General features: G+C 43.9%; 56 protein-coding genes and 1 other annotated feature (1 of these 57 running past the window's edge). Of the genes, 12 read left to right on the top strand and 44 right to left on the bottom strand.

Annotated elements, in window-relative coordinates; all coding sequences use genetic code 11:
• Together fucP and rbsD are read right to left on the bottom strand one after the other, a co-directional pair.
• A protein-coding gene (gene fucP, locus LDK34_RS04730; protein ID WP_347880575.1) for an L-fucose:H+ symporter permease crosses the window boundary here: on the bottom strand, positions 1–1068 show its 5' portion. Its footprint begins 270 nt before the window's first position; the window shows 1068 of its 1338 coding nt (coding positions 1–1068); its start codon is at positions 1066–1068; its stop codon lies beyond the left edge, outside the window.
• 57 nt (positions 1069–1125) lie between these two features.
• The gene (gene rbsD, locus LDK34_RS04725; RefSeq protein ID WP_017262869.1) at positions 1126–1521 is read right to left on the bottom strand and encodes a D-ribose pyranase; all 396 of its coding nucleotides are present in this window, start codon (positions 1519–1521) and stop codon (positions 1126–1128) included.
• 296 nt (positions 1522–1817) lie between these two features.
• On the opposite strand from rbsD, the gene LDK34_RS04720 reads away from it, so the two are divergent.
• Positions 1818–2042, top strand: a complete 225-nt coding sequence (locus LDK34_RS04720) for an antitoxin of toxin-antitoxin stability system (RefSeq protein ID WP_178942332.1) — start codon at positions 1818–1820, stop codon at positions 2040–2042.
• Positions 2029–2382: a type II toxin-antitoxin system PemK/MazF family toxin gene (locus LDK34_RS04715; protein WP_225439157.1), complete on the top strand. Its 354-nt coding sequence runs from the start codon at positions 2029–2031 to the stop codon at positions 2380–2382. Before LDK34_RS04720 ends, LDK34_RS04715 begins: the two co-directional genes overlap by 14 nt.
• Positions 2383–2471: 89 nt before the next feature.
• Here LDK34_RS04715 and LDK34_RS04710 read toward each other — a convergent pair whose 3' ends face one another.
• Positions 2472–4316, bottom strand: a complete 1845-nt coding sequence (locus LDK34_RS04710; RefSeq protein WP_236941525.1) for an FAD-binding protein — start codon at positions 4314–4316, stop codon at positions 2472–2474.
• Between the two features lie 201 nt (positions 4317–4517).
• On the opposite strand from LDK34_RS04710, the gene LDK34_RS04705 reads away from it, so the two are divergent.
• Positions 4518–5432, top strand: a complete 915-nt coding sequence (locus LDK34_RS04705) for a LysR family transcriptional regulator (protein WP_236941524.1) — start codon at positions 4518–4520, stop codon at positions 5430–5432.
• 302 nt (positions 5433–5734) lie between these two features.
• Positions 5735–6025, top strand: coding sequence for a helix-turn-helix transcriptional regulator (locus LDK34_RS04700; protein ID WP_178942329.1), 291 nt, complete (start codon positions 5735–5737; stop codon positions 6023–6025).
• 78 nt (positions 6026–6103) lie between these two features.
• Here LDK34_RS04700 and rbsR read toward each other — a convergent pair whose 3' ends face one another.
• Entirely contained in the window at positions 6104–7111 is a 1008-nt protein-coding gene (gene rbsR, locus LDK34_RS04695) for a ribose utilization transcriptional repressor RbsR (RefSeq protein WP_178942328.1), read from the bottom strand.
• Between the two features lie 258 nt (positions 7112–7369).
• Here rbsR and LDK34_RS04690 point away from each other — a divergent pair, with 258 nt between their 5' ends.
• Positions 7370–7810, top strand: a complete 441-nt coding sequence (locus tag LDK34_RS04690) for an ArsC/Spx/MgsR family protein (RefSeq protein WP_178942327.1) — start codon at positions 7370–7372, stop codon at positions 7808–7810.
• A gap of 174 nt (positions 7811–7984) precedes the next feature.
• Here LDK34_RS04690 and LDK34_RS04685 read toward each other — a convergent pair whose 3' ends face one another.
• Together LDK34_RS04685 and LDK34_RS04680 are read right to left on the bottom strand one after the other, a co-directional pair.
• Positions 7985–8788: an alpha/beta fold hydrolase gene (locus LDK34_RS04685; protein WP_178942326.1), complete on the bottom strand. Its 804-nt coding sequence runs from the start codon at positions 8786–8788 to the stop codon at positions 7985–7987.
• 41 nt (positions 8789–8829) lie between these two features.
• Positions 8830–9570, bottom strand: coding sequence for a type I pantothenate kinase (locus tag LDK34_RS04680; protein ID WP_178942325.1), 741 nt, complete (start codon positions 9568–9570; stop codon positions 8830–8832).
• A 74-nt stretch (positions 9571–9644) separates the two neighbouring features.
• On the opposite strand from LDK34_RS04680, the gene LDK34_RS04675 reads away from it, so the two are divergent.
• A complete protein-coding gene (locus tag LDK34_RS04675; RefSeq protein WP_178914348.1) occupies positions 9645–10559 on the top strand; it encodes a LysR family transcriptional regulator in 915 nt (304 codons plus the stop codon).
• Positions 10560–10632: 73 nt separating this feature from the next.
• Here the strand turns inward: LDK34_RS04675 and LDK34_RS04670 are convergent, their stop codons facing one another.
• The 3 genes from LDK34_RS04670 to LDK34_RS04660 form a co-directional block, all read right to left on the bottom strand.
• On the bottom strand, positions 10633–12228 hold the full coding sequence (locus LDK34_RS04670) for an acyl CoA:acetate/3-ketoacid CoA transferase (RefSeq protein WP_178942323.1): 1596 nt from the start codon (positions 12226–12228) through the stop codon (positions 10633–10635).
• A gap of 112 nt (positions 12229–12340) precedes the next feature.
• Positions 12341–13549 carry an enoyl-ACP reductase FabV gene (gene fabV / locus LDK34_RS04665; protein ID WP_420871569.1) on the bottom strand — a complete coding sequence of 403 codons (1209 nt, stop codon included), beginning with the start codon at positions 13547–13549 and terminating at the stop codon, positions 12341–12343.
• A 585-nt stretch (positions 13550–14134) separates the two neighbouring features.
• Positions 14135–14887 carry an MIP/aquaporin family protein gene (locus tag LDK34_RS04660; RefSeq protein ID WP_178943454.1) on the bottom strand — a complete coding sequence of 251 codons (753 nt, stop codon included), beginning with the start codon at positions 14885–14887 and terminating at the stop codon, positions 14135–14137.
• A 417-nt stretch (positions 14888–15304) separates the two neighbouring features.
• On the opposite strand from LDK34_RS04660, the gene LDK34_RS04655 reads away from it, so the two are divergent.
• Positions 15305–16102, top strand: coding sequence for an enoyl-CoA hydratase-related protein (locus tag LDK34_RS04655; RefSeq protein WP_178942321.1), 798 nt, complete (start codon positions 15305–15307; stop codon positions 16100–16102).
• Between the two features lie 290 nt (positions 16103–16392).
• Here the strand turns inward: LDK34_RS04655 and LDK34_RS04650 are convergent, their stop codons facing one another.
• The 10 genes from LDK34_RS04650 to deoC all read right to left on the bottom strand — a co-directional run bounded on the left by LDK34_RS04650 (position 16393) and on the right by deoC (position 26652).
• Positions 16393–16836: a MaoC family dehydratase gene (locus LDK34_RS04650; protein ID WP_178942320.1), complete on the bottom strand. Its 444-nt coding sequence runs from the start codon at positions 16834–16836 to the stop codon at positions 16393–16395.
• 508 nt (positions 16837–17344) lie between these two features.
• A complete protein-coding gene (locus LDK34_RS04645; RefSeq protein ID WP_178914353.1) occupies positions 17345–17926 on the bottom strand; it encodes a hypothetical protein in 582 nt (193 codons plus the stop codon).
• 2 nt (positions 17927–17928) lie between these two features.
• Positions 17929–18582, bottom strand: a complete 654-nt coding sequence (locus tag LDK34_RS04640; protein ID WP_236941523.1) for a hypothetical protein — start codon at positions 18580–18582, stop codon at positions 17929–17931.
• A gap of 71 nt (positions 18583–18653) precedes the next feature.
• On the bottom strand, positions 18654–19499 hold the full coding sequence (locus LDK34_RS04635) for a competence protein ComK (RefSeq protein WP_178942318.1): 846 nt from the start codon (positions 19497–19499) through the stop codon (positions 18654–18656).
• A gap of 225 nt (positions 19500–19724) precedes the next feature.
• On the bottom strand, positions 19725–21065 hold the full coding sequence (locus tag LDK34_RS04630; protein ID WP_178942317.1) for a cytosine permease: 1341 nt from the start codon (positions 21063–21065) through the stop codon (positions 19725–19727).
• A gap of 375 nt (positions 21066–21440) precedes the next feature.
• Positions 21441–22739, bottom strand: a complete 1299-nt coding sequence (locus LDK34_RS04625; protein ID WP_178942316.1) for a pyrimidine-nucleoside phosphorylase — start codon at positions 22737–22739, stop codon at positions 21441–21443.
• Positions 22740–22758: 19 nt separating this feature from the next.
• Positions 22759–23721, bottom strand: coding sequence for a DNA-binding transcriptional repressor DeoR (gene deoR, locus LDK34_RS04620; RefSeq protein WP_178943453.1), 963 nt, complete (start codon positions 23719–23721; stop codon positions 22759–22761).
• A 182-nt stretch (positions 23722–23903) separates the two neighbouring features.
• Positions 23904–24614 (bottom strand): purine-nucleoside phosphorylase, encoded by a 711-nt coding sequence (deoD, locus tag LDK34_RS04615; RefSeq protein WP_178942315.1) that lies wholly within the window; start codon positions 24612–24614, stop codon positions 23904–23906.
• A 25-nt stretch (positions 24615–24639) separates the two neighbouring features.
• Complete coding sequence (locus tag LDK34_RS04610; protein WP_178942314.1) at positions 24640–25851, bottom strand: phosphopentomutase; 1212 nt, start codon at positions 25849–25851, stop codon at positions 24640–24642.
• Between the two features lie 114 nt (positions 25852–25965).
• Positions 25966–26652 carry a deoxyribose-phosphate aldolase gene (gene deoC, locus LDK34_RS04605; RefSeq protein ID WP_178942313.1) on the bottom strand — a complete coding sequence of 229 codons (687 nt, stop codon included), beginning with the start codon at positions 26650–26652 and terminating at the stop codon, positions 25966–25968.
• A gap of 392 nt (positions 26653–27044) precedes the next feature.
• Here deoC and LDK34_RS04600 point away from each other — a divergent pair, with 392 nt between their 5' ends.
• Positions 27045–27599, top strand: coding sequence for a sigma-70 family RNA polymerase sigma factor (locus LDK34_RS04600; RefSeq protein WP_178942312.1), 555 nt, complete (start codon positions 27045–27047; stop codon positions 27597–27599).
• A gap of 129 nt (positions 27600–27728) precedes the next feature.
• On the opposite strand, the gene LDK34_RS04595 is transcribed toward LDK34_RS04600, so the two are convergent.
• The gene (locus tag LDK34_RS04595; protein WP_178942311.1) at positions 27729–28460 is read right to left on the bottom strand and encodes a transaldolase; all 732 of its coding nucleotides are present in this window, start codon (positions 28458–28460) and stop codon (positions 27729–27731) included.
• A gap of 412 nt (positions 28461–28872) precedes the next feature.
• Here LDK34_RS04595 and LDK34_RS04590 point away from each other — a divergent pair, with 412 nt between their 5' ends.
• Both LDK34_RS04590 and LDK34_RS04585 read left to right on the top strand, forming a co-directional pair.
• Positions 28873–30015, top strand: coding sequence for an ArgE/DapE family deacylase (locus LDK34_RS04590; RefSeq protein WP_236941522.1), 1143 nt, complete (start codon positions 28873–28875; stop codon positions 30013–30015).
• A gap of 42 nt (positions 30016–30057) precedes the next feature.
• Positions 30058–30894, top strand: a complete 837-nt coding sequence (locus LDK34_RS04585; RefSeq protein ID WP_236941521.1) for a Cof-type HAD-IIB family hydrolase — start codon at positions 30058–30060, stop codon at positions 30892–30894.
• A gap of 337 nt (positions 30895–31231) precedes the next feature.
• Here the strand turns inward: LDK34_RS04585 and budA are convergent, their stop codons facing one another.
• The 3 genes from budA to codA all read right to left on the bottom strand — a co-directional run bounded on the left by budA (position 31232) and on the right by codA (position 35171).
• Positions 31232–31948 carry an acetolactate decarboxylase gene (budA, locus tag LDK34_RS04580; RefSeq protein ID WP_178942308.1) on the bottom strand — a complete coding sequence of 239 codons (717 nt, stop codon included), beginning with the start codon at positions 31946–31948 and terminating at the stop codon, positions 31232–31234.
• A 33-nt stretch (positions 31949–31981) separates the two neighbouring features.
• Positions 31982–33661, bottom strand: coding sequence for an acetolactate synthase AlsS (gene alsS / locus LDK34_RS04575; RefSeq protein ID WP_236941520.1), 1680 nt, complete (start codon positions 33659–33661; stop codon positions 31982–31984).
• A gap of 274 nt (positions 33662–33935) precedes the next feature.
• Complete coding sequence (codA, locus tag LDK34_RS04570; protein ID WP_178942307.1) at positions 33936–35171, bottom strand: cytosine deaminase; 1236 nt, start codon at positions 35169–35171, stop codon at positions 33936–33938.
• 226 nt (positions 35172–35397) lie between these two features.
• Between codA and gnd the strand changes: the two genes are divergently transcribed.
• Complete coding sequence (gene gnd / locus LDK34_RS04565; protein WP_178942306.1) at positions 35398–36297, top strand: phosphogluconate dehydrogenase (NAD(+)-dependent, decarboxylating); 900 nt, start codon at positions 35398–35400, stop codon at positions 36295–36297.
• 664 nt (positions 36298–36961) lie between these two features.
• Here gnd and LDK34_RS04560 read toward each other — a convergent pair.
• The 20 genes from LDK34_RS04560 to LDK34_RS04465 all read right to left on the bottom strand — a co-directional run bounded on the left by LDK34_RS04560 (position 36962) and on the right by LDK34_RS04465 (position 56867).
• Positions 36962–37447, bottom strand: a complete 486-nt coding sequence (locus LDK34_RS04560; RefSeq protein WP_162855586.1) for a universal stress protein — start codon at positions 37445–37447, stop codon at positions 36962–36964.
• Between the two features lie 63 nt (positions 37448–37510).
• Entirely contained in the window at positions 37511–38170 is a 660-nt protein-coding gene (locus tag LDK34_RS04555; protein ID WP_178942305.1) for a hypothetical protein, read from the bottom strand.
• 273 nt (positions 38171–38443) lie between these two features.
• Complete coding sequence (locus LDK34_RS04550; protein WP_236941519.1) at positions 38444–39151, bottom strand: hypothetical protein; 708 nt, start codon at positions 39149–39151, stop codon at positions 38444–38446.
• 33 nt (positions 39152–39184) lie between these two features.
• Positions 39185–39712 carry an HdeD family acid-resistance protein gene (locus LDK34_RS04545; RefSeq protein ID WP_178942303.1) on the bottom strand — a complete coding sequence of 176 codons (528 nt, stop codon included), beginning with the start codon at positions 39710–39712 and terminating at the stop codon, positions 39185–39187.
• A gap of 300 nt (positions 39713–40012) precedes the next feature.
• Positions 40013–40711: a methionine ABC transporter permease gene (locus LDK34_RS04540; protein WP_277516831.1), complete on the bottom strand. Its 699-nt coding sequence runs from the start codon at positions 40709–40711 to the stop codon at positions 40013–40015.
• Between the two features lie 2 nt (positions 40712–40713).
• Complete coding sequence (locus LDK34_RS04535; protein ID WP_178942302.1) at positions 40714–41832, bottom strand: methionine ABC transporter ATP-binding protein; 1119 nt, start codon at positions 41830–41832, stop codon at positions 40714–40716.
• Between the two features lie 112 nt (positions 41833–41944).
• Positions 41945–42763 carry a MetQ/NlpA family ABC transporter substrate-binding protein gene (locus LDK34_RS04530; RefSeq protein ID WP_420871568.1) on the bottom strand — a complete coding sequence of 273 codons (819 nt, stop codon included), beginning with the start codon at positions 42761–42763 and terminating at the stop codon, positions 41945–41947.
• Between the two features lie 141 nt (positions 42764–42904).
• Positions 42905–43176, bottom strand: a binding site (T-box leader).
• 135 nt (positions 43177–43311) lie between these two features.
• The gene (locus tag LDK34_RS04525) at positions 43312–44301 is read right to left on the bottom strand and encodes an aldo/keto reductase (RefSeq protein WP_017262837.1); all 990 of its coding nucleotides are present in this window, start codon (positions 44299–44301) and stop codon (positions 43312–43314) included.
• A gap of 267 nt (positions 44302–44568) precedes the next feature.
• Positions 44569–45555, bottom strand: a complete 987-nt coding sequence (locus tag LDK34_RS04520) for a ribose-phosphate diphosphokinase (RefSeq protein WP_236941518.1) — start codon at positions 45553–45555, stop codon at positions 44569–44571.
• 127 nt (positions 45556–45682) lie between these two features.
• On the bottom strand, positions 45683–46957 hold the full coding sequence (locus LDK34_RS04515; protein ID WP_236941517.1) for an MFS transporter: 1275 nt from the start codon (positions 46955–46957) through the stop codon (positions 45683–45685).
• A 29-nt stretch (positions 46958–46986) separates the two neighbouring features.
• Positions 46987–49611: an SF1B family DNA helicase RecD2 gene (gene recD2 / locus LDK34_RS04510; protein WP_236941516.1), complete on the bottom strand. Its 2625-nt coding sequence runs from the start codon at positions 49609–49611 to the stop codon at positions 46987–46989.
• Positions 49612–49639: 28 nt separating this feature from the next.
• Positions 49640–50338, bottom strand: coding sequence for a tetratricopeptide repeat protein (locus tag LDK34_RS04505; RefSeq protein ID WP_178942298.1), 699 nt, complete (start codon positions 50336–50338; stop codon positions 49640–49642).
• 23 nt (positions 50339–50361) lie between these two features.
• A complete protein-coding gene (locus LDK34_RS04500) occupies positions 50362–51024 on the bottom strand; it encodes a histidine phosphatase family protein (RefSeq protein WP_178942297.1) in 663 nt (220 codons plus the stop codon).
• Positions 51025–51170: 146 nt separating this feature from the next.
• Entirely contained in the window at positions 51171–52304 is a 1134-nt protein-coding gene (gene mnmA, locus LDK34_RS04495) for a tRNA 2-thiouridine(34) synthase MnmA (protein WP_236941515.1), read from the bottom strand.
• Positions 52305–52921: 617 nt separating this feature from the next.
• Positions 52922–53269, bottom strand: coding sequence for a DUF1831 domain-containing protein (locus LDK34_RS04490; protein WP_017262830.1), 348 nt, complete (start codon positions 53267–53269; stop codon positions 52922–52924).
• Positions 53269–54441, bottom strand: a complete 1173-nt coding sequence (locus LDK34_RS04485; RefSeq protein WP_178942295.1) for a cysteine desulfurase family protein — start codon at positions 54439–54441, stop codon at positions 53269–53271. Before LDK34_RS04485 ends, LDK34_RS04490 begins: the two co-directional genes overlap by 1 nt.
• Positions 54442–54873: 432 nt before the next feature.
• Positions 54874–55569, bottom strand: coding sequence for a 5'-methylthioadenosine/adenosylhomocysteine nucleosidase (locus tag LDK34_RS04480; RefSeq protein WP_178942294.1), 696 nt, complete (start codon positions 55567–55569; stop codon positions 54874–54876).
• Between the two features lie 95 nt (positions 55570–55664).
• Positions 55665–56012 carry a hypothetical protein gene (locus LDK34_RS04475; RefSeq protein ID WP_178942293.1) on the bottom strand — a complete coding sequence of 116 codons (348 nt, stop codon included), beginning with the start codon at positions 56010–56012 and terminating at the stop codon, positions 55665–55667.
• A 46-nt stretch (positions 56013–56058) separates the two neighbouring features.
• Positions 56059–56625 (bottom strand): NUDIX hydrolase, encoded by a 567-nt coding sequence (locus tag LDK34_RS04470; RefSeq protein WP_178942292.1) that lies wholly within the window; start codon positions 56623–56625, stop codon positions 56059–56061.
• Complete coding sequence (locus LDK34_RS04465; protein WP_236941514.1) at positions 56622–56867, bottom strand: cold-shock protein; 246 nt, start codon at positions 56865–56867, stop codon at positions 56622–56624. Before LDK34_RS04465 ends, LDK34_RS04470 begins: the two co-directional genes overlap by 4 nt.
• Before the next feature lie 398 nt (positions 56868–57265).
• Here LDK34_RS04465 and LDK34_RS04460 point away from each other — a divergent pair, with 398 nt between their 5' ends.
• Positions 57266–57505, top strand: a complete 240-nt coding sequence (locus LDK34_RS04460; RefSeq protein WP_017262822.1) for a helix-turn-helix domain-containing protein — start codon at positions 57266–57268, stop codon at positions 57503–57505.
• A gap of 70 nt (positions 57506–57575) precedes the next feature.
• On the opposite strand, the gene LDK34_RS04455 is transcribed toward LDK34_RS04460, so the two are convergent.
• A complete protein-coding gene (locus LDK34_RS04455; protein WP_347880582.1) occupies positions 57576–57668 on the bottom strand; it encodes an IS3 family transposase in 93 nt (30 codons plus the stop codon).
• Positions 57669–57671 lie beyond the last annotated feature (3 nt).

Raw genomic sequence — 57671 nt, 5'->3', positions numbered from 1 at the left:
GCTGGCTAAGATGGCGGTGTAAACTGCCGTCATGTTTGGAATCAAGAATGTTGCCAATAATGACAATGTTCCTAGGAATGAATAAATGGTCAAAACTTTCGTAATTGAGAAACGATTCATCAACCAGTTGGCCACTACTTTACCAAAGAACCACATTGCGTAACTGAAAATCATAAACGTTGAGGCAGCGGAATCACTAATTGAATGGTTTAGGTTTAAGGCCAAACGAATGGTGAATGACCAAACGGTTGTCTGCATACCAACGTAGAAGAATTGGGCCATAACCCCACGTTGGTAACGTTTGTTATGAGAAAGATACTTCAATGTTTCACGTAATGTTACCTTTTCAGCCTTTGCATCAGCGGTGGTTGCTTCTTCAGCGCCTTCTGCAGTGGCCTTAGCGGCTGGCATTTTTGTAAAGGCAATAATCACAAAGATAATCAGCAGCACGCCAAGAATGTACTTGTAAGGTTGCAATGTTAACTGCAACATTTTTTCGCCATAAGCCTGACGAGCAGCTGGTGCCATGTGAGACATCTTTTCAGATAAGTTCCCACCGTTACCAAAGATCAGGTATTTTCCTAGCACGATACCCAGCATATCACCAAGCGGTACTAAGGTTTGTGAAAAGTTTAACCGCGCATTGGCCGTCTTTTTCGGTCCCAGCATGGAAGAATATGTGTCACACGCTGTTTCCAGAAAACTCAACCCAATGGCAATCGCAAAAATAGCAACTAGGAACATGCTGTACGTTGCCATTCGTGATGCCGGGAAGAATAAGCTACATCCGACAATGTAAGCAAACAAGCCAATCATAATGGCAAACTTGTATGAACTCTTTTTAATAACCAGCGATGCCGGAATGGCAATCAAGAAATAGCCACCGTAAAACGCACTTTGAACAAAGGCTGTTGCCAAGTCGTTCAGTTGGAAAACGGTTTTAAATTGTGTGATCAAGATGTCATTTAAACTAGCTGCGGCACCCCACAATGGGAAAATCATCGATACTAATAAGAAGGTAAACATTGGTGTACGGGATAAATACCCGTCTGATAATTGCTTAACCAAGTTTGTTGCATGTTCGTCTCTTCCATTTCTATGCTCCTATAAAATGATGGCTGACAGTTAGAATGTCACGCCACTCTCCAAAATGATGTTTGAGTACGCCGTCATTTCGCCAGTGCGAACAAAGGCGTGTGTCTTACTGAGGTCTTTTTTTAATTCGCTGTGCGGTACAAACGTAATTGGCGTGTCAGGCAACAATTGCTTGATTGCCGTCAATTGCTCAGGGTTGACCGTCTTAATTTCTTCTGCCAAATAAATGTGTTGTACTTCTAATTCAGCCAAAACATTCTTTAGAACGTCGATAAAACTTGGCAATTGTTTGGTAACTGCTAGATCAATTTTCTCTGTTCCTGCGGGTACCGGCATGCCGGCATCCCCAATTGATAACCAATCCATGTGACCCATATTTGAAATCACACGCGATAGATCTGAGTTAATTACTGTTGTCTTCTTCATTGTGTTGCTCCCTTCGGTTTGAATAACGTTTACATTGGTAAAACGTTTTACTTAAATAATTTTAAGTGAGCCATGAAAGCTCACTGTTTTTAGTAAAACGTTTTATTGAAAATCAATGTGAAAAATATATCATAGTTTGGAAAGGCTTTCAAGTGTTTTCTTGAATTAATTTGGTTGGTTCGCGTTACCCACTCCAGGAATCACGTATGTTATCTAGTAATGACACAGAAAAGAGGAAAACTATGACAAAGCATAGTAAAAGATATATAGTATATATACAAGGGAGGCCTAATCAAATGAAATCTGTCAAAATACGCAAAGTTGGTTCATCAAATGTTTTAACGGTTCCACACGAAATTCATCCGAAATATGACACTTTCGATGTTTTCGAAGGACGTGATGGTGCAATTATTTACTTGCCTAAGAAGAGTAATCCATTCACAGACCCTAAGTACATTGCCGCTCACAGCGGTTCTGAATTAGATGAAGGATTTGAGGTCGATGCAGATGAATTTGAATAATTACGTTCCTGATCGTCAGGATATTATTTGGATTAACTTCAGCCCTAGTCAAGGAGAAGAAATCACTAAACGTCGTCCAGCTGTCGTTATCAGCTCTAAAGGGTATACTTCAATAACTGGACTTACCTTAGTTGTTCCGATTACACACGGTGTAGACAATAGACTAAAAGATTTTTTTATCCCCATTCAAACTAATGTTGGTATCGATGGTTTTATAAATCCGTTACAACTGCATACCTTCTCAGTTAAAAAGCGGCGCGCTGAATTTTCCGGAGAAATTGTTTCAAGTTTCAATTATGCATTTTTACAGCAAAGACTGAAACAGTTAATGTACGACTAAAAAAGAAGCATTCTATTCATCAAAATTTCGATGGAATAGAGTGCTTTTTAACTTTGCATCTAATTGTAAAAACTAACTGATCCCAACTTTTACTTAACCTTACTCAACGCATCCTTAACCGCCGTCTTAACAGCCCGGCTGGATGACGAAGCACCGGAAACGGCATCAACGTCAGCTGTGTTTTGCGCGACGATTTCACGGGGAATCTCCTCCACCGCTTTACGACCAACGTCTTCGCTTTCACTTTCCTGCAACACTTCGACATTTTTAATGTGTTGATCCGCATAAGTTACCCGAACCACGATTTGACCACCAATACCGTTGTTAGCACTACCTAGATATTGGTTATCGCCAACCGTGTAGTTGGTAGCATTATCCACCAAATCGTTGCCACCAAGGTCAGTCTCAGAATCTTCATGAATCGAAGCAGACGTGTCCGCATCCGTAGCTGTTTGGTCAGAATCACTAACCTTATCCTGCTTTGGTGCTGCGGCGTTTTCACCTGCAATCTTGCCAAAAATCAAACATTCAGCAAGATTACCACCACCGTTATACTGATTGGCATTGATGCCACCAAACTCACCAGCAGAATATAGATGGGGAATTGGTTCGCCGGCAGCGTTTAGCACTTCAGCCTTCGCATTTCGTTTGGCACCACCCTGGGTATTAAGCACTGCAGTGGCCAGTTCAACAGCATAATATGGTCCGTCATCTAATGCACGCATGCTATCGCCGTCACGACCCAATTGATCATCGCGACCTGCATCGGCAAAGCGATTAAAGGAAGCCACCGTTTGTGACAACACTTTAGGATCGGCCTGGATCTTCTCAGCAAGCGCTTCAATCGTATCCGCTTTAACAACCAGCTTAAAGAAGTCAGGATATGGTAACTTACCCTGTCCTTTGATCGTGTCGTACTGGGCTTGGTCAAAAATTAGATGAGGATGCGCGTAAACCGTTGGGTTATGCCATTGACCATGTTCGTAAGCATGACCATGACGTCCATTTTCATCCTCACGTACATAACGACTACCATCATCCGCAGCAATAAAAATACTGCCATGCGATAGTTCAGGCCAGGCGCCAAGAATAAATTTGCCCCGTTCTTCAGTCGGATTTTCAAACGTAAAGCCAGTGTCAAAACCGTATCCTTCATAACTGTGCATATGCCAGAAACTAGCGCCAACTTCTTGTGCCATCCGAATTCCATCACCCTTGTTGTACAAGGTCCCAATCACCTTCAACTTAGGTACACCAATGAAGTTTTGAATATCGTCATTATTATTTTCAAATCCACCCATCGTCATGACCACACCATTACGGGCCGCAATGTTAACCTCATGACCATTGCGCTTAACTGTAACACCCGTAATCATCTTTGATTCGGGATCTTGAATCAAACGCATTGCCGGACTCTCCAACCAAACGTCAATCTGGTCAGTCCGATCCGTCACATGCTGACGCAAGTTCTTCCATAATGTGGCGTCAAAGAAACCATCATGTACCGTCGTCAAATCGATCGCGTCGGCCCCATCGAATTCTGAATATTCTGGCGAAAGGCCATGTGCAAAGTCCTGCCAACCCGGATCACGATGCGTTTTGTTGTAACTAACCGGTTCATCGACATCGAGATAATCATGCATATACGCTGGAATTTGATTAATTCCGTCAACATACGTATCCAACATTTCATCTTCTATTTTAATACTGTTAAACATCTGCTTGAAATAACGCTTGGTCTTAGCACGATCATGCCCAGTTAGAACGACCTGACCAGCGTAACGTGTATTACCACCTTCGTGCCCTAATGGTGCTGCATCTACTAATAAGACTTTTGCCCCATTGTCGGCAGCAAACCGACTGGCAGTTGCGCCAGCTGCGCCAAAGCCAATGACAACGACATCATATGTTCGTGCCCAATTTATTTTTGCCATCATATTTCCTCCATATTTGATAACAAACTCAAATCAGTGAATTTGTTTACTTGTTGAATAATGAGCAATCCATTCTAAATGCATTCAACTGACTGCTTTATATCACACACCATCATTGTTACTGCTTTTGTCCCAATTGTGAAATATCTTTTTAAGTGAGATGATATGCCTAAAATGGCATAAAGATTGGAGGCTCTTTTAATGACGACAATGAATCAAAATCAACAATTACTGCGCATTCTCAGTTCTCTACAAACGACTGGTAGCATTTCTGATACCGCAAACGAAATGTATCTTACGCAGCCAAACGTTAGCAAACAACTCAAGCGGTTCGAAACAGAACTAGGTGTCCGTTTGGTCGATCGAAGTACCCATCCCCTGTCATTAACAGCAGCCGACAATTACTATCTCAATCAAATGAGTGTGCTGATAAGCCAAGTTGATCGTGTCATTACCACCACACAGGCGTTTAAAACGGCGAAACATGCGACACTCCGTTTAGGGGTTACCCAGTCACTCGGTTCAATATTGTTGCCAAACTTATTGCCAGCGTTTCACCGTCGCCATCCCGAAGTCACCCTTGAGTTACATGAATTGCCCCCAGCACAAGGTGAACAGGCTCTGACCAGTAACCAACTGGATATTTACTTTGGTGTTGCGCCGACGCCACAACCCGAAATCACACACATTCCACTATATTCAGAGGGATGCACACTGATAATGCCTAAAAATGCGTTGGCAAACGTTAACAGTCAAGATGTGAACACCAATTTAGAGACCATTTTATTCAACTTTCCCCGTCAGGAAATAATTGTCGAACGCGGTGATTCCGGTTTCCAACGAATTGTTTCTGGCTACCTGGCCGCTCATAACATTCATCCATGGCGCACGTTTGTCACAGCAAACTTGATTACCGCAGAACGCTTGGCTGCCAAAGGCATGGGGGCTGCCATTGTGCCAAACTCACTTGTCGAAACCGGTAAGTTAATCGCCGATGTCACAGCCATTCGTTTGCCCAGCGATGAATTGAGTCTAAGCGTCGTCGCACAAATTAATAAACAGGCGGCCGCAAATGCGGTGATTGCAGACTTTCTGCAAATGGATTTTAATTTCTGAATAAGATATTATACCAAGCTATATCCAGCATTAAAGTTTGTAGTCAACGCCTAATATGAATGCGATTGACCGTTGCACCGCCCATCAACGCCGTTCCTTCTATGAGGCAAAATTAGTGCTAATGACTATTAGCAAATCCGGTAAGACGCTTTGCCTTTAATTAATGAACGTTGTCCAAAAAAATTAATTCATAAGCGAAAAAGTTTGAAAAAAAGTGGCGTTAATGCTACTTTTTGAATAAGCATAAAGACAAATTGACAGTGCCAAACGCAGTCGTGAAATGCATCTAAGGAGAAACAATCATGAGCAATAACACTCCCCAAACCATGGACACCCTCATTCAACAAGAACTTAAAAATCCAAAGTTTCAAAAAGCCTACGATCAGACCGTCAGCACAGGCAACGCCGCCGTTGCTTTATATGAGTTTCGCCATGAACTCGGTTACACACAAGCTGTGCTGGCAAAAAAGGCCGGTCTGGCGAAATCGACGATTGTTCGCATTGAGACCGGCATTATGAATCCACGACTGGAAACCTTGCAACAAATCGCTGACAGTGTTGGCGCGCATGTTGAATTAAAATTTGTACGGTAAACATGATATCAAAAGGGATTGAAATGCTCACAGCTAGCAAAGCGCTGTCGACCATTTCAATCCCTTTTATTATCTCGTTTATATTTTACGCACAGAATCACGTTTGATTAACGAAACGTCAACCACCTTCAACTGTGGCGCATGTTCTGGTTCTCGCAAACGACTCATAATCATCTGACTAGCCCATGTGCCCATATCATAAACGGGCTGGTGAATCGTGGTTAAACGCGGCACCACATAGTCATCCAGATCGATGTCATCATAACCTACGACCGATAAATCCGCGGGTACGTGCTTTCCCAACGCATTAATGCCTCTCAACAGCCCTAATGCCATTTCATCGTTGACGCAGAACACGGCCGTTGCGCCAGAATCAATCACTTTTTGGGCGATGGCCCAACCACCGGCCTTTGACAACTGTGTTGAAAAGACAAGCTCGTCATCAAAGACAATGCCGTGACGAACCAATGCACTGCGGTAACCGGCTAGTCGCAAACGCACATTTTGTGATGGTCGGTCTGGTAAAACCACAGCGATTTTTTGATGACCTGCCTCGATGAGATGGGAAGTGGCCAACTCACCGCCACGTTCATCGTCGACAATGATTCGGTCCCCTTCGTTAATGGGATCGTTTTGGTCAAACAATAAGTACGGCACGTTATTGCGTTTGAGTAAACCATTGATTTCGTCATTACCGACAGCGGAACTAGCGATAATCATCGCATCCACACCGCGTTCAACCAGTGTCCGTAGGTAATAATGTTCTAATTTTTCATCGCGATCTGCGCTTAAAATCATCGGTACACATTCGTGCTCGTACATCGCATCCTGAATGCCACGCAAAAACATGGCAAAGAATGGATTTACTAAGTTGGGCACGATAATTCCAACAGTCTTCATTGAATGGCTGATTAGATTACGAGCGTTAAAGTTAGGAACGTATCCTAACTGATCCCTAATTTTCATCACTTTTTCTTGTGTTGCGGCAGGAAATCTTTCGCCCTTCCCGTTGAGAATTTGGGAAACCGTCGTAATCGACAGTCCAGCAGTCTTTGCGACGTCTTTAATCGTTACCCGCTTTGCCATTTTTACTTTTCAACCCCCATAAGTTCGGTTAAATTATAAGTTTTTTATGTTACGAATATCATAGCATATTCACTCTCTATAAAGTGCACAGATCCGCGTGAGACTGCATTTTGTTCGCCATTATATTGAAAATAAATCGACTTGTTTTCGCGTTTGTTCGGCGAATTTACAACTTAACATAAATATTGTTATTCAAAAAAATAACTATTTATACTCATCCTAGAAACATTAATTGCACTATAAATGGAGATGAATATCATGATTAAAATTTATACGATCCCGTCAAACTTACCCTCTCGTCAGGCAGTCCGTTGGTTAACTCAACATGATGTTGCTTTCACTGAGCAGCGTGTCCATGTAGACCAACCAGAATTGACGATTGATGAATTGAAGCAATTTTTAATGGCCTCCGAAAATGGCGTTGATGATTTGCTTTCCTTCCAGTCACTCGCATACGCTGCGTTTATCAAAAATCATGATCCAGAAGCAATGTCCTTACAAGCATTGTTAACTGCCATGATTGCGAATATCCGTCTTTTACATTTTCCAATTATTTATGACGAACACCTTCACATCTTGCAAACGGGGTTCTCGCAGGACGATATCCGCGTGTTTCTACCGCGAAGTGTCCGGGTTCAAGAGTTGAGTACCATGCTGTTACGTGAATCCCAAACAGAAACAAGCAGTAATGTTGAATAAAGAATACCCTCTGATGATAAACTAACGGTCGGACATCCGAGTGATTAGCAATTCAGAGGGTGTTTTTAGGTTTTGTATCAAAAACGATTCAAACCATGATAAAATAATGATAATCATTCAATAAAGCGTTTTCAATAAAACGTTATACATGCACATTGTACGTTCGTGAGGTGTTTATGATGCTGAGACTGGTACAGCTGTCTTTAAAAAGGCCAGCATGCGTTCATTAAATCGCTCTTGTTGTTCAGCCATCACAATGTGACCAGCTTCCGGCACGATAAACGATGCGCCATTTGGTGTCATTTCTGCTGCTGCCACCGCATGTTTGGGCGACCAAAATGGACTGTGTGCACCAGCAACAAACAACACGGGAATGCTTAACTGTCGCAAAACATCGCGCCAATCTTGAAACGCATGATCCCACAGCAATGGTTGGTTCAGTTGTTCGTTAAAGCGATGACCAACCTGGGCTTTCTTGACTGCCTGATAAGTCTCATCATTAATCCGTTTGTAAGTGGTGTGCACTTGTAACATTTTGGCAGTTGCTTCTGGAAAATTTTCCCAGTTAAGATCAAGCATGCCATACGGCCAACCATGATCGCTAATCATTTTGGGTGATTGATCGACACAAATCATGCGGCGCAATCGGTGATCACCATAAAGCGAACAATACGCCCAGGCCACGGCAGCACCCATTGAATTGCCCATCAGATCAACATGGTCAAGATGCAGATAATCCAGTAATTCTGCCAAATCTTTGCCCTGTCGACTCATCCGTAATCCCTTGGCGGTGGATTCTGATTGACCATGATTACGACGGTCCAAATTAATTACCCGAAAGTGCGCTTGAAACAGTGCCGCGACCTGTGACCGCCAGATCTCTTTATTGCCTGCAAAACCCGTCATAATGACAATTGGTTGACCAGTACCAACATCATCATATTCGAGTCTAACGCCATCGCTGGTTATAAATTGCATGCTCGTTCCTCCTCTGTTGACTTCAATAACTCGATTAACCACTAGTTGACCGCAAATAACGGCGATTCGGTGTTGAATTGAAGTGAGTGGCGAACCGTTAATTGGACGACTTCATGTTGCTCACCGAGGCTAACCACAATATCCGCCTGCCCTTGCAGCGGTTCAACATTATCTAAATAATTACGTAAATTAACGTTAATCCAAGTATCATGCGCTAATTTTTCAAACGCTGCCCCCTCAAGATGATAAATGGCTGGTAAATTTAGCCGAAGACAACGTGCCAAATACCATTGATAATTAATTGACTGCGGCACTTCTAAAAAAATACTCTGATCAAGCAAAGCACGAAAAATCGGTTGCAGAACCATCAAGCCTTCAAGAATAATAATATTGGGATGATCAATCAGTAGGTGCCGGTGAACATTAATATCGTCAATACTGTGATCATATACCGGAATGGCAATCTCCAGATCATTCATGGCGAGTGCCGTACAAAAGGCCTGCATTTGCTGGCCGTCATAGGTCTCCGGAAAACCTTTTCGATCAAACAGGTTAGCTTGCCGCAATCGTTGATTAGGCATCAAAAAATTATCGGTGGACACCAAATATGTTCCACAACTCGGCCATTGCGACTGAAAAAATTCCTGTAGCCGTTTGGCAAACGTGGTCTTACCGGACGCAACATTGCCTGTTACACCAATAACAACTGGCCGTTGCTCAGTTAACCGTTTGTCGATTGTCATTTTAAGTTGATGTAGCAGTTGCTCTCCTTGACCTGTCATCTCATTTTCCTCCAAATTAAGCTTGAACGACATTCCTCGTTTGTTGTGTTAAATCGTCAAGAAAGGATTTTTTTATGGATATTCATCAAATTCAGTACCTGATTACCATTGTTGACAACGGTTTTAACCTCACCAAAAGTGCGCACATTTTAAACGTGTCTCAACCGGCACTCAGTAAATTTATCGGTGAACTGGAAGATACTGAGCAGATCCAGGTTTTTATCCGCAATAAGGGCCGCATCACGGGGTTGACGCCAGTTGGTGAGGATTTAATCAAACATGGTCGCCAGGTCGCCCGTGAATATGATGACATGATGGTTAGCTTGCGTGATCATGCAACGGTCAAACGTGGTACAGTTCGCATCGGTATCGCACCGGTTATTATTTCGACGGTGTTCAATCGGGCCATTCCTAAATTCATTCAAGACAATCCGGATATTGACCTTAAAATCGTGGAAAAAGGTGCCTACGAACTACAGAAGATGTTGCTCTTGCAGGAAATCGATCTTGCCGTACTCGTTTCCCCAGCGACCTTTCCTTCTATAAAGGAGCACATCATTTACCGTAATAACGTCGCTGTCTGGTTTAATCGAAACCATCGATTTCATAAAATGGATGGTGCCATTCCACTGAAAGAGATTGGCAAGGAACGCATCGTCACCCTGGACGACAGCTTTATGGTGACCTTCCAGACTAAAAACCGCTTCGCACAACAAAATATTCAACCAAACATTTTCTTCCAAACGACTTCGTGGGACCTTGTTTTAAACATGTGTCAGGAAATGAATGTGGTGGGCATTATCGCCGCACCCATCGGTAATAACTACGCTGGCACTAATATTGAACACCGTGATTTTGATCCGGTTTTCCCGTGGAATATCAGTTTGTGTACCCTAGGCGATATCTATCACAATACGTTGGTCCAATATACACAAAAGTGGATCTGTGATTACTTCAAGTCGATCAATTCAACCGATCAAACACTCTAACACAGCAACGACCCGCCTTCCTCATTTTAGGAAGCGGGTCGTTTTGTATCACGTGCCGGTTAGCAACGGATTACTAAGCCATCACGCCCACCTTTTCACCAGGTTGGTTATTAATGCCACCCATTAACGGTTCTGAAAAAATCCGCGCATCCATCAACCGCAAGTTGTCGCTAATTTTTGGCGTAAAGCCCATGTGATCAAGAACATCTTTTTGAAGGTCCACGCCAGGCGCAATTTCAATCAATTCGATGCCACCATCAACCAGTTGGAAGACCGCCCGTTCCGTAACGTAATAAACATTTTGTTTATTCTCATGAGCCACCGGACCAGAGAACGTAATCTGTTCAACATCCGCTACCAGTTTGTCGCGTTTACCTTCCTGGATAATATTTAATTTGCCATTCTTAACTTCTTCTTTTAGGCCACTGGCCGTAAAGGTGCCTGTATAAACAACTGTTGGCGTGTTTTGCGTAATGTTGACAAAGCCACCAGTGCCAGCAATCTTGGGGCCAAACTTAGACACATTAATATTTCCTTTATGGTCTAATTCTGCTAAGCCAAGGAACGTAATGTCAATGCCACCGCCATCGTAGAAATCAAACATGTAAGGTTGATCGATTGTCGACTCCGGTCCAATGGCACATCCAAAATCACCGCCGCCCATCGGCACACCACCGAACGTACCCGGTTCAACCGTCGTTGTGATGTTTTCAGCAGCACCTTCTTCCTTCAAGATGAGAGAAACTGTCTCCGGATACTTACCGATGCCGTAATTAACGATTTCGTCACTATCATTTTTAAACATCGCTGCCCGACGCGCAATGACCTTCTTCGCATCCAATGGCACGTTAATCGCACCAGCAGGTTTAATGACGCTTTGATCAACATAATCTGGATTATATTGTGTCGTGTTACTTTGCATGGTCATCTTTTCATCAGCGGTTTCAACCACGTAATCAACCAGAAGACCTGGAATCCGAATATCCTTCGGTTTCATGGAACCCGCCTTCAGCACCCGTTTGACTTGAACAAACACTTTCCCACCATTATTATGGGCGGCCATGGCAATCGAAGTTGATTCCAATGTCAGAGGTTCGTCATCAAACGTAATGTTGCCATCCTCGTCGGCAAACGTTCCCCGCAAAATTGCGACGTTTGGCTTTGGCACTTCATACGCTAAGTAATCTTGACCATGCACCTGAATCTTTGAAACGAGATCATGAGCCTTGGCAGCATCGTTTAATTTGCCACCTTCGACATCGGGATCGACAAATGTGCCCAGCCCGACGCGACTGATTTGAATTGGCTTATGAGCGGCCGAATCACGGAAAATCTGTGAAAGCACACCTTGCGGAAAGTTATAGGCTTCAAAATCATTTTCTGCCACTAGTGGCTCCAGCTTCGGGGCAAGTCCCCAATGACCGCCAACGATCCGTCGTAGCAACCCTTTTGCTGCTAAATTATTCGTTCCTTTAGCATCGCCATCACCGATCCCTGAAGCATGCCAGATTTCCAATTGACGTGGGTGCCCTTCATCGTCAAACCGTTTGCGAATCGCACGCAGCATCTCTTCAGCAACATCGGCTCCCAAGAACCCTTCCAAGGCGATTGTCGCGTCATCGGGGATGAGCTTTGCGGCCTCGTCGCTGTTAATAAATTGAACTGTCATCTTAAACATCTCCATTTAATTATTCATTCATCGCAACTACTTGCTTGGGAGCGCAGACACTAAAGCCAGTTAAGTCAGTTGCTTTGTTCTGGGCGAATCTGACTAATCGATACTATGGACGTAATTTTGTTAACGCATCAAAGTCAACTTCGTCTTCATCAGCACCGGTAACCTCAAATCCGTTTAGTTGCATAAATTCGCGACGGAATTCTGCGTAGCCAGTTAAATCTGTGTTGAAGTTTTCAGGGGTAATCTTGGCCATTAATGTGGCAACCTTTTCCTGAATATCTGGCCGTAATTCCCATGCATCTGGACGCAAACGACCATTTTCATCCACTTCACGTTTGGTGCCATAAACCATGTCACGGAACAAACGATCCTTATGCATAATTGGTGTTTCATGCGTACCAGTCTGCTCTTCAACCTTGTATAGAGCCAAGCAATACAGTGGGAAGATCGGAATAACAACAGACGCTTTAGTCGTTACAGCCCGTGAAACGGAAATCAGCGCTTCCCCGTTGATGTCGTCTAGATTCTTTTGAATCTTGTGTGATGAGGCTTCCGCTGCGTCCTTTGCAGCACCCAATGTTCCTTCATGGTAGAAGGCATACGTACTCTTTGGTCCAATATAAGAGTACAAGATGGTCTTAAAGCCCTCAGCTAACACGCCGGCCTTCTTCAACTGATCAACCCAAATTTCCCAGTCTTCACCACCCATAACATGCTTAGTGGCTTCAATTTCGTCCTCCGTTGCCGGATCAACCGTCTGTTCAAACAGCTCATCCTTTTCCAAATTGATGTTTTCACCGGTAACCGATTGACCAACCGTTTTGATAACTGAACGCCATGTTTCATCTGGGTTATCTGGGTTTGTCCGTTTTGGTGCAGCTACTGAATAAACTAACAGGTCCAACGGGCCACCGAATTCCTGTTTAATGTAATCAATGACTTGATCCTTCATAGCTTGCGTAAAGCAGTCACCGTTAAAGTTCTTCGCTTTCAAGCCAGCCTTCTCGGCTTCTTCCCTAAAGTAAATATTGTTATACCACCCAGCGGTACCAAGCATTGTCTCATCCTTAGGTGGTCGTTCAAACGCCACGCTGATGGTGTCAGCACCTTGCCCAAACGCTGCGGTAATCCGGCTTGCTAGTCCATAACTGGATGAACCGCCAATGATCAAGGCTTTTTTGGCACCAGTGTAACTGCCCTTACCTTGAACATAAGAAATTTGATTGAGAATCTCTTGACGACATCCGTATGGGTTGACTGAACGTGCAACATTGCCCTTTAATTTCTCGCTGATTTTAACCATTTTGCCCATTTCTGACATTTTTAATTCCACCTTTGTTTTGTTGATTCAATGCATTGGTAAACAAATTGTCACGCTGGTTTACGACTCAGAAAGTTTGAAAGTGCTCGCTGATTGCATTAAATAGCATCTGCATAACAATCATTTACTTGAACCTCTAACATTCAATGACAATGAGAAGAGTTGCTCACTTATTGAACGTTTGAGATTAACTTCACATCATTACGGTGCTTAAGATAATTGATAACTTGCAAGTTAAGACGTTTCAGATAATTATCTTCGAGTACAATGTAAGCCTTTTCACAGTAAGATACCAATACACGTTTTTCATTTTTTCAATAACGAAAAGTTATACTACCGATATAGTCGCATTCAACTCTTGTTTTTTGCGTTTTTTTCACAAACTTTTGTTTTAGCTTAAGTTTTTCGATGAGAGCGACACATGATACGGTTTGACTTTCTCAGGTACTACAAAGACGACGTTCATGGGAAAATGTACCCATAAACGACGTCTTTATATTAGATGAGCAAAAGCCAGTGTTATGTCGCGCGTTTTCAAAACACACCGTCGTTGTAGCCCTTCTGTCTTCGCATAAACTATAATCCGAAAAAGATCTTATAAACGAAAATTCCAATGACCGCCCCTACAATCGAGCCTAATACTGGTACCCAACTGTACTCCCAGTGTGAGTCACCCTTATTAGGAATTGGCATCAACGCATGCACGATGCGCGGTCCTAAATCACGGGCAGGATTCAAGGCCGGACCGGTTGGACCCCCAAGTGAAATCACCATGGTGGCGATCAGTAACCCGCCCCCAATATTGGCAATGTCCACATTTTGATGGAAGAACATGCCACGATATAATCCCATGGCACCGAAGACTAATGCAAACGTCCCCACTGTTTCAGCCAAAAAACCATTTAATTTGCTGCCCGCCGCATCTGCAGTGGAAAAGGTGCCTAAAATTAGGCCCTGATCCTTGGTTCGTTTGTAATACGGCCAGTAGATCAACACAATAAGTAATTGACCAAACATGGCACCAGCAAACTGAGCAATCAAATAACCGGTGACATGTGTCCAAGGAAAGATGCCGGCAAAGGCTTCTGCCAGTGTAATTGCTGGATTTAAGTGGTTTCCAGAAATAGAACCAAACATCATTGCCGGTATCATAACCCCAAAGCCATACCCAAAGGCAATAAACAACCAGCCCCCATTCGCCTGCCCTGGATCACCATTACCCGTGGTATCTTTAAGAAAAGAATTGGCCACGGCCCCGTTACCAAACATCACCAAAATCATCGTTCCAAAAAACTCTGCAGCCAATCGTGCGTCCCATGTGCCACTCATCATCACTGCCTCCTCGTCGTCTGTTGAATCACGCCGTGCGGGGTTCGTTCATTCATTGTCAAATTAAGCACGAAGCAATTCGATTTTTTAACAATTTGAACTATAACGGACGATTTTTTCGATGTAAACGCTTACGGTTTCTTATTGTGTACATAACCATAAGTTATAATCGGCAAAAATGTGGACCTCACGGTTAAAAGCAACATCATTTTCCTATTTTTTCACAAGCTTAGCCGCAAAACTTTTTAGAATCAATTTCTGATCATGTCTTTAAACGCTGGTTTAATCGCATTTCAAATTTTACCATCACGACCTATTTCTTGTGAGGTAACTTGCAAATTCACAAAATCTTTGTATGATGTGAATTGAAAGTGCTCGCTGGTAACTTGTTTCTCAAACGAAAGGATGTTACTAACGATGATTAAAGCTAAAACGTACGAAAATGTATTGCTTCATGTAGACAACGAGATTGCCACCCTGACGATTAACCGTCCTAAATCCATGAATGTGTTAAACACAGCAACCCTGACAGAAATTGGCCAAGCTTTAGATGAAGTCCGTGACAATGCAGATCTAATCAAGGTGCTAGTCATTACCGGGGCTGGTGAAAAGGCCTTTGTAGCTGGCGCTGACATTTTCGAAATGCGTGATATGAATTCGCTACAAGCAGCGACCCTATCCAAGTTGGCACATGAGTCATTTGGTAAGATTGAAAATCTGCCTCAATTAACCATTGCTGCTGTCAATGGTTACTGTCTCGGTGGTGGCTTGGAGTTGGCCAGTTCTTGTGATATTCGAGTCGGTTCCAGCAAGGCTAAGTTTGGTCAACCTGAAGTTACACTCGGTATTGTCCCAGGGTTTGGTGGTACACAACGCTTAACTCGTTTAGTTGGTCGTGGTAAAGCCAAGGAAATGATCGCAACCGGTACCATGGTTGATGCTCAGGAAGCCTATCGGGTTGGCATCATCGAAGAAATTGCTGAACCTGATGAATTAATGGACAAGGTTCACGCACTGGCAAACACAGTCATCAAGAATGGTCTGATTGCTGTTGGCATGGCAAAATACGTCATTGACCGGGCTGCTGATTTACCATTAGATACGGCCATCGATTTTGAAACTCAGATGTGGGCCCAAACATTCGCCACCGAAGATCAAACGGAAGGAATGACCGCCTTCCTTGAAAAGCGCAAACCTGCTTTTCCACAAAAATAATGCTTGGTAACAGATAACTCATTCACACGTGTTAATCTGAAAAACCATTGTTGGTTACCAAAAGCGGCGCCTCGTAAAATTTACGAGACGCCATTTTTATCGTTCAATATTTAATTACCAATCTTGCACTCATCTAAGGAGGTATAACATAATTTTGTTTGGCGTGAACGCTTCGAGTAATATCACGTTCCAAAGTCCTGAGAATTCCGCTTAACCCAAAACTGGACCATTCCCAAAGTGAGGGAATCGGCCAGTTTTACGTTAATGCTCATTCTCAAAACGGACTTATGTCACAGCTCCTCGCGCTTAGCCGGCATAATCGTGGCTTCACCCTCTGTCACAATCTCGCCATCTTGATTCGTCACGATGGTAGAAATTGTGGCGATCTTAAAGTGCGGTTTTTCAACAATCTTTGTGACTTCAGCTTTAACAACCAACACATCATCAAAATGAACTGGCCGATCGAATCTTAATGTCTGGCCAAGGTAGATTGCGCCAGGGCCTGGCATCTTCGTGCCTAAACAGGCAGAAATCATTCCAGCTGAGATCATCCCATGCGCAATTCGTCCATGAAATTGAGTCTTAGCTGCAAATTCATCATCCATGTGCATCGGATTGTAATCACCAGTAACTTCTGCAAATTTTTCAACGTCTTGCTTTGTGACGCGTTTTGAAAACTCCCCTGTCATCCCAACTTTTAGTTCATCATCATAGATAATCTTATATTCTGACATGTTAGCCATCCTCCGATAATGTTTTATGCTCGCTGAATCACAAAGCAATAATGTGATTATGTTGTGCAATTTCATTATCGGATGAAAGCGCTTACGTTACCAATACCAATAATTTATCGTACCTATACCCTGACGTAATGCATCAACATAGGTGACGATTTAATTTCGTTCAGATTCTAGTTTGAGAAACAATAGACAAGCAAACAATTGTTGAGTAACAAAAAAGTCATTTACGATTGAAACGTAAATGACTTTTCCGTTTGACACGCACCCTACTGGTTGTGTTAACTGGAGGCCATCAAAATAAAACAAAAGTTGTGAAAGTAGTGTGCGTTCGGCGGGTTATGACGTATTTATAGACTGAACCGGTTATGAAGGGGATGTGTTTTCGCAATCCCGTGCCTAATGTGAAAAGCTTGAATCGTTCCAAAGCAAGAGACAATTTTGGCAATGGAAAATGTTAGTGAACCACTAAGTACCACAATGGCAAAACCTTTATTAACAACAATTAACCATCATTTTTCTCAACCAGCATCATAATTGAAGCGCTAATCTGCTGAATCATCTCAGTTGTCAGTACAGGATTAAGCACCCGCAGTGTCTGCATACCAACTTCCATCAACCACTGGCTATCTGCACTCATCCCCAACAAGGCATGAAACGCTAACTCTAAGTTAGTCGCGGTGCCGTTCAATTGTTTGGAAGATAAATCGTCAGGTTCAGCCGCATAGTAATTGGCGCGAACTTGTTCGTGTAGCAGCTCATAATCTTTTAGTAGTTCGGTTTGATTAACCATGAGTGCTTTTAAACGGTTGTGTAATGCCTGACTGCCATTAGAAAAATGTACCAAATTGGTTTCATTTTCCAGCTGCTCCAAAACATTATAATCTTCAGTCAACGCGAACGTCTGCAATTGACAAACAAATACATTGTTCAAATAAGCCATTAAATCAAACTGTTGACCATTGACCAAGCCTGTTAGATGTTGGTCCGATAACCCCTTAATGCCTGCTAACGGGTCATCCACACTCACGCCACGCTGGTGAAACAGTTTCTTGTCTGTCTGACTTAAAGGGGTCACATATTGCATGTTCACTGCTCCTTTCCAGCTATGTCGTTGCTTTGAGAGCCATCTGTATCATTTTGAGGCCCTTGCTGACCATGATTCTCATTCATGTCAACTTTGCGTTCTTTTGGACCATGCTTTGGTGCTAACTTAGCCTGAATTTCAGTTGCGACCGTTTCGACATTTACATCTGGATTAATATTTGCCAGGATTTCCATGATGTTAAAGAATTCCCACTTTAAATCAACCTGGAACATAATGTAATCATAGCCAAACAGATCTTGAGACCGCCATTCACTACGTGGCTTTTTAAGCAGTTCTTGAGGGAACCCTTGCTCCGCCTGTTTTGCTAACTGAACCCGTTCTTGTTCAAACGGACCGAACTGATCAGCATGTGCTTTCGTGTTAGCTGATAAACGATCCCCAGTTAACTTATGCCATGTTTGTAACTGCGACCACCACTCCTGGTTAATGGTATCCACTAAGCGGTTAAAATCTAACTGAACGGCAACATAGTCTAACAGTAAATCGTTCAAATCAACGTCACTACCCTCAAAATTACCTGTCATACTAGGAACCTGCTTCAAACTGTCGAATACACCCAATGGATCATGTACAGGAATCTGATAGTCATGAAAAACCTGTTGTTCTTGTTTCGTAATCGGTGTCGTAAAACTCATTGCGAAAGCCTCTCTTTGTGTTGTTTTGTTGTCTTTATCATAACGCTACGGAATTCGCTTTCATAGAAAAACTAGTTTGTCTCGTCGTCCTTATCTGACACAAAGTGGCGTGTTTTCGGCACAATTAAATGCCCGTGTCCTCTTAAAAACTGACGGGCTTCCTTTGCAATCGTTTCACGGTCTAAATTGAGCACAGCATCATAGCCGTCCACTAGGAAATCTTCTAACCCTGCCACCATTAAAACTTCGACCGTGTGTGCATAAAATTCTGTTTCGTCATGCAAAACTTGTTCGGGTCGCATTCCTAATACTTGAGCCAACTTATTGGTGAAATTCGGCCGACACCGATCAAAACCACTATTTTCAACCATTAATTCTAACTGTTCTTTTTGTAATTGAATAATCGTCGCCGCATCTCTTAATCGTTGCAGCATAAAATAATGTGACAACGGTAAGATGAGCTTCATGTTATTTTTAAAAATAAGCAAGGTCTCATGAGTCAAGCGACGAATCTGAACTAATTTGTAAAATCCTAACCAGCCAGTCTCTCGCATCGTTGATCCCGCGGTTGGTACAAAACCATATTTACCGTTTACGTAAGGTGTGTAATGTTGTTGTCCCAAAAAATGATGGGCAATCGCCATTTGTTGGCGAGTCCGACTGTTTTTAGCCATCAATTCTCGCATCAGCGTACCACACGGTCGGCGCACCAATAATGGTCCCAGCCGATAATCCAGAATCAACGTTAGTCGTTTTTGCTTCACGGTCACAGGTAAAACCAGCAAGGTCGTTGTTAAACTGATTTCGAAGTCAGCAATAGTTTCTTGTGTGGTCCATAAATGATTAATAAATGTTGATACTCGTAAATCGATTGTTTGATCGCGTAAACTGGCGGTTGAAAATTGTTGCTGGCTCATTCTTGATCCCCTTAAAAATAATGTATCGGTAGAATAACGATTAATTTTCATTAATGCAATTCATTAGACGGCAATAAACTCACAAAAGTACCGGTCCAGCAAAAAATTAAACGCAGCATATTAATGACGTTATCATCATTAATATGCTGCGTTTAACGTTTGTAAACGGATTATATATTATCAACGACCATTGAAAAGCGCAGTCGCCGCACCCGCGATATTTATTTAATTATTTTCAGGTACCGTATTCCTTAATTTTACCGTTAACCGGCTCAGTACCAAATGTAGACTAGCTGTAATGAGCATTGCAAATACCGTTGCACCGACTGTGTTTGTTACCCAACCGACTTGGCGTAACAAGAAATAACTCAATATTCCTAAGCCCCAGTTTACATAGGCTAACCAGTTCACCCTTGGTGCGTTAGCAAACATATTATCGGTATAGTGTGCGCCATGGATAAGATAATAATCAACTAAAATAATGGCAATCTCCGGTCCCAAAATCATGCCCACATAATCCAAAAACATCGTGAACACACCCAAAAAGCTGTTAGACCATAAAGGAATCAATGTCATCAGTGTCGCTAACACCGTCACTAACCATAAAGCTGGTGTAAGCCGAAGTCGTTTAAAGATGTTAGTTAATGCCGTGCCGGCAGCCATTAGATTAACTGCGTTTGCAGTGGTACTCGTCAATACAATCACAATCATTGCCAAAATACCTAGACCAAGACGTGAAGCCACTGTACTTGGGTCAGATGCATTGGGATCAAAGCTGTGCAGCGTCACCGCCGCACCAATAGTAGCAATGATACCCACGAGCGCAAACCAGAACAGTCCAACTGTGCCGCCAACAAACGGCGCTACGGTGGCAGCCGTCTTATTCTTAGCAAACTTGGTGAAGTCCGCACCAGCAGTCACCCAAGCAAGGTTAAACGCCGCTAACGTATCGATCGCATTACCAGTCGGCAAATGGAACTTAACTGGCACTTGCCACTGAGTCAACTGATTCAACGATACGGTTTGAAAAACCGCCCATGTTTCCCACAGTACCAGTAAAATTACCAACACAATCCCAACACGCTCGATAATCCGCACGGACCGTTGGCCGAGTGAAATGCTAATCAGATGCAAGATTGACATCATCAAAATACCAAAGATAATGCCCTTTAATCCGCCGCGTTGACCAAAAACTGGCCAGCCTAGTAGATCATGAAGCAAATAACTAATAGAACCGGCTGCAATAAACGTGTTTACCGCAGCCCAACCCATAAACTGAACCACATTGACTAATGACGGCCCAACGCTACCCCAACGACCAAACGAAATATTCGTCAAAGCCATTGTAGAGCGTCGCGTTTGAAACCCCATATACCCGACGAGAGCCAGTAACAGATAAGCGACTGGACCGGTGATCATTAATACTTTCATCGCTCCACCTAGTCCTAGTGCAGCCAATACGCCACCAACATACCAAGTGCCGTTGTTGGCATTGGCTCCAATCCATGTCGCCGTCTGATCCCAAAAACTCATACTGTGTGATGCTTCTGATGCTGTTTGCTTCATGTCTCTTCCTCCGTTTGCTGCTAAGAAAAAGCGCTACCAACACAGTAGTGTCAGCAACGCTTATAATTAACAATATTTGCGGAAAATGACTGAGGGGCCACGATGCCCGCAACTTGTTGTTTGAAAAAACGCATCATCAAAAACATCATGGTCTTGCCTCCAAAAAAGGTCCGCTCACTGTCGGACAGTTATTTTCTAGAGTAGTTTAGCAATAATCACACACAGATTCAAGCGTGAGACCCAATATTCAACATGCCTTCTTTAATATAATGATGGCATCGGCCTACTTCACTGACCGGCCTAAGAAAACTCGCCTCTATCAAGCTTAAATTCAACTGTTACTTGAGCAAACAACACTTGTTCCAAAACCAATCTTTAATCGACAACCTCATGGATGAGTGTCAACGGCTGCGCCTCATCACCAATTGCAATATTTGCTTCAATCAATTGCTGGACATCGCTAACATCCTCTCGGTTACTGTGAATTGTCAAAATCGTGTCGCCCTGATGAACTTCGTCACCAACCTTTTTGGACAACGTCAAACCGACAGCATAATCCAATTGATCATCCTTCTTCTGCCGGCCACCACCGAGCATCATCGCAGCAATGCCCATTTCATCTGCCTTCATTTTGGTGATAACGCCATCACGAGCCGCCAATATCGGCATTTGATAGGTTGCCTGAGGCATCATTGCTGGGTTTTCAATCACGCGACCGTCACCACCCTGAGCGATGATCATTTCTTTGAACTTGGTCAAAGCGGAGCCATCATCAATATGCTGCTGTAGCATTTTTCTGGCGGCATCTAGATCGGTTGCCTTATTTGCCATGACAACCATTTGACTGCCAATTGTTAATACCAAATCAAGCAAATCGGCTGGGCCATTGCCCTTTAATAATGCAATTGACTCTTCAATTTCCAAGGCGTTACCAATGGCGTTCCCTAATGGCTGATTCATGTCGGAAATAACCGCCATTGCATTCATACCAACACTTTTACCAATACCGACTAGTTCCTTGGCTAATGCAACTGAGTCCGCCTCTGTTTTCATAAAGGCGCCACTCCCCGTTTTAACATCCAAAACTAAGGCATCTGTTCCACTGGCAATTTTTTTACTCATGATCGAGCCAGCAATCAGTGGAATGGAGTCAACCGTATCAGTTACATCACGTAGTGCGTAAATTTTCTTGTCTGCTGGAGCAATGTTTCCAGTTGCGCCGACAATGGCGCAACCAACATCGCGCAACTGCTGTTTAAATGATGCTTCGCTAATTTCAACCTTTAAACCAGGAATGGCCTCCAACTTATCCAACGTGCCACCCGTATGACCAAGGCCGCGCCCAGAAATCATTGGCACTGGAATACCAACCGAGGCTACCAAAGGCGCTAATGGAATGCTGGTCTTGTCGCCAACACCTCCAGTCGAATGTTTGTCCACCTTGACGCCATGAATATCGCTCAAATCCAACTGATCTCCCGAATGCAACATGGTCATTGTCATGGTGGCCGTTTCCTGCTTTGTCATTCCTTTTAGATAAATCGCCATTAATAGTGCGCTAACCTGATAGTCCGGAATGTCACCTTTTGTATACCCGTTAATAAAAAATTCGATTTGCTCAGTGGTTAGTTCCCCACCATTACGTTTCGTATCAATTACATCGACCATTCTCATGGTTACTGACCTCCATCACTTAGTGAACTGGGTCATAGTTTAATAGCTGAGTTGCACTCCCTTGATCAATAATCAACGTGTTCGCATAACCGGCTGTAACAGCACCGTGTACAGCAGGTACCTTGGCAGGATTGGCCGCCACTAACACGCTATGTGGAATATTGGCAAGCGCATCCAGTGGAATACCAATCGTTCGCTGATCAATATTTGTATCAACCAACTGACCTTGGGCATTAATAAAACGGGAAAATACATCGCCAACAGCATGATCTTGTAAATACGCCTGTTCGGCTTGAGTGAAGTATCCCAGCTTAAATAGCAACGCTGAATCGCGAACTGTGCCAACAGTAAAAACCGCAATGTCAGCCTTTTTACCCAGTTCAATAATGTGTTTAATGTGTGTATCCTGTTCAACTAATTCTTTTGTTTGTTGGTGATCGAAAATAACGGGCAGCGGTAGGTACTGCGGCAACGTATGAAATGCGTTAGCAAACGTATTAACACTTTCAAACGCAAAGTTATTACTCTGCGTGTTTGCCACGCTACCCTTCATCTGAACAACGGTGATGCCGCTAACATCCTTAGGATCCAAATGATTTGCCACTTGATGGATGGTTTTACCCCACCCAAGTCCGATAATGTCATCTGTCGTTACAATCGATTCAATATATTCTGCGGCTGCCTTTCCAACACGTGACAATAAATCAGGGGTACCCGCTCCTTGTGTTGGCACAACTAGCAAATGCGCCAGCTGATACTTTTCTTGAAGCTGCACCGTTAACGTAGCTACCGGTGTCATCGGGGCAGCAATTTCAATTTTAACCAGGCCAGTCCTTCTTGCGTACTGCAATAAGCGTGAAACCGTTGCACGTGAAATGTTCATTTCGGTTGCAATTTCGCCTTGTCCCCAATTGTTTTGGTAGTACAAGGTCGCTGCCTTAAGACTATCTGCCGTTTTTTGATCATCTGTTTCCACGAACATTTCCTCTTTTCGTCCCACGGTTTCGGAATCCCTGTCACGATTGCAGTTAACATCACGTTATGACTGGAAATGATTTCAGTACAGGCAATCAACAAAGAGCGAATGATTTGGCAAATCGCCGAACCATTCGCCCTTTATTGACTAACCAATGTCTTCCTAAACATTTCAAACTCAATGTTGCGTTACTTACCAGCAATCGCTGTTGCTAACGAAATGTTAATCATGTCGTTGAACGTTTTTTCGCGTTCCTCCGCCGTGGTTTTTTCTTCGCCAAAGATTAAGTCACTGACCGTCAACACAGACAGTGCACGGAAGTGAAGTTTGGCACCCAATAAGTATAACCCTGCTGATTCCATTTCGGTGCCGATAACGCCATAATCAGCCAACTTCTTCATGTCCAGCTCGTCATTATAGAAACGGTCCGCGGCAAAAATGTCACCTACTTTGGGCTTAATGCCCATCTTCTGAGCTTCATGAAAAGCTGTGTCCAGCAATTCAAAGTTGGCTAGCGGTGCATAATGGATGCCTGGTCCAAATGTATTCGCAGTTACAGCGGAGTCAGTTGTTGAGCCAGATGCCAACAGCACATCCCGTAAGTGGACATCCGGCGCCATGCCGCCACACGAACCGACCCGAATGATTGTTTTCACACCGAAGAATTTAACTAATTCATTAATGTAAATGGACATGGATGGAATCCCCATCCCTGATCCTTGAACGGAAACACGGTGGCCTTTATATTCACCAGTGTAACCAAAAGCATTTCGAACCGAATTCACCTGTTTTGCGTTGGTCAAAAAGTTTTCAGCGATATACTTTGCCCGCAGTGGATCTCCGGGCAGCAAAACTGTATCAGCGTAATCGCCCATGTTGGCACCAATATGTGTACTCATTGTGCATCCTCCTCATTCGAAAGGTTTACTTTACCGTTTCGCCATTGCTGACTTCACTCAAGAAACTGGTGCCTTCACTATTCCCTTGCACACCAAAGTTTTCCAATACTGTTGCACCCATATCAGCAAACGTTGGACGAATGCCCAATGACTGATTAGCGTGCTTCATAGATGGTGAGTACGCTAACAAAGGAACGAATTCACGTGTATGATCTGTACCACGGTAGCCAGGATCGTTACCGTGATCAGCTGTGATCATGAGCAAATCGTCATCCTTTAGGTTTGCCAATACCTTGGTCAACCGTTGGTCAAAGTCCATTAAAGCCTGACCAAATCCCTTTGGATTACGGCGGTGACCATACATTGCGTCAAAATCGACCAAGTTCGTAAAGCAGAAACCATGGAAGTCGCTAGCCATAACTTCGTCCACATGATCCATTCCGTCCATGTTGCTTTCATTGTGGTAGCCCTTGGTAATGCCATGACCGGAGAAAATGTCATTAATTTTACCCACACCAATCACATCAAGTCCAGCCGCCTTTAAGCGGTCCATGTCCGTTTCGCCAATTGGTTCTAGACTGAAGTCGTGACGGTTAGCCGTCCGAGTAAAGTGATCCTTGTCAGGACCAACGTAAGGACGCGCAATAATTCGACCGATTGTCCATTCTGGTCCGTTAACTAGTGAACGCGCATACTCACAAATTTTGTACAGCTCTTTAACAGAAATAACATCTTCATGGGCGGCAATTTGAAGCACTGAATCTCCAGAAGTGTAAACGATCAATTCGCCGGTCTTCATCTGTTGTTCACCGTAATCATGAATAACGTCAGTTCCTGAATAAGGCTTGTTGACAATTACATGGCGACCAGAGAAATCTTCCAGCTTTTTAATGATTTCTTCTGGAAATCCGTTTGGAAAAGTCGATAAAGGCTTTCTCACAGGCAGCCCCATCATTTCCCAATGACCGTCCATGCTATCTTTACCAGCAGAAACTTCACGCATTTTGCCAAACGCACCAATGGCTTGATTAGCGACTGGTACGCCCTGAATCGGCTTATCGGGACGAATGTTGCTCAGTCCCAACTTACCCAAATTGGGCAGTGCCAAGTCCCCCGCATAAAATGCGCCAACATGTCCAAGTGTGTCAGCACCGACATCATCGAAGTCCGCTGCGTCTGGGGCCTCCCCAATACCGACTGAATCCATTACAATTGCAAAAATTCGTTTGTATGCCATGATTTTTGAAAGTCCTTTCCTGTCTCGCTTACGCTCATATTAATGGGCAGTTATCTAAAATCACTTATCTTTTTTGCCAAGCAAGCGCTTACATTTTGTTGAGAATGCCTATTGTTAAACCGTTGCCGTTTGTGCCTTTGCTTCTTCAAGAATTGCAACTGATGCAGAGACACCTAAACGATTAGCACCTGCGTCGATCATTGCTAACGCATCCTTCAAGCTGTGCATGCCACCGGCTGCCTTAATCTTAAAGTCAGGACCAACTGCCTCACGCATTAAACGAACATCTTCGGCCTTAGCGCCAGAAGTGGAAAATCCAGTCGACGTTTTAACAAAATCAGCGCCACCCTTAACGGTCAACTCGGAAGCCCGCCGTTTTTCTTCATCCGTTAATAATGCATTTTCAATAATCACCTTAAGCAATTTACCCTTGGCATGAGTAGCCTCTGCCACGGCTTTAATATCTGCCAAAACGGCTTCATCATTATTAGATTTTAGTTCACCAATATTGATAACCATGTCAATTTCGTCGGCACCGTTATCAATGGCATCGTTGGTTTCAAAAACTTTTGTTGTGGTCGTTGAAGCTCCCAGTGGGAAACCAATTACAGTACAAGTAGCAATGTCTGTTCCCTCAAGTCCTTTGTGAACACGGGCAACCCAGTACGGATTGATACATACGGAAGCAGTGTTGTATTCGCGAGCCTCCGCAACAGTTTTATCAATCATTGCCGAAGTTGCTTCTGGTTTAAGCATTGTGTGATCCATGTATTTTGCGAGTTGTGCAACAGTTAATGTCATTTTATGAAACCCCTTTCATTTGTCTAACATCAGTATATCAGGAGCTATGAACATTTGTCCATAATATTTTAGAAAATAATTTCACGGCACCAATTAAGCGCTTTATATCCGTTTAGTAAATTTACAATCTTTCATGCCCTTAATTCCCATCAGACTGGCAACCGTAAATTGATTAAACGGATTTAGATAACAGTGTCAGATATATTGGTCTAGTTCAAACAATGAAGCGATTTCACATATTCTCTTTGCTATTCCTCAGTTCGAATTTACAGCATGGTGTATTGTCCATCAGCACGTTATTCTCCTTTACGTCAACGGCCTTCGACGAAAAAATAAACGTTTTGACTGTGTCTGTGTACAAGGCAACAATCAAAATCAAATGAGGAAATTACATGCCCATTCTTAATGAAGATGAACAATTAACACAACAAGCCTTCGCCTTTATCACACACGAAAGTAACAACCGTGTTCTGTATGGCGTTCTAAAACGTCTCAACGTACGCCATGGGGATCCAAATTTTGACGATGCTGTTTCTGAGGGCCGTCTCATCTACGTGGCGGTATTTAAAGACTATGTGAATGCCTTCGGAGACCATGACGCCGACGCCTTGCGTCGCTACGCTTATCAACGGCTCTACTGGCGCCTTTTAGACTGGTTGCGCGCTAGCACTCGTCGGTTAAGCCATCAAAGTGAACTCAGTGATGCTGTAGTCAACCAGCTTCAAAACACGGAGGCAACGGCAATCAACATAGAAACCCATGATTTTATTAATCGATTAATCGCGACTTGCACACCAACAGAAAAAAACCTGCTAAGCCTTTTGCTTGATGAAGAAATGACCATTAGTCAGGCCGCTAAGTCGCTTCATGTTTCCAGGCCGACCCTTTACAAACACCGTGAACGTTTGGCAGCCAAGCTTCAGACTCATTTTCCTGAGTTTTTTTAACGCTACAACTTAATGGACACAAAACGGTCATCACTACCTTTCCCAGAGATAGTGATGACCGTTTTGTCGTGTTATTTTCTCAAAAATCGTGTGTTGCAATAAAAATTAATGATAGTCATAAGTCGGTGGCTACTTAGTCAAAATCTTGAAGCCAAGTGCCTGGCTGTCGGCTTTGAAGCGTTTAACTGTATCTAATGAATACTCGGCCAATGGTTTGCCCAATAACGTCAGCTTCTTCAATGAATCTGGCGTGCAAGTAATGATGTCTGTGTGCGTTTGTGCCGCCTGCATAATGTTGTAAACTTCTCGCTGACTTGCCCACAACAGTTTCAAGTTAGGCTTAAAGTGAACAATATCAGCATATTTCGACATTAATGGTCGCGGATCCACACCAGTATCAGCAATCCGACCGGCGAAGACCGAAACAATCCCACCTGTTGTTTCATCAAGAGCATCACGCACATGACGAACTTGTTCTTCTGTAAAAATAGCAGTTGCGTTAACCTTAATGCCATCATGAGACAATTTGTGAATCAACGGAATGCTTGATTCACCTAAAGAATTCATGACCGGAATTTTCACATACACGTGTGTTCCGAAATGACTGATAATATGGGCTTCTTCTTCCATATCGTCAAAATCATCACTGAATACTTCAAATGAAATTGGTAAATCCGGAATGCTTGCAACAGCTTGATGTGCAAACTCAATGTAGTCCGTGACTCCGGCAGCCTTCATTAAGGATGGGTTGGTTGTAAACCCAGTCACTAAACCTGATTTGTACGCATCAACCATTTGGTCAATATCTGCGCCGTCAGCATAAAGTTCTACACCTAATTGATTAATTCTTGTTTCGTCCATTGGTATCACCTTTTCAATCTAAGTATATAGGCCTTTAGTACATATTTATATCGATTGGTCTATGCTTCACACCATACCTGTTCACAATTAGCTCGACAACCAGTATATTATGAGAAAACAATTAAATCGCGTTTTTTCTCTCATCAATCGTTGAAATTGGTTACGGGCTAATCGCCTATATATAAAGGCACTCGAAAGATTGGTATAGGATTTCACAGACGTTTGCACAATTCTCATGAAAAAAGCCATAACGATTTTCAGACATTTTCGTTTTCCGCATCAAGTTGTAATTTCAAGATCGTCAAACAGGACGAATAAGCGTAAATTAGCTTTTTTACACAAACCGCCACTTTTAATCGAAATAAGTGCTATAAAGGATGTAATCGGTTTAGAAAAGGTGGTTTGAGAATCTATGGAAGAAAAACAAGTATTAACACTGTTGACAGATTTCATCAAAATTGATTCACGCAATGGCCATGAAGAAGCCATGTCAGACAGGATCATCACTGAACTCGGTCAGCATGGCATTACAGCAAAAAAAATTCCTTATCAGGATGGTAGAACAAATCTTTTTGCTGAACTGGACTCGGGTAAACCTGGCAAAACGTTAATGTTGACGGGTCATCAGGATACTGTAGCAGCTGACGAACATGATGATTGGCGTTTTCCACCGTTGGCAGCCCATGTTGAGAATGGTCAACTTTTCGGTCGCGGTGCGGCAGATATGAAGAGCGGTCTTGCTGCTATGGTAACCACTCTGATCGACCTACATGATGCCGGATTACCCAAAACCGGTAAACTACAATTTCTAGCTACTGTTGGCGAAGAGTATGGTGCCCCTGGTTCACGAATGTTAACGCAGGCAGGCTATGTCGATCGCGTGGACGCCATGATTGTTGGCGAACCAACCAGTGATCAAATTATTTTTGCTCATAACGGTTCCATTGATTATTCTGTTGATTCAATTGGTAAATCCGTTCATTCTTCCATGCCCGAAAAAGGCATCAATGCCATTACCAATCTAGTCAAGTTTATTAATGAAGAAAACCATGCATTTGATGATGCGCCAACCAGTGACGTTCTGGGCCCAGTTGTCCATTCTGTCACTGTCATCAACGGTGGTGATCAGGTCAATTCAATTCCTGGTCAAGCACACTTAGAGGGTAACATTCGGCCTATTCCAGAATTTGACAACACCAAAATCATTGACCGACTGCAACAAATTATCGACAAACTCAATCAGGAACCCGGCGTTCAGTTAAAACTGACTGTCGATTTCAGTTTCTTCCCTGTTATTTCAGATCGTGAATCTTCACTGGTTAAGATTGCCAGTGATGCCTTAGCGAAAGCGACAAAACGGCCAGCAGAATTATCCGTGATTCACGGTGCTACGGATGCTTCTGAATATACAAAAGCAGATAACAAATTCCCCATTATTGTCCTCGGACCCGGTCGGTGGGACAGTGCTCACCGGGTTAACGAATATGTCGATTTAAGCGATTATTTGCACTTAATTGACGTATACAAGCAAATTGCCACTGAATATCTAAGCTAGCTTTGTATATTACAACATCTTATTGAATAGGAGTTTTACAATATGACCATCAAGCTCATTGCCGTTGACATGGACGGCACCTTTCTAAATGACGAAAATGACTACAATCGTGCTCGATTTGCACAACAATTCCGCCAGTTAAGTGCAAAGGGCATTCATTTTGCCGCAGCCAGCGGTTCACAATTTCAGCGACTTGTTGATCAGTTTCTACCTTTCAAAGATCAAATGGATTTCATCTCAGACAATGGCGCAATTGTACATGCTCGAGATTCATTATTATTCGCCAGTGAAATCCCTCATCAGTTAGTCAATCAAACCTTGGCGGTGTTGAAACAGCATTACCCACAGCCAATGACACTCACGACATTATCTGGCGTTAACCGCGCTTACGTAGATAGCGAAACGCCAGAGCCAATTTTCCAATTGATCAAACGATACTATAATTCACTGATTCGTTTGGACCACCTTTTTGATGTCGATCCTGCGACTCTGGATGATCAACTGGTTAAAATCGCTGTTAGTTTCGATCAAACGGTTAACACCGAGGCAGTGATTCCAGAAATGATCACTCAACTTCAGCCTGGTTTATCTGCAATGAATTCTGGTTTTAACACTGAAGATATTGGTGTTTCCGGAGTATCAAAAGAAACTGGTTTACAGCATTTACAAGAACGTTACGGTATTCAAAATGATGAGATCATGACGTTTGGTGATAATGAGAATGATCTCGATATGTTAACGATGACACCGCACGGGTATGCCATGGCCAATGCTCATGCCGATGTGCTGACAAAGGCACCGCATCGGACAGACTCTAACAATGATGAAGGGGTTCTTAATGTCATCGATCAATTACTCTCCGGCTCACTGGACGTTTAGATTCATTTCATTAAGAAACTTGGTAATGCCGTTAAATGCCGTTACATTATTGCAAAACGCCGTTCCCTGAGGACCGGTCTCAACCCGCTTAAAACGCGGTTTTCAACCTTAATTATGAGCCGAAAACCACGTCTCATAAGGCATCCCGCAACACTAAATGGTAAAACCGACCCATTAAGTGTTGCCGACACGGAACTCTGTTTCGCCACAACTTCACTCCATCGACCTTTTACCTTCAAGATTGCCAAAACTACTATTAGAACAAATAAAACGACGTTGAATTTCCCACAAAAACGGAAATTCAACGTCGTTTTTAATTAAACAAATTCTAAGAGCACTATTTTTCTGCTTCATTAATAGCATCATTTAAACCGGATAATTTGATGTCAGCTTTCATAAAGTCGCTGTTATCTGTCGGCAAATGTAACATCAAGTTTGGTAATACTTGCGCAGTCACCTCGCCTGTCATGACGGTAAAATCAAGCAGGTGACCGGCAAATTGATGGTCGCCACTGATAAAATGCAAGTGAAAGCCGCCGACAGTCGCACCCGCATACAATGCTGGGGCAAAGTAACCAACAACAGTTCCCTGAACATCTTCTCGCGTAAATTCTGGCTGAGCGGCAGTCGCCGTTGTCAGTGGTGGATACGGTTTTGTTTGCTTAGGTGCCACCCGTACGTGTACTCGGTTAAAGGTCCCAGTCATCACAATGCCCGCAAAGGCATTTTTCAAACCAGCTGTCGTTTGTAACCAGGTCGTAAATGCTGGCATCGTCATGGCCGCCAATGGTGTCTTAGGCAATTGATTATCAAACGTATGGACTGAAGCGAATGGCATCGTCGCATCACCATTGACCGCGTTGACTGAACCATCAGTTGCAGCTTGAAAAGCCTGTCCATCAACAATGACTACTTCACCATCCAGACCGGCTAGTGTGCCAATGCCTGTATCACCATGGCTTAGCAGTTCTTTCGCTGTGATTGTGCCGTCGAACAGCCCTGGAACTAACAGTGCCAAGGTTCCGTGCTGATATAACGTTTCCGTATCTTTCATTAACCTAAACTCCCTTTGTGCTATCGATGTTTTCTAGAATTGATCTGGCAACAGCGTCTTGCCAAGCTCTTGATTATGTGAGTAATCAACGGGCACATCAACAATTACCGGTCCCTTAGTCGCAAAGGCTTGGTCCAGCACTTTGTTCAAATCAGTTGGCTTGTTAACCCGTAATCCCGTTGCACCAAAAGCCTCGGCGTACTTAACATAGTCAACGTGACCAAAATCAACCGCTGCATCTACACCATATTTCATTTCTTCCTGGAACTTTACCATATCATAATGACCATCGTTCCAGATAATGTGCACAATATTGAGCCCTAAGCGAACCGCCGTTTCTAACTCCTGCCCGGAGAATAAGAAACCGGCGTCGCCTGAAACAGAAACAGCCTGATGATTTGGTCGTACCAGTGCCGCAGCGATTGCCCATGGTAAGGCAACACCTAATGTTTGCATCCCGTTGCTGAACAACCGATGCCGCGGTTCATAACTGCGGAAATGACGCGCCATCCAAATGTAATGGCTCCCCACATCAACACTCACAGTCATATCATCGGTAACGTGATCCTGCAGAGCGGCCACGAGCGCTAATGGCTGCACAGTTGCGTCTTCATCACTTGCTTCAAAGTTTTGATCCCGCATCGTTAACTCTTCATGAAATTCAGCTAACGTCCGTTTAGCAGCGGCGCTGGGCTGATACCCTTTGATTGCTGGTTGTAAGATGGCCAACGTCTGGGCAATGTCGCCCACTAGCTGTGTTTCCGGTTGAAAGTGTTGATCCAACTGAGCTGCTGTCGCATCGATTGTAACGATGCGAGCCTGCTTCTCAGCGTTCCAATTACGCGGTTCATATTCAACTGCATCATAGCCAATGGCAATTACTAAATCAGCCTGTTTTAGCAAACGATCGCCTGGCTGATTCCGGAATAACCCAACACGACCAAAGTAGTGGTCGGCTTCCAAATCGCGAGAAATAATTCCGGCACCCTGGAACGTTTCAACCACAGGAATGTTGGCAACTGTCACGAGATGGCGAATCGCACTGGTAACTTCTGGTGAAGAAGCCCGCATGCCAGCCAAAATAACGGGCAATTTTGCACTACGAATTTCCTGGGCCAGTAAACTAATATCGGCAGGGCTTGCCGGTCCCAAAACGGGCGCCTGCAATGGTTCTAACGCTGGGCTGATAACTTCGGCATCATCCACATCCTGTGGCAAAGAAACAAAGCTCGCCCCTTGTTTGCCTGCAGTCGCAGATTCAAACGCATTAGCCAACACTTCTGAAATGTTTTCTGGATCTTGAATTTCCACAGAAAATTTCGTAATTGGCTTAAACAAGGCCGCATTAGCCATACTTTGGTGAGTCAACCGTAGTAAGTCCTTACGTGGAACCTGTCCACCAATGGCAACTACGGGATCGCCTTCAGCTGTTGCAGTGACTAAACCAGTTGCTAAATTGCTAGCGCCTGGTCCTGAAGTAACTGCAACTACCCCTGGTTCACCTGTAAGTCGGCCAATCCCCGCCGCAATAAAGGCTGCGTTTTGTTCGTGTCGTGCGACAACCAGCTTAGGCGATTGCGGGTCAGTTGGATGAGCTAAACGCTCAAATAAACGGTCAATCTTAGCACCAGGAATACCAAAAACATACTTCACATTATGGTTAATCAAACTTTCAACAACGGCATCAGCACCGTAACGAGTTTCTTCAGTCATGAATAATCTCCTTAATTAATCCGTGACGTAGCGACCGTCTTTCAGTCAGCAAATACGTTCACTTGTGAAAAAATCATAATCTCAGCGTACCACACTTTTCACAAATGATTAAACATTTTGTGATAAAAAGGCAGCCTCTTTATTGAGGCTGTCTTTGTTTGACACTGTCGTCTTTAGCTGACGTTTCCAAATGATAAACGCTAGTCAATTTCACAAGTGGAAATTCTGTTTGTGAATTTAATGACTGTATTCATCTCTTTAAAAATTCACAAGCTTAAAAATTCAGTTTAGTAACTTTAGGCGTCGTCTGTGCAATGACACGACCGCCACGGATTGAATACAACACTTCTGAATGTTCATTAAGTACGTTGTAAAAATCACTGTTGTTATAAACAATGCAGTTACCAGGCTTGCCGACTTCAATGCCGTAATGGTCAGTAATATGCAGCGCCTTAGCAGCGTGGCTGGTCACAAATTGATATGACCCATTAATCTCGTCATAACCCATTAAATGACCAACATGAAGGCCCATCGAAACAGGATCTAGCATATTGCCATTCCCCATTGGATACCATGGATCACGAACATCGTCTTCACCGAAAGCGACATTAATGCCATCTTCGTTAAGTTCTTTAACCCGCGTCATCCCTCGACGTTTAGGATAAGTATCAAAACGCCCACCTAGATTGGTGTTTACTAACGGGTTCGCAATCATGTTAATATCTGCCATCCGGAGCAAACGGAATAATTTATAAGCATACGCATTGTTGTACGAACCTAGCGCAGTCGTGTGGCTAGCCGTCACCCGATCAGACAGGCCGGTTTCATATGCAATCGTTGCCAAAGTCTCCAAATGACGGGATGCAGGATCGTCAATTTCATCACAGTGAACGTCAATCAGACGATCATACTTTTGAGCTAAGTCACCAATAAAATGTAACGATTCGATACCATATTCACGAGTGAACTCGAAGTGAGGAATGCCGCCAATGACGTCTGCCCCCAGCTTAACGGCCTCTTCCATTAACTGTTTACCATGAGGAAACGACAAAATACCTTCTTGTGGAAAGGCAACCAATTGCAGTTCTATCTCATCAGCCATCTCTTTTTTAACTTCCAAGAGTGCTTTTAAGGCGGTGAAAGAGGGATCAGTTACATCGACGTGTGAACGCACAACCTGAATCCCATTGGCAATCTGTTTACGCAAGGTTTCCTTTGCCCGTTCTTTAACATCTTCAATCGTTAACGTTTTCTTTCGCTCCGACCAAATGCGAATACCATCAAATAATGTACCAGACTGATTCCATTCAGGATCTCCAGCCGTTTGGGTAGCGTCCAAATGAACATGTGGGTCAATCAATGGTGGCAATAATAATTTGCCGGTTGCGTCAATCACCTGCTCGTTATCTTTAGGCGTTAAATGCTGATCAATCGCTTTAAAAACACCGTCTTCAATTCGAACATCTTGTAAATCGCTCTGATTGTTGATGTGAACCTGCTGAATAAGCATTAGTTGTAACCTCCATGTGTCAGTGATATGTAAACGTCTTCAATCTCGGTTTAGCGTAATGCTAATAAGTTTTGAATGCAAGCAAAACTGTGATACAAACGGATTTGAAGCACCTTTCGAAAACGATTTGAAACCTTTTTTCAAAAGTTTATCTTGATATTTGTAAATGATTTTCATATAATCAACATGTGCAACAGACAATTTATTTTAAAAGAGGAGCTTTCTAATGAAATTAGGGTTAATCGGTTTAGGCAAAATGGGTCTGAACTTAGCAGAAAACATGATGGATCATGAAAACGAAGTTGTTGGTTTTGACTTAAACAAGGACTTTGTCGACCAAGCAGTAACCGCTGGTGCTGAAGGTGCCGACTCACTTGCTGACATGGTCGCTAAATTACCATCACCAAAAGTCGTATGGGTTATGGTTCCAGCCGGCAAGCCAACTGAATCAACGATTGACCAATTGTTAGACCTACTTGACGAAGGTGACTTCATCATCGACGGTGGTAACTCCTTCTGGAAGGACTCTGTTGCAGATGCTCAAAAGGCTGAAGAAAAAGGAATCAAGTTCTTCGACTGTGGTACTTCTGGTGGTCAATCTGGTGCCCGTCACGACGGTAACTTCATGATTGGTGGAAACGATGCCGCTGCCTTTAAGACACTTGAACCTTTGTATGAAGGTATCGCCCAAAAAGATGGTTACCTTTACACTGGTAAAGCTGGTTCAGGCCACTACCTCAAGATGGTTCATAACGGGATTGAATACGGTATGATGGAAGCTATCGGCGAAGGTTTCGATGTGCTTGAACACAGTGCGTTTGACTACGATAACGAATCCGTTGCCCGTCTTTGGAACAGCGGTTCAGTTGTTCGTTCATGGCTGATGGAATTGGCTCAAGATGCCTTTGCTAACGATGCTAAGTTAGACAACATCAAGGGTACTATGCACTCATCTGGTGAAGGTAAGTGGACTCTTGAAGAAGCAATGAACCAACAAGTAGCAACCCCTGTTATCGCTATGTCACTATTGATGCGTTACCGTTCAATGGAAAACGATACCTTTACTGGTAAAGTTGTTTCTTCATTGCGTAACGGCTTCGGTGGTCACGCGGTTGATAAAGCTTAATTTAATAAATTTTCCATCGGATGATGCCCTCTTGGGTGTCATCCTTTTTCTTTACTTATATATCAAGCCGAGTTGACTTCACACCCTTATTATTAAGTTAAATTAGCATACCGTGTACTGCCGTTGCGCTGGCCAGAAATGCCGTTCCATGAGGACCGGTCTCAGCCTCCCAAAACCTGGAGTCTTCTACCTTGATTATGAGCCGAAAAGTTCATCGTCTCATAAGTCATCCCGCAACACTAAGCGGCCAAGTTCTCGCCGCCAAGTGTTGCCAACACGGAACTCTATTTCTAGTCAGCTCCACTCTGATAATGACTAATTAGGACTCTGTTATGTTGATACGGTTTTCTAATAATACTAGCCGCCAAATTTGCCGATATGTGAGCTGAAGGGCGTCAATAGTGATACCGAGTCGTGAAAGTGGTGTTAATGAGGTGGTTTTCCGAATTTACACCACGGACGGTCACAAAGACTCGGTTTTTACGAGGCTTTGTGGCGAGGTGAAAGACTCCGGTTTTCAGGAGGCTCGAACCGTTCCCACGACGAGCGTGTCACTATTGACAACCGTAAGCGCCATTCACAGCTCTACATTAATGCCAGCAATTAATAGAACTAAAAAAGCTGCACCTCATTGTGGGGTACAGCAAAACAAAATTGAATTTAATTAGCGAACCACCAGCACAGACACTGGTGAATATTTGGCCACATAAGCCGCCTGGCTACCAAAGTACTTGGCAACCCCTTGACGAGACAATGAGCCGACAATTACAAGGTCTGGATCAACTTGTGGAATTACCTGCTTGACGATTGTTTCACCAGGATCACCTTCAGCAATCAACGTTTTAACAGACTTAACCCCTGAATTTTCGGCGACCCGACGATATTTATCTAATCGCTCTTGAATCGTCTTTCGTTGTTGATCCAACATTTCCTTGCTTAACGCGGTAAAAACATTAACATCCTGTTCTTCAAGGATACTAACAATAACCAGCTCGGATTTATCTTCCTTCGCCTGTTTGACCGCGTACTGGTAAGCTAGTTGTGCATCCGGAGAATCATCAACACCAACAAGCACACGCTTGTAGTCGTAGACTTTCCCCTTTATGATGTCATCCTCACTTTGTACTTTCTTATGTTCACTTTTTGCCATGTTAAACAACTCCTTCACAGATAATTGTAACCGCTAACACTGCAATAAAGCTAGTCTAAACGACTAATGATTTTCAATCGGCTTAATATAATCTTGAGCTGTTGCTAAGGTATTCGCCGACGACTGTTTCATTGAAACGGTCACTTTATTCTTCAATCCAGTCAACCGCTTGTGCTTTGCATCAACCCGGTATTGCAAAGGCTGACCATCTTTCGCAAAGATAAGTTGGCTCTTAAAAGCCTCACCGCTGCGGTGATAGTTGGACGCTGCATGTTTCTTGTAGTCCGCTTCAGTCTTATAAACAGCAGTTGCCGTCGACTTCGGCACTAAGGTTAACACGTTTCCCTTTTGGGTTACCTGCCCATCCGTCACTTGTTCTTGAATACCGTTCATACTTAAAGAAGTGGTCACACGCTGCCTAAATTGATGATCTTTCGTAAAGACGACCAACAGTGTATTATTCAACATCTGCTTTTTGCCTAGTGTACTTTGCCGTTTGTAAGACCCCTGATAACCAAGATCTTGCCAAAATGTAGCCTGTGTTTTGCTACTCTGTTTTTTGGTGGCCACCTTTGCGACTGAATGATGATGTGCTTCCGCCTTCGCAGGTTGGCTCGCAACACTGATGGTCATTAAACTGACGATCACCGCTAATGCAGCGATTTTAATTTTACTAATGTAACGTTTTCCCCCACTTGGTGCAGATTGGTGCTGTGTACTCATGCGTTATTCGTCCCTCATTTCAAAGTTTCGATGACAATCTGGCACAATGCGCATATCAATTGTCATCCCCTTAACTGATTATCGAGTACTATTATCGCAAACATTTGTGCAAATTTCAAAAAAATTCAAGTAATCTAATGCCTATACGCCCCTTACGATGTTCCTGACAATATAGAGAATCCGATGTAATCAAGGTGTCTACCGATTTCGAAACAAGAAATTACAAAATTATAACAATTTGTTCCTAGCGCGCAAAAAAACTGCTCAATTTAATTATTGGGCAGTTTTTTCTTGCATATATTTAACGGCATCAGCCAGTTTTGTAAATTGTTTAGTTTGGCCAGCATTTAATTTATGGGCCCGCTGGTACACCCGTTTAGTTGGCGTAAAGTGTGTATGTGTTTTTACTTTGCGACTTGCACTCGCATACGCGTCTTCCAATTTTTGATACGTCGCTTGACTGCTCGTTGCATCGATATTAAGCCGCCTTTGGTCACTAGCCTGCAAATGGTCGATGTAAACGCCTGCCTGCGGTTTAACTACTTTCATCGTCTGATTGATCGCAGTAACATTGTCCTGCTTGTTAGTGGCCAACTGCTTAGCATACGTGCGTTCAAAATCACCAAGTGGTAGCTGATAGATAGCTAACGCAATATTGTTAGGCTTTGCCTTTTTCTTATTGCTACTATCAAACTGGTAATGAGCCACCGTTACCACTACTGCAGAACGGCCAAAACTCATTGAAGTAATGATCGCCTGCTTGTGTGAGAACGAAGCTACCCCGTGTGCTGTGACCGTTTTACCCTTATACGTCAACGGTTGGGCGGCATCAACCAATTCGTAATTCGTTGTTGTCATATTTTTATACAACACAGTGCCACCAACCGCCACAACTGCAATCACAACAGCAGCGACAATGGCACTGATCAACCATACGAGGCCCCGATTATGAACCGGAGCATTTGTCTCTGTTTGCTTCATTACCCAAGGTCCCCTTTATTGCGCTAATTTATTCTAGAAAGCCCGCATAATGTGAAGAACTCCCTCAATGAAGAAGTAGATGCCAATCAGTGTCGCTAAGGTTAGTGCAGCTACCACTGGCTTTAGTAATAATAAAATACCAACGATAAGACCGAGTACATCTAAGCCGATGCTGATCCAGAAATACCGTTTGTCAAACGAACGCATTAACCCTGACGTAATCAAACCGGTCAATGAATCAACAATGAACCATATTGCAAAGAAAATTGGTAACAAACGCATCCCGATACCAAGATGAAAGATTAAAAATGCTCCAATTACAATATCTAAAATTCCCATAGTCAACAGCCACACAGGAGAACGCCCCAGAAGCCGTCGGACGTCATCATGGAACCATACCTCATAAACACCTCTGAGTAATGCAACGGCCCCAAAAATGGCCACCAGTGCCATTAAACTCGATGCCGGATCCACAAAAGCAATCCCTGCTGCAATGATAAATAACACGCCAAGAATGAAACTATACCAGTCAAAGGACCGACGGGTGGAATTCCAATTCATGTCATCATCCCTATCTTTACAAAATTTCGATTCACGTTCATTACGCTATCTGTGTTCAGTCTAACACTCGCATCATGACCGACCAACAGTTGCGCCCCATTCATCAACAAAAATTAGTTAATGTCATATCCGTATCATTTTGCGAAGAAGGATAAACAAAAAAACATCCTATCCCCAAACTGGGAAAATAGAATGCTTTCAAGACAAGGATCGCGCTCAAGACTTTAAATGACGATGCCATTTCGCATTGTTCGCCCAAGGTCGTAACGAAATCACTGCCATCTGTTCGTAAAATTTAAATTAACGGTGGTCAGTTTTACGGGCCCACAAATCACCTAAGATTTGGATGATAAACACGATGGCTAAGATAATAATCATCGCCATGATGGTGATGTCATTTTCAAAACGGTCATACCCGATACTAATCGCAGTATTCCCAAGACCACCACCGCCAATGGCACCAGCCATTGCAGTAAGTCCGATCAAACTAATAACGGTGACAACCGATGTCCGAATTAAATCAGGCAGCGCTTCACGTAAATAAACACGAAAAATAATTTGCATTGGTGAAGCACCGACTGCTTCCGCAGCTTCAATAATGCCACGATCAACATCCACTAACGCATTTTGAACCTGACGTGCATAAAATGGTGCGGTACCAATTGTCAAAGGCACTAAAGCTGCAGTAGTACCAATTGAGGTACCCACGAGCAACCGCGTGAATGGCGCGATAACGGCTAATAAGATGATAAAGGGAATGGACCGGAAGATATTTACCAGTTTATCCAAAATCCAGTATGTCGTCCGGTTTGCCAGAATGCCACCTGGTGCTGTAACTACTAACGCAATACCGATAATAATTCCAAGAATGCCGGCAATTATTCCGGAGACCAGCGTCATGTAAATTGTTTCCCACGTTGATTGGATGAAGACATCCTTATTAGCCACAACGTTTGGCATAATGGATGTCCAAAAATCCATTGCTAAAATAGTTGTCATGCTTATGCCTCCCCTTCGGCGTTAGTGTCTGCTTCAGCAGCCTTGCGTGCGAGTTCTGCCTGATATTCTGCGACATTGATTTGCCGAACGCTCACGCCCTGTTCCTTCACGTAAGCCAATGCCTTATCAACCGCATCGCCTGCACCACTTAACACCAATCCTAAATTACCAACTGGTGTATTTTGAAGAATCTCGACGTTCCCAAACAAAATATTTGGCGTAACTTTAAATTGCTCATACAGTTGTGCAATTAGGGGATCATCAGTCGATGCACCCGCATAGGACAGTACGACCAGCCGCTCGTTTGCTTGCAAGTGCTGGATACTTGGCTGGGCAACAACGTTTGCCAAGGCAGCATCAATCTGAGAAGACGTTTCGATAAATTCTCTCGTCAATTGCTGAGTTGGTTTGGAGAAGATCGTCAGCAAGTCGCCTCGTTCAACGATTTCTCCACTCTGCATAACGGCCACCTTGTTACAAATGGATTTAACTGCCTGCATTTCGTGGGTAATCAACACAACCGTCAATCCTAACTTTTCATTCAAGTTTTTCAACAAATCAAGAATTGACGATGTCGTTTTAGGGTCTAGCGCCGACGTCGCTTCGTCAGAGATCAAAATTTCCGGATCATTTGCCAATGCCCGGGCGATTGCCACCCGCTGTTTTTGACCACCAGATAACTGGGCCGGATAATCATTTTTCTTTTCAGATAGGCCAACTAAGTCCAAGAGTTCATCTACCTTGGCCTGCTTGTCATGCCGACTCAGTTTTGAACCCAACAATAACGGAAACATGACGTTGTCACCGATGGTCCGCTCATTCATTAAGTTGAAGTGCTGGAAGATCATGCCAATCTTAGTTCGTGCTTGGCGCAGCGCCTTTCCCTTTAAGGCACCCATATTCTGACCACTTACGGTCACCTTACCGGAAGTTTGTCGTTGCAACTGGTTAATCACCCGCACGAGTGTACTTTTACCCGCGCCAGAGTAGCCAACGATACCGTAAATGTCACCCTTAGCGACTTCCAGATCAACATTTTTAACGGCCCGCACAGTGCGGTCAGCCTCTTTAAACGTTACATCAATGCCCTTTAAATCAATAATCGGTGCGTTTGCTGCCATAATGGTTGTTCCTTTCCTAATTCGAATTCAATGCGGTTAACTAAAAATGTTCTATGTATGCAAACGTGAACCGCGAAACCAGTTCATGTTTGTCTAAATAATACAAAGGAAATTATTTAATGTCCAAATTCCATGCTGGCTTTTCAGTACCTTTGAAGTCTTTGTTGATGATGTCAGCAATCTTCTTGGTTTGGTAAGCCTTAACAATTTCTTTGACGGCTTTCTTGTTCTTGTCAGCCTTACGGGACACGATAATGTTGATGTAAGGTTTAACATTCTTATCGATTTTTTCTGCGTAAACGGCGTGCTTGATGTTCAACTTAGCGTCAACAGCGTAAGTATTGTTGACAACTGCGGCCGTGGCAGAGTCGAGCGAACGTGGTGTTTGGTCAGCAGCCACCGCCGTAATCTTCAAATGTTTTGGATTTGACGTAACATTCTTAGGTGTTGGCAATTTAGCATTGTCCAATTTAATCAAGCCTGCGTTCTTCAATAGATTTAAGGCACGCCCCTCATTAGTTGCATCGTTAGGGATCACAATCTGATCACCCTTCTTAAATTCAGAAACCTTCTTAAGCTTTTTTGAGAATAATCCAAGTGGTGCAACAGCTGTTTTACCAACCGGTGTCAAATCTGCTTTGTGCGCCTTGTTCCACTGGTCTAGGAAGTAATAATGCTGAAAGGCGTTTAGGTCGATCTGCTTATCATTCAACGCTTGGTTTGGTTGAGTGTAATCAGTGAAGGTCACGATTTTTAAGTTAATGCCCTTCTTCTTAACATCCTGAGCAATTGGCTTCCAGATCTTTTCATCGTCGGTGCCGACAATACCAACTTTAACTGTTGTCGTCTTAGCCGAGCTAGACTTGCCACAACCCGCTAATACCAAACCTAACGCAAGTACAGATGCAGTCCCTAACAAAATACGACGAATTCTTTTATTCATGTTAATTTACCCCTTTTTCATCCATTTAGATGTCATTAATATCGACTCATTTTTAATTTGCCGACTTCACATAACCGTTCACTGACAAAGCTGAACTCCAGCAACGAAAAAAGCCCGCCTCTAATAAAAATTAGAAGCGAGCTTATCGCGTTACCATTCTAGTTCGAACTGAATTTACATTCAGTTCCTCATCAACCGACACCTAGAAAGGGTCTAGAATTCCTAAGTAGCGGTGTGCGCGGTAATGGGCGCCAAGTCATTATCACCTTACCAACAATAGTTGCCGGTTCGACGATACCAATCGCAGGCCATTTTCATCCTAACTTGACTCACCCGCTCTCAGCAAACGCAGGCTTTCTGTACAGTTTCGTTAAAACTACTTTCCTGTTCAAATTGTTTTTCGGTCATGTGAAATTGTTATTAGATTACCGCACAAAAAATCGCTTGTCAACGATTATTGTAAGAAAATAATGAGATTCGCCACGCCGTTCTCATAATTATTTTTATATTACCCGGTGAGTGCACGTCAAATCCCTTTAACGGTTTAAAATGCTTTCAATTCGTTCAAGTTCATCTGTTGTGAAGGTCAGGTTGTTAACCGCCTTGATGTTGCCCAACAAGTGGTCAACATGTGAGGCACCAATGACAACACTTGTCACCACGTCATCATGTAATAACCAGGCCAAGGCCATCTGTGCCAAAGTTTGTCCACGGTCAGACGCCAAACTATTCAGATCGTTTAACTTGCTAACCACTTTATCAGTACCTTGTTTCAAAGAAAGCTTATTGCTCCAGTGAATTGGCATATCTTCGGGGATACCTTGTAGATAGCGATCCGTTAGCAGACCTTCTGCCAGTGGGCCGTATGCCACTAATCCTAGTTTGTTTTCCTTTAGTACGTTTAGCAAACCATCGTCTTCCACAGCACGATTAATCATGTTGTAGCTGCTTTGGTTAACAACAAATGGCGTGTGGTGTTCCTTGAACAACTTAGTGATCGCTGCTGTTTGATCTGCAGTGAAGTTTGACACACCAACGTATAAAGCTTTACCCTGCTTAACCATCAGGTCCAATGTTTCAACTTGTTCTTCGAGCGAGGTGTGTGGGTCGAAACGGTGCATATAAAAGACATCGACATAATCCAAATGCATCCGGGTTAACGATAACTCCAGTGCATTCATCAATGTTTTACGCGATGAAAACTCGCCGTATGGTCCAGGCCACATATGAAAGCCAGCCTTTGTCGTTATGACCAATTCATTACGATATGGCTTCAGGTCCTGTTCGTAAACTTTGCCGAACGTCTCTTCGGCACTCCCGTTGCTAGGACCGTAATTTGACGCGTTATCGAAACTGAAAATACCGTTGTCAAACGCCTTCAACATTACCTCACGACTATTTGCATAAGGTTGTTCGTCTCCTAGATTCCGCCACAGGCCAAAACTGACCGCTGGCAACATAAAGCCAGTGTCAGCAACTCGGCGAACGGGCATGTTTGCGTACCGCTCTTCGTTTGCTTGATACATATCAATTAACTCCTCTCAATCTATGCTTACAGGCCTTATTTTAACGTAAAATGCAGGCAAAAACGAACTTGTCTTGCTTGCGGCGCGGGGTTGGCGCCGCTTTTTGTTAATGGTATATAAGTTAAAGTAAGAATTTGTTTGTTAAATTGAGACATAACCCGTGTTTAGAATGTATGTGATTATCTCTCTTTTGTAGATACAAAAAAATCGTGGATTCTGTTTGAATACCACGATTTTTTGACTTTGTTTTAAAAAACATCAATTGGTCTATCTTAATTTAACGTCCGGATTTTGTTTGCTAATAAACAATTCATCGACCGGCTGATTGTTGTGAATCCGTAAAATCGCTTCGCCAATTAAATCAGCTACCGAAATGACGGCCAACTTATCAAACTGCTTTTCAGCGGGTACTGCAATCGAATCCGTGACAATCACTTTAGTTAACTTTGATTGTTCCAACGATTCAGCTGCACGACCAGAAAAGACAGCGTGAGTCGCCACCGCATACACATCCTTAGCCCCACTGGATTTAAGAATATCTGCCGAGACCGTCATGCGGTCCGCTGTATCAATCATGTCGTCAATAATAACAGCAGTTTTACCCTTTACGTCACCAATCACTGAGTCTGGTTCCGGATCAAATTCATCCTCTGAACGGTTATCAATGATTGCGATCGGCGCCTTTAATAATTCGGCAAAGTTACGGGCCCGTGAAACACCAGCGTGATCAGGGGCAACCACAACAATGTTATCCAGTAAGTCGTTGGTGTAAAAGTACTTAGCCAATAACGGTGCACCCAGCAAATGATCGACAGGAATGTTGAAGAACCCCTGAACTTGATCGGCATGCAAATCTAACGTCAACACACGGTCGACACCGTCAATTTGAAGAAAGTTGGCCACTAACTTGGCTGTAATTGGTTCACGGGGACGTGCTTTACGATCTGCCCGTGCATACCCATAGTAAGGCAGCACCACATTGATTTCACCAGCACTAGCACGCCGCAACGCATCAACCATAATCATCACTTGCATGAACGAACTGTTCACGGGATCACTAATCGATTGGATGACATAAACTTCATCCCCACGAACACTTTCATCAATGGTAATCGCAATTTCACCATCAGCAAACGTACTGATGGTAGTTGGACTCAGCGGAATATTAATAGACGCTGCGATTTTTTCTGCCAACGGCCGATTGGTGTTCAGTGAAAACAACTTAATGTTGCCGTTAGACTTTTCTTCACTCATGACTGCCTCCACAAATTCTTTTCAATAGTCCTATTATCGCAAGTAAGCCCGCGAATGACAAGGAAAACCCAGTTAAAACCGGTTAACTTGCGAACATTTATCACACCGCCAGCACTGCCACAATCTTTTACTTGATTGGCGCCTGCTCACGGCTAGCTAAAGTGTGGTTAAACCACCAAGCAATCCCAACCAGCAAGATGCCTGTAACCATAAACAACCACTTGATTGCCACCACATCTGCTAATGGACCAAAGAACAACATTGCAATCGGATAAATCCCAGTCGAAACAATCTGAAAGATGGAAAAGACGCGGCCCATCATGTTTGATGGCACAGTTTCTTGAATCAAGATATTGCTCGTCGCCTGAATAATTGGCATCGCAATGCCGCTGATGAACATGAAGAACAGATAGACCGCAAACGGTTCTGGAATGCCCATCGCAAAGAACGCTACCCCACTAACGGCCAGTGCCACTGCAATAACAGGCACTTTATGATTAATTTGTTGATGGCTACTGATCCAAATGCCGCCAATGGTGGCGCCTGCCGTCCACAGCAACTCGTTAAGCGTCAATAACATTACCCGGCTACCAAATGTTTGTTTCACAAATAATGTTGATAACTGCGAACTGGGCGCCACCATGATAAACGCTAATGCAATGAGGATCATAAACCAACGCATAAAACTGTGATTGAAGGTGAATTTCAAGCCACCGCCAATTTGACTCAACGTCGATGTAACCGCACCAGCCGTTGCCTTTTGTTGATCAAGCACAATCGGATCAACCTTGATTAGTGCCAGTAATAACAACCCAACTCCGGCTGTCACCACATCCACGATAAAAATAAAGATAATCCCGAGTTTTCCTAAAATCAAACCAGAAACAATCGGTGTGATAAGCAATAATACCGCATTGATCAGCTGGTTCAGTCCATTCATACGCGTTAACTGTTTACGCGGCGTCAATTGCGGTAACAGCGCATTGCCAACAGGCATCTCCACTCCCGTTCCCATCGAACGAACAGCGGCGATTAATAACAAGAGCCATAAATCACGCCAGCCAAAATAAAACATCAGTGCAATGCCTAGCGTCACAACGGTGACCATCCCCGTCGCCCACATAAGCAGGTTCCGGCGGTTAGACCGGTCAGCCCACACACCAGCCCATAGTGACACTAAAATTTGTGGCAAACTTTGCGCCAGTGTGGCCAACATCATCCATGTTCCAGATGACGTTTTGAGCGCAATGTACCATAAAATCGCAAAAAAGACCGATGAAGAACCGAATAAGAAAAAATTTTGAGCGGCTAAAAACAGCCCTGTATTCCGCTGCCAGTGTTTCTCAATCGCAGCATTTACAAGACTAGTCGACACATTTGAAGCACTGTTTGATGAAGCCATCATTCTCCCCCGCTTACCCTAACTTTAGGTTAACCTTCTTCCGGCGCAAAATCCTGGGGCGTCAACTTGCCCATTCCAATCAATGGATCGATATTGCCACTTAGGATTAAGGCCGTCGTCAACCTTGGCTCACCTAGTGTACCGCTTTCTTCGTCAAGCGTGGTTGCAGACGACTTTTCCACATTTGCAGACACTTCTTTTGCCTTCGTGGATAGCTGAGCTGATTCAGATGTCGTTGCATAATTGGAACCAGTCTCATGAGTGATTGGTGACTCTGAGTCGACCATTGTTGCACTAGCGTCAGCAACGCTGTCCTCACTGGTTGAACTTGATACCGTCTGTTCCGACTCGACAGTGTCGTCGCCCTCATGTTTGAATACCTGCCGCAACCGGGCTTGCAGTGTTGTTTGCCGGTTGGCAGATTTATTCGCAGCGGCTTCTGCAAAGGATTGTTCATCGCCAACCAGAATCAACCATTGTTGTGCTCGTGTTACCGCTGTATAAAGCAGGTTACGTTGTAGCATCCGGCGAAACTGGGGGACCAAGGGCAAAATCACTAGTTTGAACTGTGACCCCTGCGCCTTATGAATGGAGACACAGTAGGCCAGCGTCAACCGGTCAAACTGGGCGCGTCCGTAAGTGACCTCTGTTTGATCAAAGGCAATGGTTAGCTTGTCAACCTTGTCCTCGTTGGACTTATCAGTGGCTAAATCAATCCCGACGATCTCCCCCATGTCGCCATTAAAGACATTGTTTTCCGGACTGTTAACCAGGTGCAACACCTTGTCACCGATCCGAAAATGCTCATTGTGAGCCTCAACTTCTTTCGTCCGCGCACTCTTTTTCGGATTCAAGGTATCCTGAAGGGCTGTGTTTAACGCATTGATACCGGCAGCCCCCCGGTACATAGGTGCGAGTACCTGAATATCCGTTTTGGCAAAGCCACGCGACTTCGCACGGGCGACGACCTGGTTGACTAGCGGCACAACTTGATATGGTCGTGCTGCGAAAAAGCTACGATCGGTTTGATTAACCGTAAAATCTGCCGGCAATTCGCCGTGCTTGATAGCATGTGCCAAAGGAATAATCGAAGAACTGTCGTCTTGGCGATAGATCGTTGTCAACTCAGTGGAGGGTAGACAGTCTGACTTCAACAGGTCAGCAAATACCTGTCCTGGACCCACAGAAGGCAATTGATCCTGATCCCCAACCAAAATCACCTGCATGTGGTTAGGCACTGCCTGAATCAATGTTCTAAAGAGAAACGCGTCCACCATCGACATTTCGTCCACAATGAGCAATCCGCCTTCTAGATCTTTGTCTGAAGACTGAGTGGCTTCATCTTCACGCCCGGTTAAGCCAAGCAATCGATGAATCGTGCTGGCAGGCAAATCTGTCACTTCACTCATCCGTTTAGCCGCCCGACCAGTTGGCGCCGCCAATAAAATCGGAAAGGTGCCATCCTCATACTCATTGATATCCAGTGACAATTCGTGAATCCGTGCAAACAAGGCAACAATCCCGTTAATAATCGTCGTCTTACCCGTTCCGGGACCACCCGTGAGTAAATAGACCGGCGAGGAAATTGCGGCCACTAACGCGTCTTTTTGAGCATCGTCGTACGTGATTCCCAATTGCTTTTCGACGAGGCGCACCTCGTGATCCAAATCAACATCTTTAGGTAACAACCGCTCCTGCTGTTGTTGCAAACGCATCAGGTGTTCAGCGCTATCCCATTCAGTATCATACAGTGACTTCAGGTAGACCTGTTGGCCATTGCCGACAATGAGCTGATCTTTCGCCATGGCAATTAATTGATTGGCCAGCATATCTGGTGAAATTTGCACGTTACGCGCGGATTCTAACAACGCCGTGGCATCGTGAATCAACGGTTTTAACTCAGCAAACGTATTTCCGGAAGCAAAACAAATGTCACTGATTGTTTCCAACAATGCTGCCCGTAATCGACCTGGTGCATCCGCGTCAAAACCTAATTGTTCAGCGATTTGATCCGCTCGCTTGAAACTCACCCCGTTGATATCTTCTACCAATTGATAGGGATTTTCTTGAATAACATGAAGCGTGTCCTGCTTGTATTTTTCATAAATCGTGCTGGCCAACTGACTACCAAAGCCGAAACCATTGAGACCGATGATAATCTGTTCCGTACCATGATTTTCGGTCAAAACTTCAATCAGGTGATCAGCGACAGATTTTTTTAAACCGATGGGCTTTAAGACATCTGGATTTTTGACAACCTTGTCGATTACGCCGGTACCAAGGGTTTCAACGATTCGCTCTGCTGTTTTTTTCCCCAGACCGGGAAATTGATCACCAGATAGATATTTGACCAAGCCCGTTTTAGAAGTCGGCGTCTCATTTTCATAATTACTGGCATTAAACTGTTTACCATATTTGGGATGATCCACAACCTTGCCGATGAAACGGTAGGTGCCTTCTTCCGCCACGTCACCAAATGAACCGGTGACAACAATTTCATCCTCAATCCAGTCCAAGTCCGTTTGATCTACGTGGACCAACAGAACCTTATAAAAAGAATCAGAACTACTAAAAAAAATGGCGGCGACCTTACCCACGACATAATTGGGTTTAAAACTGGTGTTGTCGTCAAATAGCGACATTGACTCGGCCATGTTGGTTACCTCCATTCGTTAATTTCAATTATTTTGCTTGTTGATCGCCATCTTGATGACGTTTGTTGACTACTGTTGCGATATCGTTAACGCGCTGTTGACTCCGTTTGACAAAATCAGGGTCCAAACGTTTAGCGGCATTCATAAATGGCGTAGCATCTTGCTCCAATACCATGGCCGTCAAGCCGCGGCTAAAATAAACATGCCCATTTTGATCATCTGCTGCTAACGACTGATCATAGAAATCAGCCGCCTGGTTAAAGTTACCCATGGCCATCAAAATATCGCCCAATAAAGCATTAACACTCGCATCTTTTGGCTTCGCATCGTGAACCGTTAATGCAAACGCAAAGGCTTTTTGATACTGGTTTTGTTGCATCGCTGTTTGGGCCATCATTTGATAAGCTTCCAAGCGCAGCTTTTCGTCTTTCACCTTGCTAAACGCAGACACGGCTTTATCATAGGAAGCCGCCTGATAGTACACGTTGCCTAAACCATAGTTCAGTAATGATAATGCGCCTTCATCTTTGGCAAACAAGCCCTGTGCCTTCATCAGCAGCTCTTCGGCCTGTTCATAATCCTGCATTTCGGTTAGGACCGTGGCCAGTTGGTAGTACAAATGAAAGTCGTTAGGGTTCGCATCAATCTGTTTCACCAAGCGTGTAACCGCCTGCTTAGCCTCTGCCTGAGCAGCGTTTGCTGTCTGGTCATCATGTTTTTCACTCATGTTGTTGTGTGCCCGCCTCCTCGTTAAATCGTGTTGGTGGCATCTGGCGATTCCTCTAAGTACGCCGTCAAATTGCGGACCAACAACTTAAAGCGTTGACCACCATCCACCGTTTCAAGAATTGTGGTACTGGTATTCGATAAACCGCCCTTAGCACGCATTTGCGCCAACGGAATGTGCAGTAGCCCGTTAATGCCAGCATTCAAGGCTGCCCCGTGTGAGACAAACAACAGGTTGTCATTGTCGTCGGGATGACAAGCAGCCGCCCGCCGAATGACCGGGTCCATCCGGGCAATGACATCTTCAAATGTTTCGCCGCCAATGGCAGTCGGGTCGTAGTTTTCCGCATGAAAACGAAAACCATCATACTCCTCAGGAAATTGCCGTTTGACATCATCAAAATACATGCCTTCCATTTTACCCAGTTCAAACTCTCGCAAACCGGAATCCAGCGTCAGCGGCACAACCTGATGAAGACCTGCCATTAAGTGGATGGCGGTCATGCGCGCACGTTTGATTGGACTCGCATACACGTGTTTAAACGGTACGTCATGCAAATAATCAGCCAACTGATCGATTTCGTCATAACTGCTCCGCAGCAATGGTGAATCACCATTGGCGCCTTGATAACGCCCCTCTAAATTCCATTGTGTTTTACCATGTCGAATAAAGTACAGTTTAGTCACAGTAACCCCGCCCTAAAGTAAATAATGTGCCTATATTATGTCACAAAAAAGGCCGTCAAACCAGCTCAACTGGTTTGACGACTCCTTTACGTTTGCAAAACCAACTTACGGCTAAAACAACCTTGGCTGCAGTTTACAAACAATCTTTAAATGTATTGTAATTCACGTGCTTCGTTGTAGGCTGCGTCGATGATGCCACTACCTAAACACTCGTCCCCATCATAAAAAACAACTGCCTGGCCGGGCGTAATCGCACGAACAGGTTGATCAAACGTCACGGTGGCAACCGTTCGCTCGTCATTCAAGTGAACGGTCACACCAGTGTCCTTTTGACGGTAACGGAACTTGGCAGTTACGTGGAAATCATTGTCGTCACTTGGGTTAACCCAGTTCAGATCTGATGCGGACAACTTGGTTGCTAACAAGTGCGGATTATTGAATCCTTGACCCACATACAAAACGTTCTTTGAGAGATCCTTGCCGATCACAAACCAAGGCTCATCACCTTGCTTTTGACCGCCAATGCCGAGCCCTTTACGCTGACCAATCGTGTAATTCATCAAGCCATAATGGGTCCCCATCTGCTTACCATCAAGGGTCATCATCTTTCCCTCTTGGGCGGGCAGATACTGGTTCAAGAAACCCTTCCAGTTCTTCTCACCAATGAAGCAAATACCAACAGAGTCCTTCTTTTCGGCAGTTGCCAAACCGGCCTCTTCCGCAATTTCACGAACCTGTGGCTTCTCCATTTCACCCAGTGGGAATAACACACGATCCAACTGGTCAGAAGAAAGCTGACTTAAGAAGTACGTTTGATCCTTATTGCCATCCAGACCACGCAATAAGTGACTGTGACCATCCTCATCATGAGTCACACGAGCATAGTGACCCGTCGCAATGTAGTCCGCACCCAATTCTAATGCGTAATCTAAGAAGGCCTTGAACTTGATCTCCTTGTTACAAACAACATCTGGGTTAGGAGTACGGCCCTTTTTGTACTCATCCAAGAAGTACGTGAACACACGGTCCCAGTATTCCTTTTCAAAGTTAACGGAGTAGTAAGGAATGCCAATCTTGCTGGCCACCTTAGCCACATCCTTGTAATCTGCTGTCGCCGTACATACGCCATTGTCATCGGTGTCGTCCCAATTTTTCATGAACACACCGACCACGTCGTAGCCCTGTCGCTTTAGCAACAACGCTGTCACTGACGAATCTACCCCACCACTCATGCCGACGACAACACGGGTATGTGAATGATCAACTGCTTGATCAGTCATGGTATCACCATCATTTCAATTAGATTCTGAGAATCAACGATTTGAAGGTCGTTATTATCAGTGCTTAACAGTATAACAGGACGCACTTACAAAATTCAAGTGACACCTGTTGGTAGTAGACGGTATCACATTTGTATTTTGTAACACGTTGCAAACAGTAAAAATGCCGCTTGCGGTTGTCAATTTTGAAACGCCGCTGTGTGGACCGGTCTCAGCCCGCTTTGCGGTCTTTGACCTCGACTTGAAACCTCAAAGCCCCGAGTTTTCAAGCTCGTCCGTAACCTAAATTCGGATAGCCCACCGAATTAACGTTACGCTCACAGCTCTGTTTCAAAATTGACGCCCTTTCGCTACTTTTAGTTGCGATTGATCATATTCCATCAGATGTATCCGTCTAAGTTGGCTTCGCTTGTTTTGCATAACCTGTCTAAACTTCAATATCTAAAGAAAGGAAACTGGGACATACAACTCAATTTCTAATAAATTGCCGCAAACGCAGGACCTTACACTGACACTTTTGCTCATCTAACGCGAATAAGGCATTTATGGGAAAACACCCATAAACGCCTTATTCGCGCTACCTGAGAAAGCTAAAACGTGTTATGTCTCGCTCTCGTTTATTTTGTTTGAACCGCAATCACATGGCGCTCGATCAAGTTATCAATTTGATAACCATACTGTTCGACCAATTCATCATGATTAGCGTTGGTATAGATGTTCACGTTACCTGTACCACTGGGATTGACGGTGCCCATTTTAAAACCGTTCAATTGTTTGTTGATCAACACGCGTAGCTTGATTGATTTAGCTAACCCAGCAGCCGGATCCAGTGGTCGTTCCAAGCTGAAGCCGCCAGCATTAGTTTCCATAAAACCAAGATCGCGCAACGTGTACTTCTTCAATTGATCACTGAGGGTAAAAATGCGGTCATCCCCAGGAACCTGAACCGTTTGTTCAAATGCCATTAGAGCCCCTCCCTTCCTGCCATTTGTGGTTGTAACCGAGCAGTCATTGCTGCCATCGCCTCAATGAAGGCATCCAGATCTGCTGTTGTCGTGTAACGGCCAAAGCTTAACCGGATTGATTGCATGACACGCGGATTGTCCTTGCCAAACATTGCGACTAGAACATGACTTGGATCTAAAGAGCCTGCCGTACATGCTGAGCCAGCAGAGACCGCAACGCCAGCCAAATCAAGATTGGTTAGCGTAACATCGTTGGGAATTCCCTTAATCCACAGATTAATCACATGCTGCAGATTGTCCGACTTCAAACTGCCATTAAGTTCGAAATCAACCTGAGCCTTCGTTAAGCCATCAATAACATACTGTTTAAACCCAGCATATTTTTCTTGACGATGTGCTTTTTCAGCAGGTGTCAAAGCTTTCACAGCCGTCGCAAAACCAGCGATGGCCGGAATATTCTCTGTGCCGGCACGGCGTTTGTCTTCTTGGTCGCCACCCTTTATGAAACTTGGGAATGATATCCCATCGCGACGATACAGAAAACCCATCTGTTTGGGTCCATTGATTTTATGCGCTGAGGTCGACAGCATATCGATATGATCACGTTTAACGTCGATGTCTAATAATCCAAAAGCTTGAACCGCATCTGTATGGAACCACGCCTGATGATCCTTCAATAACTCGCCAATTTCATGAATCGGCATCGTCGAACCAACTTCATTATTTCCTGTCATGATGGAAACTAAAATCGTATCGTCTGTTAACGCGGCCTTTAAGTCGGCCATGTTAATCTCACCTTGTTCATTGACTGGCAGATAGACAATGTCATAACCGTTATCACCAAGCCACGCCGCCGTTTTCATAATGGATTCGTGCTCAATGGCGGTCGTAATAATTCGTCGGCCAAGATTCTTGCGGGCAATGGCTGTCTGCATCCACGCCGTATTATTACTTTCTGTGCCACCAGCAGTAAACACAATCTCATCGTCATTCGCATTGATACTTTGTGCAACCACATGGCGCGCATCATCCAGCACCGATCGTGCCTTTCGACCAAACGCATGAACAGAACTGGCGTTACCAAAGTCGTTTTTCATCTGGTCCATCATGGTTGCGACTACCTCGTCACTCATTGGCGTGGTGGCAGCGTTGTCTAAATAAATATGCTTCACAATCCTGCCTCCTGTTTTATTGCTTGAGTGATGCCGGGCTTCGGCATCACTCTTTTAAACGTGCACCTGACTTCTGAATCCTGTGCATAAGCTACAAGTCAAAGCATTCGGAAAACCACCGAATCATTCGCCTTGTTTTTTATTGCTCGGATTCAGCCCGAAGTAAGGCATCACTCTTTCTAAACGTGCACCTGTCGCCCAGAAGCCTGCGCATAACCCGAAAACCGCCTCATTCGGAAACCCACCGAATGCTTCGTCTTCCACGTTATTGCTCAGCTTCTCCCAGGGCTTCGGCATCACTCTTCTTAAACGTGCACCTGTCGCTCAAGGCCCTGTGCACAACCCAAAGTTGTCACCCCACAAGCAAAGTGCGCTTGCATGCTACCACCTTTACGTTGTTGCTCGGACCTTCCCGAGCTTCGGCATCACTCTTTACTTTGCTTCCCGCTCAAAAAAGTTTAGTAACATGTTGGCGGAACGTTTGCCGGCCTCGATGATAAATTCATCGAAAGAAACACCTGCATCACCGTTACCCGTGTCACTCATGGCACGGATGACCAAGTATGGCACATCGAATTGATGCGCCACTTGTCCCACAGCAGCACCTTCCATTTCACAACTTACCGCTTCAGGAAAATGTGTTTTGATGTCTTTAATGGTTTCATCACTCGCAACAAACGAATCACCTGTGACGATTAAGCCACGTTTAACGGCTAAACCTGTAGCATCAGCTGCCTTAATGATTTCATCGGCCCATTTATCTGAGGCTTTAAATCGAGCTGGTTGTTGTGGCAGCTGACCATATACATAATCAAACGCCGTTGCATCAACGTCCCAGTAAGCTGTTTCATCAGCGATAACAACGTCACCCACCGTCAATCCAGTACCGATACCACCAGCAGAACCACTGTTAATGACAACGTCTACGTCAAAGTTCGTGATGAGCAACGCCGTCGTTAGACCGGCTTCAACCTTACCAATGCCTGAACGAACCAACACGACATCGCTGCCATTAATTTGACCGCTGAAAAAATCCACCTTGCCAACCGTGGTCGTTGTTTCATTGCTCAATTGTGCCTTTAATTCCTTGATTTCTTCATCCATGGCACACAAAATTCCAAATTTCATTCATTTTCTCCCTGTCGTTGATGTTTGGGCAACCTGCCCATTACCTTCGCATTGCCGCCCAACTTCTGAATCCGCGGTTGGGCATCAATCCGTCTTTAACCCACAAACCGCAAAATGAGATAGACAAGCACGATTAATATAACCAAAACAATGATGGCAATATTCAAACGATGCGCCAACCGTTTTTGTTTTTGCTCAGGAGTTAATGGCCCCGTTGCTTGCATGCGACTCGTTGGTTCATCACTAGGCTGGTTAGGCTCACCATCAAATGATGGGTTGGCCTCTGGTTCCGACGTTGATGAGCGTCGTTGACGATGCAAACGACTCCGAGTTGGTTCATCCTCGCCTTCACTGTCTGGCTGACTATCATAATTAGTCTGCTGAGCACTTTGTTGACGGTACTGCTCGCGCGTCAAATGATCCTTATTCTGATCGTCGTTCATATCTTCATCCCTCGCAAAAATATCTGCTACTTGTCTTTTGGTTACGCTAGTCTTTTGGTTTAACTAGCCCAGCCTCTAACAATTGCCAGTAGTACACTGCAGTAATCGTCTTCTGATCTTTTAATTTGCCATCGTCCAACAACTTCTTGGTCTCTGCCAATGTGTATTCATGTAACACAATATTTTCATCGGCGTCCTGCGGCAACTCTGTTGTAACAGGTTTTAAACCGGTCACTAAATACAGCGTCATGTACTCATCCGTAAAACCAGCCGAAGTATAAAAGCCGCAAACTTCATGAATTTCGCTTGCAGCGTAACGGGTTTCCTCGTTTAGCTCTCTGATTGCGGCAGCCTTCGCGTTGTCACGATCACGGTCGTCCAACTTACCGGCCGGAATTTCCAATGTCGTTTCAGCAACCGGTGCCCGCCATTGTTCTTCAAAAATGGCCTTACCATCCTCGGTGATGGCCAACATAGCGACCGCATCAGCATGGTGAACAACGTCGCGATGAGCCGTCTGTCCGTTTGGCAACATCACCGTTTGATTTTCAACATCGATAATTGCGCCATGGTACTTAGGTGCTACCGCTGTAACTTTCTCTTCGAAATTCATCCTTGGTCTGCCTCCGTCTCTCTCACACGTTTAACTTTCGCTGCCTGAGGTCCGCGAATACCCTCGACAACCACAAATTCGACATGGTCGCCAGGTGTCAATGTTTTATAACCTGACTCCTCAATTGCAGAAAAATGCACGAACACATCAGGATTGCCTTTCACAGCAATAAAACCAAACCCTTTTTCCTGGTCAAACGTCTTCACGACACCATGTTCACGACCATCAGTAAATTTTGCCATTATGTTCTTCTTTCCAGTTAGACTTGATAATAAGTATATGAAAAATTCAGCTTTTTTTCCACCTTCAGCGCTATCAGATCACAAACTTAACGTTCAAACGAAAAACTTTGCAATTTTTTAATACATTTTCTTAAAAAGTGACTTAGAACCCTTTAAAACCCTACTAAAACAACATTATTAGTTAATTAATATTTGTGAAAAGGTTTTACTTATGTTATACACTGCCCTGTATAAACGCCGACTTAAGCCCTTTTTTATTGCAAGTACTTGCCCTGCTAAATCATTTATTTGGAAAACCAAGTGACAAAACAAGTTGCGTTTTTACCACACACTTGTATAATTTTCTTGTTTCCATAGATTCACAAGCACATCAACCACAATTATAGGAGGTGGCTAACTTGTTGGGAGTTTTATTAAAAGAACAGCGGCTTGGCAAGCACATGACGTTAAGGCAGTTGGCTGCAACGTTAAACGAACGCTATGGACTTAATTTATCAGCGGGCATGCTGTCTCGTTACGAGAATGGCACCAATGTTTCTACTGGTAACTTATTTTTCATTGCGGACTTTTTTGAAATTGACCTCACCGCATTCGCGAAGTCATTCGTTGAAAACCGCCGCGCTGAAATAGCTGATTAAGTGTTCTTTATAAAAAAATCGATTTCCTTGGAGATGATATGAAGTGAACCCTTAAAGTTGGACAAATATATTAAGCTGCTTTCTGAACGGCGAGTTTCCGGTATTGTACTGGAGACTTGCCGTTCAGTTTTATTTTGATACGACGTTGATTGTAGAAATCAATCCA

Origin of the sequence: Furfurilactobacillus milii (genome assembly GCF_021654115.1) — a bacterium.
GTDB classification, from domain to species: Bacteria; Bacillota; Bacilli; order Lactobacillales; family Lactobacillaceae; genus Furfurilactobacillus; species Furfurilactobacillus milii.
The sequence above is the reverse complement of the archived record's forward strand: the minus strand, read 5'-3'. Positions and strand labels throughout refer to the sequence as shown.

Excerpts from the sequence above, each read along its gene's own strand:
- rbsD (WP_017262869.1), bottom strand. The coding sequence starts at position 1,521 with ATGAAGAAGACAACAGTAATTAACTCAGATCTATCGCGTGTGATTTCA.
- LDK34_RS04720 (WP_178942332.1), top strand. The coding sequence starts at position 1,818 with ATGAAATCTGTCAAAATACGCAAAGTTGGTTCATCAAATGTTTTAACG.
- LDK34_RS04715 (WP_225439157.1), top strand. The coding sequence starts at position 2,029 with ATGAATTTGAATAATTACGTTCCTGATCGTCAGGATATTATTTGGATT.
- LDK34_RS04710 (WP_236941525.1), bottom strand. The coding sequence starts at position 4,316 with ATGGCAAAAATAAATTGGGCACGAACATATGATGTCGTTGTCATTGGC.
- LDK34_RS04705 (WP_236941524.1), top strand. The coding sequence starts at position 4,518 with ATGACGACAATGAATCAAAATCAACAATTACTGCGCATTCTCAGTTCT.
- LDK34_RS04700 (WP_178942329.1), top strand. The coding sequence starts at position 5,735 with ATGAGCAATAACACTCCCCAAACCATGGACACCCTCATTCAACAAGAA.
- rbsR (WP_178942328.1), bottom strand. The coding sequence starts at position 7,111 with ATGGCAAAGCGGGTAACGATTAAAGACGTCGCAAAGACTGCTGGACTG.
- LDK34_RS04690 (WP_178942327.1), top strand. The coding sequence starts at position 7,370 with ATGATTAAAATTTATACGATCCCGTCAAACTTACCCTCTCGTCAGGCA.
- LDK34_RS04685 (WP_178942326.1), bottom strand. The coding sequence starts at position 8,788 with ATGCAATTTATAACCAGCGATGGCGTTAGACTCGAATATGATGATGTT.
- LDK34_RS04680 (WP_178942325.1), bottom strand. The coding sequence starts at position 9,570 with ATGACAGGTCAAGGAGAGCAACTGCTACATCAACTTAAAATGACAATC.
- LDK34_RS04675 (WP_178914348.1), top strand. The coding sequence starts at position 9,645 with ATGGATATTCATCAAATTCAGTACCTGATTACCATTGTTGACAACGGT.
- LDK34_RS04670 (WP_178942323.1), bottom strand. The coding sequence starts at position 12,228 with ATGACAGTTCAATTTATTAACAGCGACGAGGCCGCAAAGCTCATCCCC.
- fabV (WP_420871569.1), bottom strand. The coding sequence starts at position 13,549 with ATGGGCAAAATGGTTAAAATCAGCGAGAAATTAAAGGGCAATGTTGCA.
- LDK34_RS04660 (WP_178943454.1), bottom strand. The coding sequence starts at position 14,887 with ATGAGTGGCACATGGGACGCACGATTGGCTGCAGAGTTTTTTGGAACG.
- LDK34_RS04655 (WP_178942321.1), top strand. The coding sequence starts at position 15,305 with ATGATTAAAGCTAAAACGTACGAAAATGTATTGCTTCATGTAGACAAC.
- LDK34_RS04650 (WP_178942320.1), bottom strand. The coding sequence starts at position 16,836 with ATGTCAGAATATAAGATTATCTATGATGATGAACTAAAAGTTGGGATG.
- LDK34_RS04645 (WP_178914353.1), bottom strand. The coding sequence starts at position 17,926 with ATGCAATATGTGACCCCTTTAAGTCAGACAGACAAGAAACTGTTTCAC.
- LDK34_RS04640 (WP_236941523.1), bottom strand. The coding sequence starts at position 18,582 with ATGAGTTTTACGACACCGATTACGAAACAAGAACAACAGGTTTTTCAT.
- LDK34_RS04635 (WP_178942318.1), bottom strand. The coding sequence starts at position 19,499 with ATGAGCCAGCAACAATTTTCAACCGCCAGTTTACGCGATCAAACAATC.
- LDK34_RS04630 (WP_178942317.1), bottom strand. The coding sequence starts at position 21,065 with ATGAAGCAAACAGCATCAGAAGCATCACACAGTATGAGTTTTTGGGAT.
- LDK34_RS04625 (WP_178942316.1), bottom strand. The coding sequence starts at position 22,739 with ATGAGAATGGTCGATGTAATTGATACGAAACGTAATGGTGGGGAACTA.
- deoR (WP_178943453.1), bottom strand. The coding sequence starts at position 23,721 with ATGTTCGTGGAAACAGATGATCAAAAAACGGCAGATAGTCTTAAGGCA.
- deoD (WP_178942315.1), bottom strand. The coding sequence starts at position 24,614 with ATGAGTACACATATTGGTGCCAACATGGGCGATTACGCTGATACAGTT.
- LDK34_RS04610 (WP_178942314.1), bottom strand. The coding sequence starts at position 25,851 with ATGGCATACAAACGAATTTTTGCAATTGTAATGGATTCAGTCGGTATT.
- deoC (WP_178942313.1), bottom strand. The coding sequence starts at position 26,652 with ATGACATTAACTGTTGCACAACTCGCAAAATACATGGATCACACAATG.
- LDK34_RS04600 (WP_178942312.1), top strand. The coding sequence starts at position 27,045 with ATGCCCATTCTTAATGAAGATGAACAATTAACACAACAAGCCTTCGCC.
- LDK34_RS04595 (WP_178942311.1), bottom strand. The coding sequence starts at position 28,460 with ATGGACGAAACAAGAATTAATCAATTAGGTGTAGAACTTTATGCTGAC.
- LDK34_RS04590 (WP_236941522.1), top strand. The coding sequence starts at position 28,873 with ATGGAAGAAAAACAAGTATTAACACTGTTGACAGATTTCATCAAAATT.
- LDK34_RS04585 (WP_236941521.1), top strand. The coding sequence starts at position 30,058 with ATGACCATCAAGCTCATTGCCGTTGACATGGACGGCACCTTTCTAAAT.
- budA (WP_178942308.1), bottom strand. The coding sequence starts at position 31,948 with ATGAAAGATACGGAAACGTTATATCAGCACGGAACCTTGGCACTGTTA.
- alsS (WP_236941520.1), bottom strand. The coding sequence starts at position 33,661 with ATGACTGAAGAAACTCGTTACGGTGCTGATGCCGTTGTTGAAAGTTTG.
- codA (WP_178942307.1), bottom strand. The coding sequence starts at position 35,171 with ATGCTTATTCAGCAGGTTCACATCAACAATCAGAGCGATTTACAAGAT.
- gnd (WP_178942306.1), top strand. The coding sequence starts at position 35,398 with ATGAAATTAGGGTTAATCGGTTTAGGCAAAATGGGTCTGAACTTAGCA.
- LDK34_RS04560 (WP_162855586.1), bottom strand. The coding sequence starts at position 37,447 with ATGGCAAAAAGTGAACATAAGAAAGTACAAAGTGAGGATGACATCATA.
- LDK34_RS04555 (WP_178942305.1), bottom strand. The coding sequence starts at position 38,170 with ATGAGTACACAGCACCAATCTGCACCAAGTGGGGGAAAACGTTACATT.
- LDK34_RS04550 (WP_236941519.1), bottom strand. The coding sequence starts at position 39,151 with ATGAAGCAAACAGAGACAAATGCTCCGGTTCATAATCGGGGCCTCGTA.
- LDK34_RS04545 (WP_178942303.1), bottom strand. The coding sequence starts at position 39,712 with ATGAATTGGAATTCCACCCGTCGGTCCTTTGACTGGTATAGTTTCATT.
- LDK34_RS04540 (WP_277516831.1), bottom strand. The coding sequence starts at position 40,711 with ATGACAACTATTTTAGCAATGGATTTTTGGACATCCATTATGCCAAAC.
- LDK34_RS04535 (WP_178942302.1), bottom strand. The coding sequence starts at position 41,832 with ATGGCAGCAAACGCACCGATTATTGATTTAAAGGGCATTGATGTAACG.
- LDK34_RS04525 (WP_017262837.1), bottom strand. The coding sequence starts at position 44,301 with ATGTATCAAGCAAACGAAGAGCGGTACGCAAACATGCCCGTTCGCCGA.
- LDK34_RS04520 (WP_236941518.1), bottom strand. The coding sequence starts at position 45,555 with ATGAGTGAAGAAAAGTCTAACGGCAACATTAAGTTGTTTTCACTGAAC.
- LDK34_RS04515 (WP_236941517.1), bottom strand. The coding sequence starts at position 46,957 with ATGGCTTCATCAAACAGTGCTTCAAATGTGTCGACTAGTCTTGTAAAT.
- recD2 (WP_236941516.1), bottom strand. The coding sequence starts at position 49,611 with ATGGCCGAGTCAATGTCGCTATTTGACGACAACACCAGTTTTAAACCC.
- LDK34_RS04505 (WP_178942298.1), bottom strand. The coding sequence starts at position 50,338 with ATGAGTGAAAAACATGATGACCAGACAGCAAACGCTGCTCAGGCAGAG.
- mnmA (WP_236941515.1), bottom strand. The coding sequence starts at position 52,304 with ATGACTGATCAAGCAGTTGATCATTCACATACCCGTGTTGTCGTCGGC.
- LDK34_RS04490 (WP_017262830.1), bottom strand. The coding sequence starts at position 53,269 with ATGGCATTTGAACAAACGGTTCAGGTTCCTGGGGATGACCGCATTTTT.
- LDK34_RS04480 (WP_178942294.1), bottom strand. The coding sequence starts at position 55,569 with ATGAAATTTGGAATTTTGTGTGCCATGGATGAAGAAATCAAGGAATTA.
- LDK34_RS04475 (WP_178942293.1), bottom strand. The coding sequence starts at position 56,012 with ATGAACGACGATCAGAATAAGGATCATTTGACGCGCGAGCAGTACCGT.
- LDK34_RS04470 (WP_178942292.1), bottom strand. The coding sequence starts at position 56,625 with ATGAATTTCGAAGAGAAAGTTACAGCGGTAGCACCTAAGTACCATGGC.
- LDK34_RS04465 (WP_236941514.1), bottom strand. The coding sequence starts at position 56,867 with ATGGCAAAATTTACTGATGGTCGTGAACATGGTGTCGTGAAGACGTTT.